At 50.1% G+C, this 56,569-nt stretch carries 60 protein-coding genes and 3 pseudogenes (2 of these 63 only partly in view); 36 read left to right on the top strand and 27 right to left on the bottom strand.

The features are described 5' to 3' along the window. A protein-coding gene (gene purR / locus R5268_RS10590) for an HTH-type transcriptional repressor PurR (RefSeq protein WP_046893537.1) crosses the window boundary here: on the bottom strand, positions 1-768 show its 5' portion. Its footprint begins 258 nt before the window's first position; only the first 768 of its 1,026 coding nucleotides appear in the window; it begins with the start codon at positions 766-768; its stop codon lies beyond the left edge, outside the window. A gap of 276 nt (positions 769-1,044) precedes the next feature. On the opposite strand from purR, the gene R5268_RS19450 reads away from it, so the two are divergent. Next, positions 1,045-1,128: a YnhF family membrane protein gene (locus tag R5268_RS19450; RefSeq protein ID WP_107679736.1), complete on the top strand. Its 84-nt coding sequence runs from the start codon at positions 1,045-1,047 to the stop codon at positions 1,126-1,128. 111 nt (positions 1,129-1,239) lie between these two features. On the opposite strand, the gene sodB is transcribed toward R5268_RS19450, so the two are convergent. Beyond that, entirely contained in the window at positions 1,240-1,818 is a 579-nt protein-coding gene (gene sodB / locus R5268_RS10585; protein WP_046893536.1) for a superoxide dismutase [Fe], read from the bottom strand. A gap of 390 nt (positions 1,819-2,208) precedes the next feature. Here sodB and R5268_RS10580 point away from each other — a divergent pair, with 390 nt between their 5' ends. Next, positions 2,209-2,526, top strand: coding sequence for a hypothetical protein (locus R5268_RS10580; RefSeq protein ID WP_182106919.1), 318 nt, complete (start codon positions 2,209-2,211; stop codon positions 2,524-2,526). A gap of 71 nt (positions 2,527-2,597) precedes the next feature. Beyond that, a complete protein-coding gene (locus R5268_RS10575) occupies positions 2,598-3,137 on the top strand; it encodes a DUF2058 domain-containing protein (RefSeq protein WP_054425183.1) in 540 nt (179 codons plus the stop codon). Positions 3,138-3,161: 24 nt separating this feature from the next. Here the strand turns inward: R5268_RS10575 and R5268_RS10570 are convergent, their stop codons facing one another. Then, positions 3,162-3,860 (bottom strand): RluA family pseudouridine synthase, encoded by a 699-nt coding sequence (locus tag R5268_RS10570; RefSeq protein WP_317420215.1) that lies wholly within the window; start codon positions 3,858-3,860, stop codon positions 3,162-3,164. A 141-nt stretch (positions 3,861-4,001) separates the two neighbouring features. On the opposite strand from R5268_RS10570, the gene R5268_RS10565 reads away from it, so the two are divergent. Further along, on the top strand, positions 4,002-4,436 hold the full coding sequence (locus R5268_RS10565) for an anti-virulence regulator CigR family protein (RefSeq protein WP_218454152.1): 435 nt from the start codon (positions 4,002-4,004) through the stop codon (positions 4,434-4,436). Between the two features lie 67 nt (positions 4,437-4,503). Here the strand turns inward: R5268_RS10565 and rhtB are convergent, their stop codons facing one another. Next, positions 4,504-5,124, bottom strand: a complete 621-nt coding sequence (gene rhtB, locus R5268_RS10560) for a homoserine/homoserine lactone efflux protein (protein ID WP_218454151.1) — start codon at positions 5,122-5,124, stop codon at positions 4,504-4,506. 339 nt (positions 5,125-5,463) lie between these two features. Here rhtB and R5268_RS10555 point away from each other — a divergent pair, with 339 nt between their 5' ends. Further along, positions 5,464-5,805, top strand: a complete 342-nt coding sequence (locus R5268_RS10555) for a Grx4 family monothiol glutaredoxin (RefSeq protein WP_107679729.1) — start codon at positions 5,464-5,466, stop codon at positions 5,803-5,805. Positions 5,806-6,012: 207 nt separating this feature from the next. Next, positions 6,013-6,702, top strand: a complete 690-nt coding sequence (locus tag R5268_RS10550) for a hypothetical protein (RefSeq protein WP_317420217.1) — start codon at positions 6,013-6,015, stop codon at positions 6,700-6,702. A gap of 36 nt (positions 6,703-6,738) precedes the next feature. Here the strand turns inward: R5268_RS10550 and rnt are convergent, their stop codons facing one another. Beyond that, positions 6,739-7,386: a ribonuclease T gene (rnt, locus tag R5268_RS10545; RefSeq protein ID WP_025152983.1), complete on the bottom strand. Its 648-nt coding sequence runs from the start codon at positions 7,384-7,386 to the stop codon at positions 6,739-6,741. A 119-nt stretch (positions 7,387-7,505) separates the two neighbouring features. After that, positions 7,506-7,913 carry a lactoylglutathione lyase gene (gene gloA / locus R5268_RS10540; protein ID WP_004235481.1) on the bottom strand — a complete coding sequence of 136 codons (408 nt, stop codon included), beginning with the start codon at positions 7,911-7,913 and terminating at the stop codon, positions 7,506-7,508. Between the two features lie 152 nt (positions 7,914-8,065). Here gloA and R5268_RS10535 point away from each other — a divergent pair, with 152 nt between their 5' ends. Together R5268_RS10535 and slyA are read left to right on the top strand one after the other, a co-directional pair. Next, a complete protein-coding gene (locus tag R5268_RS10535; RefSeq protein WP_218454148.1) occupies positions 8,066-8,302 on the top strand; it encodes a DUF1289 domain-containing protein in 237 nt (78 codons plus the stop codon). A gap of 516 nt (positions 8,303-8,818) precedes the next feature. Further along, positions 8,819-9,253 (top strand): transcriptional regulator SlyA, encoded by a 435-nt coding sequence (slyA, locus tag R5268_RS10530; RefSeq protein WP_046893527.1) that lies wholly within the window; start codon positions 8,819-8,821, stop codon positions 9,251-9,253. Between the two features lie 59 nt (positions 9,254-9,312). Here slyA and R5268_RS10525 read toward each other — a convergent pair whose 3' ends face one another. Further along, positions 9,313-9,780, bottom strand: a complete 468-nt coding sequence (locus tag R5268_RS10525; RefSeq protein WP_046893526.1) for a glycine zipper 2TM domain-containing protein — start codon at positions 9,778-9,780, stop codon at positions 9,313-9,315. A 320-nt stretch (positions 9,781-10,100) separates the two neighbouring features. On the opposite strand from R5268_RS10525, the gene anmK reads away from it, so the two are divergent. From anmK to pdxY, 4 genes are all read left to right on the top strand, one after another. Beyond that, positions 10,101-11,219 (top strand): anhydro-N-acetylmuramic acid kinase, encoded by a 1,119-nt coding sequence (anmK, locus tag R5268_RS10520; RefSeq protein ID WP_218454147.1) that lies wholly within the window; start codon positions 10,101-10,103, stop codon positions 11,217-11,219. A 47-nt stretch (positions 11,220-11,266) separates the two neighbouring features. Further along, positions 11,267-11,917, top strand: a complete 651-nt coding sequence (gene pdxH, locus R5268_RS10515) for a pyridoxamine 5'-phosphate oxidase (RefSeq protein WP_046893524.1) — start codon at positions 11,267-11,269, stop codon at positions 11,915-11,917. Between the two features lie 135 nt (positions 11,918-12,052). Continuing rightward, positions 12,053-13,327, top strand: a complete 1,275-nt coding sequence (tyrS, locus tag R5268_RS10510) for a tyrosine--tRNA ligase (RefSeq protein WP_218454146.1) — start codon at positions 12,053-12,055, stop codon at positions 13,325-13,327. 114 nt (positions 13,328-13,441) lie between these two features. Beyond that, entirely contained in the window at positions 13,442-14,308 is an 867-nt protein-coding gene (gene pdxY, locus R5268_RS10505) for a pyridoxal kinase PdxY (RefSeq protein WP_102831145.1), read from the top strand. 76 nt (positions 14,309-14,384) lie between these two features. On the opposite strand, the gene gstA is transcribed toward pdxY, so the two are convergent. Then, the gene (gene gstA / locus R5268_RS10500; RefSeq protein ID WP_182106939.1) at positions 14,385-14,990 is read right to left on the bottom strand and encodes a glutathione transferase GstA; all 606 of its coding nucleotides are present in this window, start codon (positions 14,988-14,990) and stop codon (positions 14,385-14,387) included. 197 nt (positions 14,991-15,187) lie between these two features. Here gstA and R5268_RS10495 point away from each other — a divergent pair, with 197 nt between their 5' ends. Then, complete coding sequence (locus tag R5268_RS10495; protein ID WP_317420222.1) at positions 15,188-16,111, top strand: Gfo/Idh/MocA family oxidoreductase; 924 nt, start codon at positions 15,188-15,190, stop codon at positions 16,109-16,111. A 188-nt stretch (positions 16,112-16,299) separates the two neighbouring features. On the opposite strand, the gene fabI is transcribed toward R5268_RS10495, so the two are convergent. From fabI to pspF, 7 genes are all read right to left on the bottom strand, one after another. Then, the gene (fabI, locus tag R5268_RS10490) at positions 16,300-17,088 is read right to left on the bottom strand and encodes an enoyl-ACP reductase FabI (RefSeq protein ID WP_052927541.1); all 789 of its coding nucleotides are present in this window, start codon (positions 17,086-17,088) and stop codon (positions 16,300-16,302) included. A 138-nt stretch (positions 17,089-17,226) separates the two neighbouring features. Further along, complete coding sequence (sapF, locus tag R5268_RS10485) at positions 17,227-18,036, bottom strand: putrescine export ABC transporter ATP-binding protein SapF (protein WP_317420224.1); 810 nt, start codon at positions 18,034-18,036, stop codon at positions 17,227-17,229. Next, positions 18,036-19,028 carry a putrescine export ABC transporter ATP-binding protein SapD gene (gene sapD / locus R5268_RS10480; protein ID WP_046893517.1) on the bottom strand — a complete coding sequence of 331 codons (993 nt, stop codon included), beginning with the start codon at positions 19,026-19,028 and terminating at the stop codon, positions 18,036-18,038. The genes sapF and sapD overlap by 1 nt, the downstream gene beginning before the upstream one ends. Next, positions 19,028-19,918: a putrescine export ABC transporter permease SapC gene (gene sapC / locus R5268_RS10475; RefSeq protein WP_182106945.1), complete on the bottom strand. Its 891-nt coding sequence runs from the start codon at positions 19,916-19,918 to the stop codon at positions 19,028-19,030. Before sapC ends, sapD begins: the two co-directional genes overlap by 1 nt. Further along, positions 19,905-20,870 carry a putrescine export ABC transporter permease SapB gene (sapB, locus tag R5268_RS10470; protein ID WP_046893515.1) on the bottom strand — a complete coding sequence of 322 codons (966 nt, stop codon included), beginning with the start codon at positions 20,868-20,870 and terminating at the stop codon, positions 19,905-19,907. Before sapB ends, sapC begins: the two co-directional genes overlap by 14 nt. Continuing rightward, entirely contained in the window at positions 20,867-22,555 is a 1,689-nt protein-coding gene (sapA, locus tag R5268_RS10465) for an ABC transporter substrate-binding protein SapA (protein ID WP_317420226.1), read from the bottom strand. The genes sapB and sapA overlap by 4 nt, the downstream gene beginning before the upstream one ends. A gap of 71 nt (positions 22,556-22,626) precedes the next feature. Further along, entirely contained in the window at positions 22,627-23,613 is a 987-nt protein-coding gene (pspF, locus tag R5268_RS10460; RefSeq protein ID WP_218426184.1) for a phage shock protein operon transcriptional activator, read from the bottom strand. A gap of 173 nt (positions 23,614-23,786) precedes the next feature. On the opposite strand from pspF, the gene pspA reads away from it, so the two are divergent. The 7 genes from pspA (at position 23,787) to tyrR (ending at position 29,705) form a co-directional block, all read left to right on the top strand. Then, the gene (gene pspA, locus R5268_RS10455) at positions 23,787-24,461 is read left to right on the top strand and encodes a phage shock protein PspA (RefSeq protein WP_046893513.1); all 675 of its coding nucleotides are present in this window, start codon (positions 23,787-23,789) and stop codon (positions 24,459-24,461) included. Positions 24,462-24,506: 45 nt separating this feature from the next. Then, positions 24,507-24,728 carry an envelope stress response membrane protein PspB gene (pspB, locus tag R5268_RS10450; protein WP_024473219.1) on the top strand — a complete coding sequence of 74 codons (222 nt, stop codon included), beginning with the start codon at positions 24,507-24,509 and terminating at the stop codon, positions 24,726-24,728. Beyond that, complete coding sequence (gene pspC, locus R5268_RS10445) at positions 24,728-25,081, top strand: envelope stress response membrane protein PspC (protein ID WP_046893512.1); 354 nt, start codon at positions 24,728-24,730, stop codon at positions 25,079-25,081. Before pspB ends, pspC begins: the two co-directional genes overlap by 1 nt. Before the next feature lie 20 nt (positions 25,082-25,101). Further along, complete coding sequence (locus R5268_RS10440) at positions 25,102-25,338, top strand: phage shock protein PspD (protein WP_054424349.1); 237 nt, start codon at positions 25,102-25,104, stop codon at positions 25,336-25,338. Continuing rightward, on the top strand, positions 25,319-26,716 hold the full coding sequence (locus R5268_RS10435; protein WP_046893510.1) for a YcjX family protein: 1,398 nt from the start codon (positions 25,319-25,321) through the stop codon (positions 26,714-26,716). Before R5268_RS10440 ends, R5268_RS10435 begins: the two co-directional genes overlap by 20 nt. Then, positions 26,713-27,783 (top strand): YcjF family protein, encoded by a 1,071-nt coding sequence (locus tag R5268_RS10430; protein ID WP_107679718.1) that lies wholly within the window; start codon positions 26,713-26,715, stop codon positions 27,781-27,783. Before R5268_RS10435 ends, R5268_RS10430 begins: the two co-directional genes overlap by 4 nt. A gap of 335 nt (positions 27,784-28,118) precedes the next feature. Then, positions 28,119-29,705 carry a transcriptional regulator TyrR gene (gene tyrR / locus R5268_RS10425; protein ID WP_317420231.1) on the top strand — a complete coding sequence of 529 codons (1,587 nt, stop codon included), beginning with the start codon at positions 28,119-28,121 and terminating at the stop codon, positions 29,703-29,705. 70 nt (positions 29,706-29,775) lie between these two features. On the opposite strand, the gene tpx is transcribed toward tyrR, so the two are convergent. After that, entirely contained in the window at positions 29,776-30,279 is a 504-nt protein-coding gene (gene tpx, locus R5268_RS10420; RefSeq protein ID WP_052927546.1) for a thiol peroxidase, read from the bottom strand. Positions 30,280-30,441: 162 nt separating this feature from the next. On the opposite strand from tpx, the pseudogene R5268_RS10415 reads away from it, so the two are divergent. Together R5268_RS10415 and zntB are read left to right on the top strand one after the other, a co-directional pair. Next, positions 30,442-32,076 (top strand): annotated as a pseudogene (locus R5268_RS10415) (ABC transporter substrate-binding protein). 85 nt (positions 32,077-32,161) lie between these two features. Next, on the top strand, positions 32,162-33,145 hold the full coding sequence (gene zntB, locus R5268_RS10410; protein ID WP_046893505.1) for a zinc transporter ZntB: 984 nt from the start codon (positions 32,162-32,164) through the stop codon (positions 33,143-33,145). A 297-nt stretch (positions 33,146-33,442) separates the two neighbouring features. Here the strand turns inward: zntB and ttcA are convergent, their stop codons facing one another. From ttcA to R5268_RS10390, 4 genes are all read right to left on the bottom strand, one after another. Then, positions 33,443-34,369 (bottom strand): tRNA 2-thiocytidine(32) synthetase TtcA, encoded by a 927-nt coding sequence (gene ttcA, locus R5268_RS10405; protein WP_218454140.1) that lies wholly within the window; start codon positions 34,367-34,369, stop codon positions 33,443-33,445. Positions 34,370-34,556: 187 nt separating this feature from the next. Then, positions 34,557-34,898 (bottom strand): helix-turn-helix domain-containing protein, encoded by a 342-nt coding sequence (locus R5268_RS10400; protein ID WP_107679714.1) that lies wholly within the window; start codon positions 34,896-34,898, stop codon positions 34,557-34,559. 44 nt (positions 34,899-34,942) lie between these two features. Further along, a complete protein-coding gene (locus R5268_RS10395; protein ID WP_107679713.1) occupies positions 34,943-35,320 on the bottom strand; it encodes a helix-turn-helix domain-containing protein in 378 nt (125 codons plus the stop codon). Positions 35,321-36,255: 935 nt separating this feature from the next. Continuing rightward, entirely contained in the window at positions 36,256-36,600 is a 345-nt protein-coding gene (locus R5268_RS10390; protein WP_218426178.1) for a hypothetical protein, read from the bottom strand. A gap of 471 nt (positions 36,601-37,071) precedes the next feature. Between R5268_RS10390 and R5268_RS10385 the strand changes: the two genes are divergently transcribed. Both R5268_RS10385 and R5268_RS10380 read left to right on the top strand, forming a co-directional pair. Next, positions 37,072-37,671: a pentapeptide repeat-containing protein gene (locus tag R5268_RS10385; protein WP_107679712.1), complete on the top strand. Its 600-nt coding sequence runs from the start codon at positions 37,072-37,074 to the stop codon at positions 37,669-37,671. Positions 37,672-37,871: 200 nt separating this feature from the next. Further along, a complete protein-coding gene (locus R5268_RS10380) occupies positions 37,872-38,399 on the top strand; it encodes a hypothetical protein (protein WP_247719082.1) in 528 nt (175 codons plus the stop codon). A gap of 26 nt (positions 38,400-38,425) precedes the next feature. On the opposite strand, the gene R5268_RS10375 is transcribed toward R5268_RS10380, so the two are convergent. Then, positions 38,426-38,992, bottom strand: a complete 567-nt coding sequence (locus R5268_RS10375; protein ID WP_317420235.1) for a class IV adenylate cyclase — start codon at positions 38,990-38,992, stop codon at positions 38,426-38,428. Positions 38,993-39,177: 185 nt separating this feature from the next. Between R5268_RS10375 and R5268_RS10370 the strand changes: the two genes are divergently transcribed. Beyond that, positions 39,178-40,470 carry a haloacid dehalogenase-like hydrolase gene (locus R5268_RS10370; RefSeq protein ID WP_317420236.1) on the top strand — a complete coding sequence of 431 codons (1,293 nt, stop codon included), beginning with the start codon at positions 39,178-39,180 and terminating at the stop codon, positions 40,468-40,470. Positions 40,471-40,567: 97 nt separating this feature from the next. Further along, a complete protein-coding gene (locus R5268_RS10365; protein WP_107679709.1) occupies positions 40,568-40,771 on the top strand; it encodes a hypothetical protein in 204 nt (67 codons plus the stop codon). A gap of 67 nt (positions 40,772-40,838) precedes the next feature. On the opposite strand, the gene R5268_RS10360 is transcribed toward R5268_RS10365, so the two are convergent. Continuing rightward, positions 40,839-42,407 carry an ATP-binding cassette domain-containing protein gene (locus R5268_RS10360; protein WP_317420237.1) on the bottom strand — a complete coding sequence of 523 codons (1,569 nt, stop codon included), beginning with the start codon at positions 42,405-42,407 and terminating at the stop codon, positions 40,839-40,841. A gap of 357 nt (positions 42,408-42,764) precedes the next feature. On the opposite strand from R5268_RS10360, the gene R5268_RS10355 reads away from it, so the two are divergent. The 4 genes from R5268_RS10355 to R5268_RS10340 all read left to right on the top strand — a co-directional run bounded on the left by R5268_RS10355 (position 42,765) and on the right by R5268_RS10340 (position 45,316). Then, a complete protein-coding gene (locus R5268_RS10355; RefSeq protein WP_317420238.1) occupies positions 42,765-43,208 on the top strand; it encodes a hypothetical protein in 444 nt (147 codons plus the stop codon). Between the two features lie 124 nt (positions 43,209-43,332). After that, entirely contained in the window at positions 43,333-44,553 is a 1,221-nt protein-coding gene (locus tag R5268_RS10350) for a sugar transporter (RefSeq protein WP_317420240.1), read from the top strand. 95 nt (positions 44,554-44,648) lie between these two features. Next, a complete protein-coding gene (locus R5268_RS10345; RefSeq protein WP_107679706.1) occupies positions 44,649-44,981 on the top strand; it encodes an SMR family transporter in 333 nt (110 codons plus the stop codon). A 29-nt stretch (positions 44,982-45,010) separates the two neighbouring features. Then, entirely contained in the window at positions 45,011-45,316 is a 306-nt protein-coding gene (locus tag R5268_RS10340) for a DUF333 domain-containing protein (protein ID WP_317420243.1), read from the top strand. Between the two features lie 56 nt (positions 45,317-45,372). On the opposite strand, the gene dsbB is transcribed toward R5268_RS10340, so the two are convergent. Together dsbB and nhaB are read right to left on the bottom strand one after the other, a co-directional pair. Then, positions 45,373-45,903, bottom strand: a complete 531-nt coding sequence (gene dsbB / locus R5268_RS10335) for a disulfide bond formation protein DsbB (RefSeq protein ID WP_107679704.1) — start codon at positions 45,901-45,903, stop codon at positions 45,373-45,375. A 158-nt stretch (positions 45,904-46,061) separates the two neighbouring features. Continuing rightward, positions 46,062-47,609, bottom strand: a complete 1,548-nt coding sequence (nhaB, locus tag R5268_RS10330; protein ID WP_166707963.1) for a sodium/proton antiporter NhaB — start codon at positions 47,607-47,609, stop codon at positions 46,062-46,064. Positions 47,610-47,850: 241 nt separating this feature from the next. On the opposite strand from nhaB, the gene fadR reads away from it, so the two are divergent. Further along, on the top strand, positions 47,851-48,564 hold the full coding sequence (gene fadR, locus R5268_RS10325; RefSeq protein WP_046893491.1) for a fatty acid metabolism transcriptional regulator FadR: 714 nt from the start codon (positions 47,851-47,853) through the stop codon (positions 48,562-48,564). Between the two features lie 59 nt (positions 48,565-48,623). Here the strand turns inward: fadR and R5268_RS10320 are convergent. Continuing rightward, positions 48,624-49,480: pseudogene (locus tag R5268_RS10320) on the bottom strand (alpha/beta fold hydrolase). Positions 49,481-49,876: 396 nt separating this feature from the next. Here R5268_RS10320 and R5268_RS10315 point away from each other — a divergent pair. The 5 genes from R5268_RS10315 (at position 49,877) to R5268_RS10295 (ending at position 56,239) form a co-directional block, all read left to right on the top strand. Continuing rightward, positions 49,877-51,175, top strand: coding sequence for a D-amino acid dehydrogenase (locus R5268_RS10315; RefSeq protein ID WP_317420246.1), 1,299 nt, complete (start codon positions 49,877-49,879; stop codon positions 51,173-51,175). Positions 51,176-51,201: 26 nt separating this feature from the next. Then, positions 51,202-52,272, top strand: a complete 1,071-nt coding sequence (alr, locus tag R5268_RS10310) for an alanine racemase (protein ID WP_317420248.1) — start codon at positions 51,202-51,204, stop codon at positions 52,270-52,272. 96 nt (positions 52,273-52,368) lie between these two features. Then, a complete protein-coding gene (gene hypF / locus R5268_RS10305; RefSeq protein ID WP_317420250.1) occupies positions 52,369-54,663 on the top strand; it encodes a carbamoyltransferase HypF in 2,295 nt (764 codons plus the stop codon). Positions 54,664-54,796: 133 nt separating this feature from the next. Beyond that, on the top strand, positions 54,797-55,555 hold the full coding sequence (locus R5268_RS10300) for a MipA/OmpV family protein (RefSeq protein WP_046893486.1): 759 nt from the start codon (positions 54,797-54,799) through the stop codon (positions 55,553-55,555). Positions 55,556-55,609: 54 nt separating this feature from the next. Continuing rightward, positions 55,610-56,239 (top strand): YiiX family permuted papain-like enzyme, encoded by a 630-nt coding sequence (locus R5268_RS10295; protein ID WP_317420252.1) that lies wholly within the window; start codon positions 55,610-55,612, stop codon positions 56,237-56,239. 35 nt (positions 56,240-56,274) lie between these two features. Here the strand turns inward: R5268_RS10295 and R5268_RS10290 are convergent. Together R5268_RS10290 and R5268_RS10285 are read right to left on the bottom strand one after the other, a co-directional pair. Then, positions 56,275-56,475, bottom strand: a pseudogene (locus R5268_RS10290) (D-hexose-6-phosphate mutarotase); the annotation flags it as partial. 26 nt (positions 56,476-56,501) lie between these two features. Next, positions 56,502-56,569, bottom strand: partial view of a D-hexose-6-phosphate mutarotase gene (locus R5268_RS10285; protein ID WP_317419932.1) — the 3' end only. Its footprint extends 814 nt past the window's final position; 68 of the gene's 882 nt are visible here — the last part of the coding sequence; its start codon lies beyond the right edge, outside the window; its stop codon occupies positions 56,502-56,504.

The raw sequence follows: 56,569 nt of genomic DNA, 5'->3' as shown, positions 1-56,569 counted from the left end.
ACAAATTGCGCCCATGGCCATGGCATCACCACCGCAGAATACCGCGGTCGGCCGCTGTTTACCGGACAAAATTTGTGTCATCGCCCGGTAGCCGGAATCCGGTTCGAAATCACCCTGGACAACCCATTCATCACGCACAGTAATTCCGGCTTCTTTCATTGCCTTACTGAATCCTTCCAGACGGTTGCCGCCGGTGTTCCGCTCAAGCGGCCCCGGAATGACCGCGATATCGCGGTGACCGCGTTCAATCAGGTAACGTCCGGCGAGATAACCGCCGTGCAGGGCGTTATCGATAATCGCATCGGTGAAATCCCCGCGCGCTTTGCCCCAGTCCATCACCACCATCGGAATATTGCGGTAGCCTTCCAGCATGGTAATAAGCTTATCCGGGTACTCCGAACACATGACCAGCAGACCATCGACACGCTTTTGTGCCAGCATCGCCAGATAGGCTTTCTGCTTGTCAGGATTATTATGTGAGTTGCACAGCACCAGGGTATAACCTTTGCTGTAGCAGCTGTTTTCCACCGCCTCAATCACTTCCGCGAAATACGGGGCTTCACTGGAGGTGGCCAGCAGACCAATGGATTTGGTGTTATTGACTTTCAGACTGCGCGCCACGGCGCTCGGTGAATAGTGCAGTTCTTTGATTGCAGCCCAGACAGCCGCCTTCGTTTCTTCCGCAACGAAACGGGTATTATTAATGACATGGGAGACGGTTGTGGTGGAGACGCCCGAGCGCTTAGCCACATCTTTAATCGTTGCCATGATGAAAACAACTCCTGACCTGCCGGTCTGTATTTTATTATTCGGTTAATCGATTGCTATTATAGTGCCATTATGCAGTAACAATAGAAAAATTTCTGTAAAAACAGGCATTGTTGTCTGATCCGGGTCAAAAGTAAAAAATATTACCTGTGCTATGGTTATTGATATGGTCAGCTATTCGGGTTTTCCGGTCAGACCATCCGTTTTAATTATTTTGATGATTCAGGATGTCAGGTAGTCATCATTGGTCACTAAGCAGCTATTTTGGAGATAAGAATGGATACAGATCTGAAATATGGTTTGTCAACAGCGGTTGCAGCACTGGTTATGATCGTACTGTTTTCAATAATGCTTTTCTGATATACCCCATACAGTACAAAAGGGCGGAAAATTCCGCCCTTTTTTGATCGACTGTTTTTAATCAACAGTTTTTGAATAACTGTTTTTGAATAACAGTCTTTTGTTCCCGGATTACGCCAGGTTTTCTTCCGCAAATTTCCAGTTCACTAATGCCCAGAAGTTTTCCAGGTATTTAGGACGGGCATTACGGTAGTCGATATAATAAGCATGTTCCCAGACATCGACGGTTAAGATTGGTTTATCGTTACCGCTGACCGGGGTTGCCGCGTTAGAAGTATTCACGATAGCCAGGCTGCCGTCTGCTTTTTTCACCAGCCATGTCCAGCCGGCACCGAAGTTTTTCACTGCGGCATCGGTAAACTGCTGTTTAAATTCAGCAAATGAACCGAATGTGCTGTTAATAGCGTCAGCGATTTTACCGGTCGGCTCGCCACCGGCATTTGGTGCCAGGCAATGCCAGTAGAACGTGTGGTTCCAGACCTGGGCGGCATTATTGAAGATACCGGCATCAGAGGTTTTGATAATCTCTTCCAGTGACTTACCTTCAAATGCGGTGCCTTTGATCAGGTTATTCAGATTAACCACATAGGTGTTGTGGTGTTTACCGTAGTGGTATTCCAGTGTTTCTTCAGAAATATGTGGCTCTAATGCATTTTTTGCATAAGGCAGTGCAGGTAATTCAAACGACATTGCATTCTCCTTGTTAAGGTTGAGTCAGTAACCTCATCACAGATGGATTACTGTTATTATTCTGCGAATTATCTTAACAAGTTTTGTCATAAAAAACAGCGTGAAATACCATGGATGATATTATTCACATGGTGAAAGATAAAATTGCCCACAGGATGATATCTGTCACGATAAAAGCGATTAGCAGGGTGTACAGCTTATGACAGCAGATCCAGTTATAGAGTCGTTTCATTCTGTTTTCTCCGTATGACTGCGGAATTATAAATATAACGGATTTACGGGCCGAAATCCGGGCAAACTGAGTAATTTATACCGGAAACGTGACTACAGCTGTTGTTTGTCAATCGACGGAAGACCCTTTACAATTCCTGCTATGACGAAAGGACAATAATGATCATTATGCTGGCAGATTATATTTTTCGTGCAATACAAAACAATACTGATTGTGACGTTATTTGCGATCATTCTCAGAAAGATGAACCGGCTGAAGTGATCAGGCGTGTCCGCCGGTGGCAGTTCCGGGACGGTATTGAGCTGATGTGCAGTGAAGAGACAGAAACTGCGGTACAGACAGGGGATGAACAGTGCCCGGAGCAATGGATAGTCTGGTCTGTCACCGGAGATACAGAAAAAAAAGTATCACCGCAGCATAAAGAATTTTTCAGTCTGTGCCAGCAGCGCTATTGGCTGAAAATACAGATGGCCTGATGTGCCGGATACAATCCTGAAAATTACCGGTATAATTATCCGTAATTATTAAACTGATTCAGAAAAAGAATATGACAAAACTCACGTTGCAGGAACAAATGCTGAAAGCCGGATTGGTGACCAGCAAAAAAATGGACAAAGTCCGCAGAACGGCAAAAAAATCCCGTGTTCAGGCCCGCGAAGCCAGAGAAGCGGTGGAAGAAAATAAAAAAGCGCAGCTTGAGCGCGATAAACAGCTGAGTGAGCAGCAAAAACAGGCTGTCTTATCCAGAGAATATAAAGCACAGGTGAAACAGCTGATTGAAATGAACCGGATCATTATTTCAAAAGGAAATATTGATTTTAATTTCACCGACAGCAATGTGATCAAAAGTATCACTGTAGATAAAACCACCCAGTCTCAGCTGATTAGCGGTCGTCTGGCCATTGCCCGGTTAAGCACAGAAAACAGCGGCGTCAGTGAATATGCCATTATTCCGGCGGTTGTTGCGGATAAAATCACACAACGTGATACGGAAAGCATTGTCCTGAATAATGCGCTGGCACAGGATGAAGCGGATGAAGACGATCCGTATGCTGATTTTAAAATCCCGGATGATTTGATGTGGTGATCCGCATTTGCCTGCTTTTCCTGTTCAGAACGGGCAGGGACTGCGGGCAATGACCGGTTCGCCGCTGACCGGATGGACAAAATCCAGTTCACCGGCGTGCAGCATCAGCCGCGGAATATTCCCGGTGCCCGGTAACTCTTTCCCGCCGTAGAGATCACACCCTAAAATCGAATGGCCCAGATACTGACAATGGATACGGAGCTGATGCGTGCGGCCGGTTTCAGGTGTCAGTTTCACCCGGGTGACCGGCAGAGACATCCCGTCTTCTGTTTTATAATAAAAACGGTCAGTCACCTGATAACGTGAGCGGGCCGGTTTTCCCCGGACAGCACATATTGTCATGCGCGGAAACAACGCCGGATCTTTGGCAATCGCTGCATCTATTATTCCCTCATTGTTACTCAGATGCCCGCACAACAGGGCGCTGTAACCTTTCTGCACTGTACGCTGACTGAACTGACGGCAAAGTGCGGCATTAATTTCTTTATTGCAGGCAACCACCAGCAGCCCGGACGTACCGAAATCCAGCCGGTGCACCAGGGCACAACCGGGAAACAGCTGTACCAGCCGGTAATGTACAGAATCCCGGTTTTGCGGATTTTTCCCCGAAAGACTGAGCAGCCCGGCGGGTTTGTTAATCAGCAGCAGGTGTTCATCCTGATACAAAATATCAATCTGCTCCGGGCATGGCGGGGCAATAAAGGTATCGGTAATGTCAGACATCGGGCTATCCGGGTAAAAAGCGGAAAGGGATGATAACGAATTTTCAGTGCGGTGGCGAATCATGTTGTCCGGATATCCTATTGCGTAATTTTACGGAATGATCCACGCTGATCGCCAGTATTAATACGCAGAGGTTGTGCTATGCGCAGATTCACACAGGTATGCCATGCAGTACTGTTAATAACCGGACTTTTAGCGGTGCCGGTATCGTCTTATGCGGACCGGGATCATGATAAAAGACACGGTCACCGGTATGAGCATAATCATGGTCATTATAAGAACAAAGATAATCATTACCGTAAGTACAAAAAAGATCTGACTTACGCACAGGCACGCTGGCTGGCGTCAAAAAGCGGATTGGTCGGATATCATTCATTACCGCCGGGAATTGCGAAAAACCTCGCCAGAGGAAAACCGCTCCCTCCGGGGATTGCAAAACGCGCGGTACCTGCGCACATGCGTGACCGGCTGCCGCATTACCCTGGTTATGAGTGGAAAATAGCCGGTGATGATTTAGTGCTTATTGCACTGAGCACCGCGGTGGTGACCTACATTATTAATGATGTTTTTGAGTAGTCGTTTTTGAGCAGTATTTTTTGAGTAGTAATATAACGTCCCGCAAACCGGCGGGACGTATTTCTGCTCAGGCAGGACGGGTAAAGGCGAGCAGAGCACCGACCAGCATAAATAATGATCCGAACACTTTATTCATTGCACGGGTCTGTGCCGGGCTTTTGATAAATACAGCAATTTTCCGTGCCAGCACGGCATAGCCGGTCATAACAATAGTATCAGCAATAACAGTGGTTATTCCCAATATCAGATACTGTATCAGCTGCGGCTGATGGGGAATAATAAACTGCGGAAACAGTGCTGCGAGAAAGACAATACTTTTGGGATTCGAAATATTCACCAGCACGCTATTCTGATACAGCTTTTTGCGTGACTGTGTTGCTGTCAGCGTATTCAGCGCAATAGTCCCTGCCGCCCGCCACTGGCAGACGCCCAGCCAGATAAGATAGGCCGCCCCGGCCCATTTCAGTATTTCAAATGCAAGAACTGACTGTGACAGCAATGTGCCCAGCCCGACACCGACCAGAATAATCAGCAGCGATAACCCTGTCTGTAATCCGGCAATGGCCGCGACTGCTCCCCGGTAACCGTGATTGACAGACGTTGTCATGCTGTTAATCGCCCCCGAGCCGGGGGACAGACTGACAATAACGGACGTCATCAGATAGGCAAACCACCACTCAAAGGTCATTTCGGGCTCATCAGATTATTAACAGAAAAAGAATATCCGGATTATGGCATTGTCGGGTGAAGTAAAAAATGATGAACGTCCTGTTTTCAGGAGGAAAATACGGGTGATGATGGGTTTAACGCCGTATTTTCTCTGTTTTGCTTTTGTGCGGCACCCGGATGGTGTGCAGGTGCGTTTTACCGCAGCTGCCGGTCTGTATTTATCTGAGTGATACAGGACAAAAATACGCCTGACTGATTTTAACAGTATGTTAAAAGCAATACCTCTTTGCAGTGAAAAGTGGTATTCTGCGCGTATGTTAACACCGGTCTAACCGATCTGAAGTGAAGGACGTTTTACATGACGACGACTATTGAAAAAATCGAACGCCAGATTAAAGAAAACCCGATTCTGCTGTATATGAAAGGCTCCCCGAAACTGCCGAGCTGCGGTTTCTCCGCACAGGCGGTACAGGCGCTGGCTGCCTGTGAAGAGCGTTTTGCTTATGTGGATATTCTGCAGAATCCGGATATCCGTGCTGAATTACCAAAATACGCTAACTGGCCGACCTTCCCGCAACTGTGGGTTGACGGTGAGCTGGTCGGCGGCTGTGACATCATTATGGAGATGTTCCAGCGCGGTGAATTACAGACACTGATTAAAGAAACCGCAGCAAAATACCGGACTGAAAACGAAGAATAATCACGTCCAGTACTATTTATTGAAGCCCCGCAGGGTAAACCTGCGGGGCTTTTGTCTTTCTGATGGCGGCGAAATGAAAGTTGTTAATGCGGATATTTTTTAGAGTGGCGGTATCGATAACACAAAAAGGACAGAAAAATGCAGCCAACATCAGCAGGGCAGAATGTTATGTTAACCGGGTATATTTCACATCAGGAAATCGCTGATATGAACTTAAAAGAACCGGTATCAATAAGATCGCCGGGTTTATCTGAGCGGCTCACTGAGATCCGTAACAGTGCCGCTGAGTTTTTCACCGCAGTGAAAGGAAAAATAAATAATGTGTTTGAGCCATTAGGGAATTGGATAAATAAAGTAACAATCCGGGAGGAAAAAACGCAATCAACGCAATCTGATGCTGATCAGAACGCACGGATGGTGCTGAAAATAGCACAGGAAAACGTACCGGGTTATTTAGAGCAAGCCCGGACGTTTCTGGGTGAAGATAAACCTCTGGATGCTGCTTCACTGAAGATGTTCTCAAAAGACATACTGAGACCATTAGTCACATTTCTGAGTGGTGCGGATAAAATAAAAGGTGCGGATAAGCCAGCAGAGAAATTCATGACCGAATTTACACACAAAGTAAATAGCATGTTATCCGCTGCTGCGGATTGCGGCCCTAACCCCTCTGAAAAAGTAAATCAGCTTGCGTCAATCTGTGATGATGATAAGGCTAAAGCCTATTCAGCCACAGAGAATTTTGAACAGAACTTCAAAACAAGAATGATGATGCTGATGACGGATATTGAAGGATCGGTTCTGCCTGATTTGCTGTCGATCAAACCTGCCGAAGTCGTCGCCCGGCATAGTCAGCAGCAACAGGAGGAAACCTGGCGGCGGTTACCGGATAACTGATATAAAAACGCCACCTCATTCTGAGGTGGCGTTTTCTTACTGATTACTGTCTGCGGCAGGCGGCCAGCCGCCCAGTTTTTTCCAGCGGTTGACGATGTCACAAAAGAGCAGTGAGGTGCGGTCGGTATCATACGCCGCACCGTGAGCCTGTTTACTGTCAAACGGGATACCGGCAGCGATACAGGCTTTGGCCAGAATCGTCTGTCCCAGTGATAATCCGCTTAATGCAGCAGTATCAAAGGTGGCAAACGGGTGGAACGGATTACGTTTCAGTCCGCAGCGCGCGGCTGCTGCCATCACAAAACTGTGGTCAAAATTCGCATTGTGCGCCACGATAATTGCCCGTTTGCAATCCGCATCTTTCATACCCTTGCGCACCATTTTAAAAATGGCATGCAGAGCCTCATATTCTGTGACTGCGTTACGCTCCGGATCTGCAGGGTTAATCCCGGTGAACGCCAGTGCGGCAGGATCAAGATTTGCACCCTCAAAAGGCTGCACATTGAATTCAAGCCGCTGATCCGGCATCAGCCAGCCGTTATGATCCATTTTGACGGTAATGGCAGCGATTTCCAGCATACCATCAGTTGCGGCATTAAAACCGCCGGTTTCAACATCGATAACGACGGGATAATACCCGCGGAAACGTGCACTCAGAGCATTGTGATTTTGATTTTCAGACATGGGACTCTTAATTAAACGAACAAAACGCACTATTCTAGCGCGGCTTGCCGGCAGGAGAAAGGGCTGTTCAGTGCTGCGCCGGAAAAGAAGGATCGTTCTGATCCTTCTTACAGGGGTAATCAGTTACCGAGCGCAGCTCCGGCACTTTTATTTTCAATTAATTCAATCTTATAACCATCAGGGTCTTCCACAAAGGCGATAATGGTGGTGCCGCCTTTAACCGGACCGGCTTCACGGGTCACATTGCCGCCCGCTTTGCGGATAGCGTCACAGGTCGCTGCGACATCATCCACGCCAAGCGCGATATGGCCGAATGCCGTTCCCATTTCATAGGAATCCGTACCCCAGTTATAGGTCAGTTCAATCACGGAACCTTCACTTTCGTCACTGTAGCCCACGAACGCCAGTGAATATTTGTATTCCGGGTTTTCACTGGTGCGCAGTAAGCGCATACCAAGAACCTTGGTATAAAAATCGACGGAACGTTGCATATCACCCACGCGGAGCATGGTATGGAGTACACGCATAAAGTAACCTCTCAGAGTGCTATCAGTTATTTATCAGTAATGGCTCACACTATAACGTGATAATTGACTACAATTCAAATTATCAGGATGCTGATGGTTACCGGATAACCATTACCTGTCCGGCAGGGCATCAGACAAAAGGACATCAGCCGATGGCAGAACAACTTCACTTTTTTGATATCCCGTCACCGTGTGTGGGGATATGTCAGATGAATGAAAAAGGGTATTGCCGGGGATGCTACCGGAGCCGTGATGAGCGCTTTCAGTGGCTGTCGATGAGTAATGCGCAAAAAGAAAATATTATTCGTTTGTGTCGTCAGCGTCGCTACAGGGCGGCTAAAAGTGAGACTCAGCCGGAATCACCGTCCGGACAGTTAGATCTATTTTAATAAAATAATTGCAAATCTATATATTAGGTTTGAATTAATATAGTGGGGTTATTTAGTGTTGTTGATTTATATATTATAGAAATAATGTTTTTTGTCGCATTTGAATTTATAATCAAGAGTGAAATTATATGAACGAAATATAAAATTATTGTGATGCGGGCTGGTAACTCATTATGATAGTAACCTCATGTTTAATAAGATTAATCACATAAAATAAATTATTTTTTGTTAAAAATAAAATGGTGGTTATGTAAAAAAATATAGATCCCGGCAGTGATGATCGCTATTCTTAATCCCGAACAAGTTCATCAACTTAATCAATTAAATTTGTATAAAAAGCTAACTATTTCATGGCAATAAAAATGGTTATGAAATAGTCATGAACTGTTTTTGTTACGCAGCAATATTGCGTCGCTGTTAATGAACACAATAGTGCCGCGTTTCTTTTTATTGGGTGATTGAAAGACATGAGGGCGTGTTTATGCATCCGTACCGTATTCACATAAGGAGAAATTTGTGGAGTTAACATTGGGATCAGACTTAGCGAGGTTAGTGCGGATATGGCGATCACTGATTGACCACCGGCTCAAACCACTGAAACTCACACAGACACACTGGATTACACTCTACAATATCAGCCTGCTGCCGCCGGATCAGTCTCAGATTCAGCTGGCGAAAGCGATCGGTATTGAACAGCCTTCGCTGGTCCGCACGCTGGATCAGCTGGAAGAAAAGCAATTAATCACACGGCATATCTGTATTAATGACCGCAGAGCGAAACGGATAAAACTGACGGAGGAATCCGAACCTTTTATCCGTGAAGTGGATGCGGTGATTGAAAAAACACGGCGTGAAATTCTGGGCGGGATTACACAGGATGAATTATATACACTGGCGGAGATTGTCAGAAAACTGGAAAATAATATTGTGCAGCTGCATAACCGTAATTAATGTCAGGTAATAAAAAAGGCGAAACGGGTGTTTCGCCTTTTGCCGGTAAACCGGGAAAATTAACGCGGAGATACGGTATAGGTTGAACCGGATTTCGCGATACGCACACGCTGACCGACGGAGAACGGAGTTTTACCTTGTTTTTGTACAACAACAATGATTTCGCCGTTATCCTGTTTCAGTTCGAGTTCAACACCGGATGTGTTGTTCATCGATGCCTGAACGTTCTGGCCTGCAACACCACCTGCAATAGCCCCTGCTGCGGTAGCCAGAGTCTGGCCGGTACCGCCGCCGATTGTGCTGCCTAAAATACCACCCAGAATTGCACCACCTGCCGCACCGAGGATATTTTCGTCACTGCCGCCCTGAATAGTCACCGGACGGGCGCTCATTACTGTACCATAGGTAACGGTCTGAACACGTTTCGCCTGGTCTGCACTATAAGTGTCACCACTGAGTGTGTCCATATTCACACAACCGGAAAGTGCCACGACGGTAAATACACCGACGAGAAAACGCTTATACATACTTAACTCCTGATTATTGTATTCACAGATTCAGATGTGTTCATTATCTGTAGTGTAATATTTTACCTATTATCGCAGAATAATTTTGCATTAAAAATGTTTTATTTGCACCTTACATTAGGAACAGCTTAAAGCCAAATGTTCCGGCGGCAAGGTAAATCGTCTTATTTCACAAATGTGAGGTGTGCATCAGAACAGGGATTAAGTAGGGGCACGATGCGAAAAGGGATGAATCTGCGGGGCACCCTGATTATAGTAATCACACCGGAATATGAATATTATATTTTTATCAGATGGTTATTGATTAAAAGGAATCGGTTATGCGTTCGGGACGTTATATCGGCGTGATGTCAGGAACCAGCCTTGACGGGGTGGATGTTGTGCTGGCCGCGATTAATGATTCAGTGGTTGCGCAGCAGGCGGCGTACTCGCATCCGTTTCCGCCCGCGCTGAAAAGGCGCATACTGGCGGTATGTCAGGGGCAGCAGACGACGCTGTCGGAAATCGGCCGTCTGGATTATGAACTGGGTACACTGTTTGCTGATGCTATCCGCGGTCTGCTGGCACAAACCCGGCTGAGTCCGCAGGATATTGCCGGTATCGGTTGTCACGGACAGACTGTCTGGCATGAGCCGGACAGCGACACTCCGTTTACCCTGCAACTCGGGGATAACAACCGGGTTGCTGCGCTGACGAATATCATGACGGTCGGGGATTTCCGCCGCCGTGACATGGCTTACGGCGGGCAGGGCGCGCCGCTGGTGCCTGCATTTCATCAGGCGGTGCTCGGTGTACCGGATGAAAAACGGATTATCCTGAATATCGGCGGGATCGCCAATATCACGACGCTGATTCCGGGAGCGGAGGTCAGAGGGTATGACACCGGTCCGGGCAATATGCTGATGGACAGCTGGACATGGCGGCACCGTGCTGCACCGTACGATAAAGACGGTGAATGGGCAAAAACAGGGCGGGTCAATGAGGCGTTGCTGGCACATATGCTGAGCGATCCCTATTTCCGCCGTCCGGCACCAAAAAGTACCGGCCGTGAATATTTCAATACGCAGTGGCTGACCAGACAGCTGGATAATTTTCCGGGCCTGAAACCGGAAGATGTGCAGGCAACCCTGCTGGCGCTGACGACGGTCAGTATCAGTGAACAGGTCACACTGTGCGGCGGCTGTGAGCGCCTGCTGGTGTGCGGCGGTGGTGCCCGTAATCCGCAGATCATGGCGCAGTTGTCAGCACAACTGCCGGGCACCGAAGTGAGCCCGACCGATAAATACGGCCTGAGCGGTGATGATATGGAAGCCCTGGCATTTGCCTGGCTGGCCGCGCGGACACTGGCCGGTGAACCCGGCAATCTGCCGTCGGTTACCGGTGCAGACAGGGAAACCGTGCTGGGCGCGGTATATCCTGTTATCCGTCAGTGGCCGTAATAAAAGATTACACACAGTTATTCAAAAGAATTAAGAGGATAAAAGGCATGTCAGACGAGTTTACGGACGTTGCTTCACTGCGGCGTGAATACACCAAAGGGGGATTGCGCCGCCGAGATCTCAGTGATGAACCGCTGGAAATGTTTGAACGCTGGCTCAAACAGGCGTGTGAGGCCAGACTGACTGACCCGACCGCGATGTGTGTGGCCACTGTGGATGAAACCGGTCAGCCGTATCAGCGCATTGTGCTGCTCAAACACTTTGATAAAGACGGGCTGATTTTCTATACCAATATGGGCAGCCGCAAGGCACAGCATCTGGCAAAAAATCCGAAAATCAGTGTGCATTTCCCGTGGTACAGCCTGGACAGACAAGTCTGCTTCCTGGGGGAAGTGGAGCGTTTATCGACACTGGAAGTGGTAAAATATTTCCACAGCCGTCCGAAAGACAGTCAGATAGCTGCCTGGGCATCACAGCAATCCTCGCGGATTTCTGCCCGCGGAATTCTGGAAGGTAAATTTCTTGAACTGAAACAAAAGTTTAAGCAGGGCGATGTGCCGCTGCCAAGCTTCTGGGGCGGGTTCAGGATTAAATTTAATTCAGTTGAATTCTGGCAGGGCGGCGAACACCGTCTGCATGACCGTTTTCTGTATACCCGCACCGCAGACGGCTGGGACATTGACCGCCTTGCGCCGTAACCGGTTGTTACCGGAATTTCTTCTGCAAAATCATTTTAATTGCTGGCACTTCACGGAGTGCCGCTTTATGCTATAGCCTTCATATTTCTAATCCACTATTTTTGCATAGACAAAACAGAACTGACGGAGTCATTGATGTCTGGTACGAACCTGATAAAACAACTGCAAGAGCGGGGCCTCATTGCCCAGGTTACGGATGAAAAAGCGTTAGCTGAGAGACTGGCGCAGGGCCCGATCTCCCTCTATTGCGGTTTCGATCCGACCGCTGACAGCTTGCATTTGGGCCACCTGGTTCCGTTGCTGTGCTTAAAGCGTTTCCAGTTAGCCGGTCACCGTCCGGTGGCGCTGGTTGGTGGGGCCACGGGGCTGATTGGCGATCCGAGCTTCAAAGCAACGGAACGCAAACTGAATACACAGGATACGGTTCACGGCTGGGTGGATAAAATCCGTCAGCAGGTTTCTCCGTTCCTCGATTTTGACTGCGGTAAGAACAGCGCCATCGCGGCAAACAACTATGACTGGTTCGGTTCTATGGATGTGCTGACCTTCCTGCGTGATATCGGTAAACACTTCTCTGTGAACCAGATGATCAACAAGGAAGCGGTTAAACAGCGCCTGAACCGGGATGACGTCGGTATTTCGTTCACCGAATTCTCCTACAACCTGTTACAGGGTTATGACTTCGCCCGTCTGAATAAAGATCACGGTGTTGAACTGCAAATCGGCGGTTCCGATCAGTGGGGTAACATCACCTCCGGTATCGATTTAACCCGTCGTCTGAACCAGCAGCAGGCCTGGGGTCTGACGGTTCCGCTGATCACCAAATCTGACGGCACCAAATTCGGTAAAACTGAAGGCGGCGCGGTATGGCTGGATCCGAAGAAAACCAGTCCGTACAAATTCTATCAGTTCTGGATCAACACGGCAGATGCGGATGTATACCGTTTCCTCAAATTCTTCACCTTTATGAGCCTCGAAGATATCGATGCACTGGAAGCGGAAGACAAGGCCAGCGGCAAAGCACCGCGTGCTCAGTATGTTCTGGCAGAACTGGTGACAAAACTGGTTCACGGCGAAGCGGGTCTGACGGCGGCACAGCGTATTACTGACAGCCTGTTCAACGGTGATATCTCCAACCTGACCGAAGATGACTTCGCGCAGCTGGCGCAGGACGGCATGCCGCATATTGAACCGGACAGCGATGCGGATTTACAGCAGGCGCTGGTGCTTGCGGAACTGGTTCCGTCACGCGGCCAGGCCCGTACCATGATTAGCTCCAACGCAGTATCACTCAACGGTGAAAAACAGTCAGATGCGGAATACCGCTTCACTGACAGCGACAAGTTATTCGGCCGTTACACATTGCTGCGCCGCGGTAAAAAACATTACTGTCTGATCTGCTGGAAATAATAGTTTACGGTAAACAAGGGCAACGAAAGTTGCCCTTTTTGATCTGTCAGCAAGATCTTTTCTGCGTCACAGAATATGATATGCGCAGTAATAATAAAAAATCAGGTTGTATCAATGAAAAATATTCTCTCTATCCAATCCCATGTTGTGTATGGCCATGCCGGTAACAGTGCGGCTGAATTCCCGATGCGCCGCATGGGTGTTAATGTCTGGCCGCTTAATACCGTCCAGTTTTCTAATCACACACAGTATGCACAAGGCTGGACCGGCTGCGTGATGAGCGCAGAGCACATCACGGAGATTGTGGACGGCATTGATAAAATCGATCAGCTGACCCGCTGTGATGCGGTACTCAGCGGCTACCTCGGCTCGGCAGAGCAGGGTAAGCGTATCCTGGATGTGGTGAAAAAAGTCAAAACCCGTAATCCGCAGGCATGGTATTTCTGTGATCCGGTCATGGGGCATCCGGAAAAAGGCTGTATCGTGGCACCGGGTGTGGCAGATTTTCTGTGTCAGGAAGCGCTGGCAGTCAGCGATATGATCGCACCGAACCTGCTTGAGCTGGAAACCCTGAGCGGACAAACCATTCACAATGTGGGTGAAGCCGTTGCCGCTGCCCGTGAACTGTGCAAAAAAGGGCCGCGTCTGGTGCTGGTCAAACACCTGTCCCGCGCCGGTTACCGCGCTGACCGTTTTGAAATGATCCTGGTTACTGCTGAGCACGCCTGGCATGTCAGCCGTCCGCTGGTGGACTTCGGCGAGCGTCAGCCGGTAGGTGTGGGCGATTTAACCAGTGGTCTGATGCTGGTGAACCTGCTGAAAGGTGAAGAACTGCCGAAGGCTCTGGAACATGTGGCCGCCGCTGTGTATGAAGTGATGCTGAAAACCAAAACCATGAATGAGTACGAACTGCAACTGGTTGCGGCTCAGGATGAAATGGTGCTTCCGACACACAAATTCTGTGCGGAACAGATCGACTGAACCCGTCTGCACACCGTATCAGCATAAAGAAAACGCCGGATTATCCGGCGTTTTTTGTCTCTGTATATCAGAAAGATTAAATCAGACCTTCCGCTTCCATCGCATCCTGCACATGCGGGCGGTGCGCAATTTTAGCCAGATAAGCCTGTAAATGCGGATACGGCTCCAGTGAAATCTTCAGGTGCGGCGCCCAGCCGCAGACGGTAAACAGATAGGCATCTGCCACGGTAAAGCTGTTGCCGGTAATATACGGGCTTTTCGCCAGCACGCTGTCCACATATGCAAACTTATTCGTCAGATTACGCAACGCGATTGGCCGGTAATCTTCCGGCGTTTCCGGCGAGAACAGCGGGCCGTAGCTTTTATGCACTTCGCTGGCAATATAGTTAAGCCATTCAATCTGATGATAGCGCTCCATCGTTCCCGCCGGGGCAATCAGCTTGCGATCGGGTTTCTGATCAGCAAGATACTGCACAATAGCCACACCTTCTGTCAGCAGCTGACTGTCACTGATACTCAGTGCGGGGACTTGTCCTTTCGGATTAATTTTCAGGTAGTCATCACCGTTTTCGGTTTTCTTCTCTTTCAGATTGACACGAACCAGTGAAAAATCCAGGCCGGTTTCACGCAAAATAATATGGGGTGATAGTGCACAACTTCCCGGGGTATAGAACAATTGCATGGTATGCTCCTTAGTTAAAACAAAAGAACGGACATGGCGGTATTTGATGAAGTATAGACCGGTATTCGCGGGCAGAATGTATTCCGGGTGCGAATTATTTGTCGGTTAACTCCATCTTTCCATATAATCGCCCCGGATTCAATTTGTGAAAAGACTCTGTAATTCATTGTTACAAAACAATAAAAGGTAAAGCACATATGAAAAAAATCCGTATCGGTGTCGCAGGGCTGGGCGGGATAGCACAAAAAGCGTATTTACCGGTTCTGACCAGAACGGATAACTGGGTGCTGTCCGGCGGTTTTTCGCCGAATCAGGAAAAAGCCCGTCAGGTCTGTGATGCTTACCGGTTTCCGCTGTTTCCGTCACTCCGCGCACTGGCAGAACAGTGTGACGCGGTATTTGTGCACAGCAGTACAGAGAGTCATTTTCAGGTTGTCAGTGAACTGCTGAATGCGGGTTGCCATGTTTGTGTTGATAAACCGCTGGCGGCAACATATGAGCAGTCAGAAGCACTTGTCAGTCTGGCAGAGAAAAAACAGCGGGCGCTGATGGTGAGTTTTAACCGCCGTTTCTCACCATTTTATCTGCAACTCAGGGAACAGATTGCCGGAAAAACCGCATCCATCCGTATGGAAAAACACCGAAGCAACAGTGTCGGCCCGAACGATGTCCGTTTTACAGTGACAGATGACTACTTACATATCGCAGATACCCTGCTGTGGCTGGGAGGGGACGGGAATGCCGTACTGAAAAGCGGGCATATGCAGGTAAATGAGGCCAATCAGCTGTTGTATGCTGAACACCATTTACAGACCGGCAACGGCGCGTGGCTGACGGCATCCATGCACCGCTGTGCGGCAAGTCAGCGGGAGCAGGTCAGTGTTACGGGGCGTGACGGCTGTTATCAGGTAACGGATATGACTCACTGGCGCAGTGAAACCGCCGCCGGGATACAGGAACAGCATCCGAAAGCGTGGGAGCCGCTGCTGGTTCAGCGCGGGTTTGACGGCGCGGTGCGGCACTTTATTGAATCTGTTGCCAATCAGACACAACCGCTGGTCAGCGGCGAAGAAGCGCTTTATGCGCAGCGGCTGACAGAAGCGTTACTGACAGACAGGTAATTGAAAGACGTGCTTTCTGAAAGCGCGGAGAGCAGCAGATAACAGGCAAAACGAAAAGACGCTGTAAACACTTCCCTGTGCGCTCAGGCGCGTCATCCATGACGCGCATGCTTTTCGTCCGCTTGCCTGTTATCTGCTGACTGACTTGTCCGGTGGTGATCTTAATGAAAAACCGGACAGAAGCCGTATTATTTCAGTTCCAGCTCATTCATTGCCGCGATACTGAAACCGCCGTCAACGTGCAGTATTTCACCGGTGATACCGCCTGCCAGGTCAGAGCACAGGAATGCTGCCGCGTTACCCACATCTTCGGTGGTGACTGTACGGCGCAGTGGAGTAACTGCTTCGCAGTGTGACAGCATTTTGCGGAAATCTTTAATCCCGGATGCCGCCAGTGTCCGGATAGGACCGGCAGAAACCGCATTAACACGGATCGTTTCTTTCCCCATAGCATTTGCCATATAACGGACGTTCGCTTCCAGAGAGGCTTTTGCAAGACCCATGGTGTTGTAGTTCGGGATAGCGCGCTCCGCACCCAGATAAGAGAGTGTGAGAAGGGCAGAATTCGGGTTCAGCATACTGCGGCAGGCTTTTGCCATCGCCACAAAGCTGTAGGCGCTGATGTCGTGGGCAATGCGGAAGCCTTCACGGGTCACCGCATCCACATAATCGCCGTCTAACTGATCCGCCGGTGCAAAGCCGATGGAGTGAACAAAACCGTCAAATGTCGGCCAGACTTTGGCTAACTCAGTGAACAGATTTCCGATACTTTCATCTTCTGCCACATCACAAGGCAGAACGACGGAGGAACCCAGAGACTGAGCGAACTCTTCAACACGGGGCTTCAGCTTGTCATTCTGATAAGTGAAAGCAAGTTCTGCCCCCTGTTCACGCATTGCTTTGGCAATACCGTAAGCAATCGATAATTTGCTTGCAACCCCTGTGATCAGGATGCGTTTACCGGTCATAAAACCCATAGCAGTTTCCTTGTGTGTTCTCTGTCACCCTCTGTGCCGCACATCCGGCAGGTGACGCGGTTATAAAAAATCCGGCAGATATTAACAGATGACCGGAAATTAAGAGGTAACCGGCCTGAACTATCAGAATCGCGGCAGTTAATCCACATCCTGACGCCAGGCCTCGGCGGACAATGCTTCACCAAAATGGCTGGTGATAAGACGACGCGTCACATCGTGCAGCGGTGATGCCAGCACTTCCGCGGTGTTACCGCGCTCGACGACTTCGCCGTTATGCATCACCAGTATCTGGTCACTGACATGTTTTGCCATGCCCAGATGCTGTGTGACATAAATATAGGCAATTTTCTGCGTTTCCTGGAGTTCCAGGATCAGATTAATAATTTGCGAACGTAATGACATATCCAGCGACGCCAGTGCTTCATCCGCCACAATCACTTCCGGCTGCAAAATCAGGGCGCGGGCGAGTGCCACGCGCTGTTTTTGTCCGGAGGCCAGCATGTGCGGATAATAATCCGCGTGATCCGGCAGCAGACCGACCTGACGCAGTGTCGCGTTAATACGCAGACGGCGTCCGGTGGCATCCAGAACAGTATTGAGCATCAGCGGCAGCTCGAGAATCTGCCCGGTACGCTGACGCGGATTGAGTGAGGTGGCCGGGTCCTGGAATATCATCCGGATACGCTGGCTGCGGTAACTATAGTCACCGAACGTCAGCTTGTGTTTGTCGATCAGAATTTCCCCGCCGCTCGGCTCAATCATACCGGATAACATCCGGGCCAGAGTGGATTTTCCGGAGCCGTTTGCGCCGGTAATCGCGAGAGTCTGGCCGGGTTGCAGTGTAAAACTGACCGGTTTGACGGCTTCAAGCCGGTGACGGCGGAAAAAGCCATCCCGGTAACGGAAAGTTTTGCTCAGGTTTTTAACTTCCAGCAGCGGACCGGGCATTATACGTCCTCCATATTCAGCGGGAAGTGGCAGGCAAAACTGCGGTTTTTGACGGTCCGCAGACGCGGTGCATCAATGCACACTTTCTGGGCATACGGGCAGCGCGGCCCCAGACGGCAGCCGACCGGCAGATGCTCCAGTGACGGTATCGCTCCCGGCAGGGTATTCAGACGACATTTGTGTGCCAGCGGCTTCTCAAAATCAGGGATAGCCCGCATCAGCGCCTGAGTATACGGATGGTGCGGCTTGAGCAGCAGGTCATCCGGCTCGGCGCTCTCCACTGTTTGTCCGCAGTAGAGCACATTAATACGATCAACCAGCTGGCTCATTAACTGCAAATCGTGGCTGATCAGCAGAATCGTCATATTGTTGTTCTGGTTCAGCCGGGTCAGCAGACGGAAAATCTGCGCCTGTGTATCGGGTTCCATGGCGTTGGTCGGCTCATCGGCGATCAGCAGGCGCGGCTGATTGGCCAGGGCGATGGCAATCATCACCTTCTGGCATTCCCCCTCGGTCAGTTCATAGGGATAACTGCTCATCACATCTTTGTGATCTTTAATACCGACGCGGTGCAGCAGTTCAATCGCACGGCGTTTGCGCCAGTGAAAACGCTGCCACCAGCGGCCTTTGTAAGTCCAGCCGGGGATGGTCTGAATCAGTTGTTTACCGATATTTTCTGACGGGTCCAGGCAGGATTGCGGCTCCTGAAAAATCATCGACACATTATGGCCGATCACCCGGCGGCGCTGACGGGGGGAGAGTTTCAGTAAATCGATATCATTAAAGCGGAAGCGGTCAGCGGTTACCCGCAGATTATCTTTGGTAATACCGGCAATCGCTTTGGCGATAAGACTCTTACCGGAACCGGATTCCCCGGCAAGTCCGCGGAACTCACCCTCGGTCAGAGACAGTGTCACACGATCAACGGCCTTGACCGGCCCTGCGGCGGTCATAAATTCAATGGTTAAATTGCGGATATCCAGTAACGGCATTATTCAACTCCCGCGTTAATGGCGCGCTGTAATCCGGTGCCGAGCAGATTTACCAGCAATACACTGATAAGTATAGCGGTTCCCGGCAGGAGTACCGTCCAGGGGGCGACATAAATCAGTTCCAGCGAATCCCCGAGCATAGCTCCCCATTCCGGTGACGGCAGTTGTGCCCCCAGTTCCAGAAAACCGAGTGCGGCAATATCCAGAATGGCAATGGACAAGGCGCGCGTCAGCTCGGTGACGGTCACTGCACTGATATTCGGCAGTACGGTATGGATAAGAATATTGAGATTGGAGGCGCCGTCGAGGCGGGCGGCAATGACATATTCCTTATCAAGCTCATCATGTACTGCGATATAAATCATCCGCACAATACGGGGCAGCAGTGCCAGTGCCACGGCGATCATCGCGTGACTGAGGCTGGCACCGAAAAATGCCACAACAATAATCGCCAGCAGCAGAGAAGGCAGAGCCAGCAGGGTATCAAACATATGGTTAAAGATAGCTGAACGCAAACCGGAGGTCATTCCCGCGAGACAGCCGATAATAATACCGGCGACAGCGGCGGTGACAGTGACCAGCAATGCGCCGCCGAAAGTCGATTGTGTGCCGAGGATAAGACGGCTGAAAATATCGCGGCCGAGATCGTCCGTACCGAGGAAAAATGCGACATTCCCGTAATGGGACCAGGACGGCGGTAATAACTGGTGGCCGGCAAATTGCTGGTCGAGGGCATAAGGGGCTATCCAGGAGCCGGCGATTGACAGCGCAATCAGAAACAGTACGCCGTAAAAGCCGATCATCGCCGGAATATCTGCGGTGAAATGCTGCCAGATAACCCGTCCCGGCGACGGCATCCGGTCTTCACGGTAGAAATTATCTGAAGGCATACCATTCCTTATGTTTCAGCGGGCTGCTGACGGCGCCCAGAATATCTGACAGCATATTGACAATAATCACCATGGCACCGACCAGCATGACACCGGCAGAAATCGCGGCAAAGTCCTGCTGGCGGATAGCGGTGATCAGCCAGCGGCCGATCCCCGGCCAGTTAAACACCACTTCCGTCACCATTGCCAGTGTCAGCATGGTGGAGAACTGCAACCCGAGTTTCGGGATCACCGGCGGCAGCGCATTATGCAGCAGGTGGCGGCGGATAATCGTCAGACGCGATAACCCGCGGATAGCGGCGGCCTTAATATAGTTCTGGCTGATAATCTCTTCGGTACTGGTACGCATCAGGCGGATAACTTCAGTCATCGGCGCGATGGAAAGGGTGATCACCGGCAGCACCATATGGGACAGCACATTGAGGATCATCGCCTGCCGGTACGGTGAATCGGACAGCCAGGCATCGATCACCGCAAATCCGGTGACCGGTGTTAAATCATACAGCAGGTCAATACGTCCTGAGACCGGCAGCCAGTCCAGCCGCAGAGAGAAGAACAGCGTGAGCAGCAGCGCCAGCCCGAATACCGGAACCGAAAATCCGACCAGGGCAAAGGTGCTGATGGTGATATCCGCCATCTTATTGCGCCAGACCCCGGCGATAATCCCGGCAGGAATGCCGATCACCAGCGCCAGCATGAAGGCCAGACCGCACAGTTCCAGCGTGGCGGGCAGTACCGCCCATAACTGCTGGCTGATCGGCTCACCATTAATGACTGAACTGCCGAAATCCCATGAAAACAGACTCTTATAATAGAACAGTACCGCATCTGTCAGAGACGCGCCGCTCAGCGGTGCGTTGGCCGGAAAATAACTCAGGCTGAAACTGAGAACAGACAGAAAGCAGAGCGTGATCAGCACCAGCAGCAGACGGCGAAGAATAAAAATGATCATGGCTTATCCTCCTGTTCCGGGGCATCCCCGGTATCACGGTAAACTCCCGCAAAGGAGGTATTACCGAACGCACTGAGCACCAGCCCTTTGATATCATAGCGGAATGCCTGCAAACGCAGGGAATAAGCCAGCGGCAGCACCGGCAGATCCTGTGCCAGAATCTGCTGTGCCTGGTGATAATACTCTATCCGGCTGCTCAGTTGCTGTTCAAGCAGCGCCTGGTGGATCACATCATCAAATTCCGGGGAACACCAGTGGCTCAGGTTGGTTTGCGAGCCGATGGCCGCACAGCTGAGCAGCGGGCGGAAAAAACTGTCCGGGTCATTACTGTCGGTTGACCAGCCCGCAAGCGTAATATCGTGGCTGCGATCCATCAGGCTGTTTTCCTGAAAACGCCCCTCAACCGGGCGGATGTTCATTTTAATCCCGGCACGGGCCAAATCAGCCTGAATCAGCTCGGCCATTTTCAGCGGGCTGGGGTTATAAGACTGCGAAGCGGTCGGCACCCAGAGATTCAGTGTGATATCGCTGAGTCCCAGCTCACTGAGCATCGCTTTTGCTTTTTCCGGATTATATTCCGTGACACGGGCCTGGTTATCATACGCCCAGGAAACGCGCGGCAGGATAGAGGCGGCGGTTTCCGCCGTGCCGTAATAGATGGATTTCATCAGGCGCTCATTATTAATCGCGTATGCAATCGCACGGCGTGCCTGAGGATTATTAAACGGCGGTTTGCTGGTGTTAAACGCCAGATACGCGATATTCATCCCCGGACGCAGCATCAGACTCAGGCGCGGATCATCGCGCAGAACCTGCAACTGACTTGCGGCGGGATAGGCCAGCACATCACACTCGCCGGTGATCAGTTTTGACATCCGTCCGGTGCCACCCGCCCCGAGATCAACCACCACTTCCTGCATGCGGGGTTTCCCTTTGCGGTAATTGTCATGGCGTTGCAGACGGACAAACTGACCGCTCTGGTAATCATCCAGATAATACGGCCCGGTCCCGACCGGTTTCCAGTCGAGCTGTTCCTGACGGCGGGCTTTCAGCAGGTTATCGGCATACTCTTTGGACAGGACGGGGGCGTAATGGGTTGCCAGGTGCCACAAAAAAGAGGCATCCGGGGTATTCAGTTTAAATTCAACGGTGTGGTTATTGATTTTGCGGATGGATTTAACGTTGGACGCGAACTGGAGGCTGTCAAAATAAGGATAACGCCCGCCGTTGACATAGTGATACGGATTCTGTTTATCCACCACGCGGGAAAAGCTGAACACCACATCATCCGCATTCATTTTGCGGGTCGGTTTGAACCAGTCTGTGGTCTGAAAATCGGTATCACGGCGCAGATAAAAACGGTAAGTCGCGCCGTTATCCAGTACTGTCCAGCGGGCGGCCAGTTCCGGGATCAGGCGGTAGGTGTACGGGTCGACATCCAGCAGGCGGTCGTAAATCTGTGCTGCCAGCGGTTCGACAATCAGCCCGCTGCTGGCCAGCTGCGGGTTAAATGTACTGATGTTGCCGTTCACACAATAGACAAAACCGGTATCGCGGACAGGCGGCAGTGCGGCGGTCTGAGCCGTTACCGGTTTTACCGGCTGGTCTGTCTGCGGGGCGGGGGCGGCGGCAAAGCCTGAAACAGGCAGGAGAACCGCGCATGCCCGGATAATCCAATGGCGCATAAATCAGTTACCGTTAAAAATGAACAGGGTATTGTATCGCAATTTGTGAGACTAACCAAAAACGAAAGCATTTAATCCGGCTGCGGGCTGCCGGCATGCTTTTTCAGTAATCCGCGAAACTGATGATAGGTCAGATTCAGTAATTGTGCTGCTTCGCGCTGATTAAATTGTGCACGTTGCAGCGCGGCATCCAGCGCATCTTTCTCCTGTGTGTGCTGCCACTGTTTCAGGGAAAACGGCAGCGGCGGCAAAGGCGGCTCCCCGGTATCCGGCGCATGAGACTGAGTGGTGACAAACGGATTGATCACCAGCTCTGCCAGCAGTCCGGTGGTATCTCCCTGACGGTACAATGACCGCTCAATCACATTTTTCAGCTCACGGATATTGCCCGGCCAGTGATAGCTCTGCATCTGCTGTAATGCATGCGGGGAAAAACCGGCAAAAAAAGGCGTGCCCATCTCCTGACACATCTGCACGGCAAAATGACCGGCGAGTTCGGTCAGATCGCGCGGACGCTCACGCAGCGGCGGGATATTAACGACATCAAAGGCCAGGCGATCGAGTAAATCCGCGCGGAATTTTCCCTCTGCCGCCAGAGCAGGCAGATCTGCATTGGTGGCACAGACAATCCGCACATCCGCTTTCAGTGTCTGCTGTCCGCCGACACGCTCAAATTCCCCGTATTCAATCACCCGCAGCAGTTTTTCCTGAACCGTAAGCGGTGCCGTACCCAGTTCATCAAGAAACAGTGTTCCGCCATCCGCCCGTTCAAAACGTCCCTGATGGCGGCGCTGCGCGCCCGTAAATGCCCCGGATTCATGACCGAACAGCTCGGAATCGAGTAAATTATCGTTCAGTGCCGCACAATTAAGCGCAATAAACGGCTCATCCCAGCGGGGGGAGAGATAATGAAGACGATGGGCAAATAACTCTTTACCGGTACCGCGTTCACCACAAATCAGTACCGGACGGGCAATTTTTGCCAGCTGCGAGACTTTTTCCAGCGCGTCGAGAAAGTTGTTATCGATACCGATCAGGGTTTCAGTGTTATTTTTCATGATTAATTTGACCATTAAATGGCGAATGTAGCCACTTTACAAAAAGTCATGACAAAAGGGAAATAAATAAATCCGATAAAAAACAGAAGGATAAAAATAATCACAACATTGGCACGCATCTTGTAATAGTCAGCGTGTCATAAGACATAATTGCTGATAAAAGGACATCAATCATGGGAATTTTTTCACGTTTTGCCGATATCATTAACGCCAACGTTGCATCACTGCTGGATAAAGCGGAAGATCCGCAGAAAATGATCCGCCTGATGATTCAGGAAATGGAAGATATGCTGGTGGAAATCCGCTCCACCTCTGCCCGCACACTGGCTGAACGCAAGAATCTGTCACGTCAGATTGAAGGCGGTGAGCGTCAGGTGAGTGACTGGCAGGAAAAAGCGGAACTGGCGATTGTTAAAGGGAAAGAAGATCTGGCGCGTGCCGCACTGCTGGAAAAACAGCGTGTGGAAAGCCATGTCGATACCCTGCGTCATGAGCTGATTATTCTGGACGAAACTATCGCCCGGCTGAAAAACGAAATTAACGAACTGGAACAGAAACTGACCGAAACCCGTGCCCGCCAGCAATCCATGGTGGTGCGTCACGAAGCGGCAAAATCGTCCCGTGCGGTGCGCCGTCAGCTCGACAGCGGCCGGATGGACGAAGCAATGGCCCGTTTTGAGCAGTTTGAAGCGCGGATTGACCACATGGAAGGCGAAGCCGCAAGCTATGGTCTGGGGAAAGAAAAATCACTGGAACAGCAGTTTGCCGAACTGAAAGCGGAAGATGAGATCAGCGCGCAAATCGCGGCCATCAAAGCACGTCTTGAAAAAGAAGAGAAGGGCGAATAAGGTCGGTACAGGCTTTCCTGAATTAATACCATTAAGGACAAACATATGGCATTTGTATTTTTAGGTATACCACTGACAATTTTTGTGTTGTTCGTGCTGCCGATCTGGTTATGGCTGCACTATAACAGTCAGCGGGGAAGCCGGGCCGGTGAATTCGAAACCCGCCGCCTTGCGGCGCTGGCGGAAAATGCTCAGCAGATGGAAGCACGGATTAAAACCCTGGAAGCGATTCTGGATGCGGAAAATCCGGGCTGGAGGCAATCATAATGGAATTTCAGTCACGTAAACTGTACCGCTATCCGGATGACGGTATGTTCCGGGGCGTATGTGCCGGTATTGCCAACTATTTTGAGGTTCCGGCCTGGATGATCCGCATTATCGCGGTAGTGGCGACATTTACCGGCTTCTTCTGGCTGACTATCACCCTCTATATTTTACTGGGGATGGTATTGCCGGTGGTGCCGCGTGATTATCCCGGCCGTGATGGCGGACCGAATGCCGCCATGCTGCTGGAGCAGACGGAACGCAGTCTGGCACGCACTGAAAAACGGGTCCGCGACATTGAGCGCTATGTGACATCGGAACAATACGCTCTCAACCGCCGCTTCCGTGATTTGTAACCGGACAAACGGAGAATACGATGAAATGGCCGGATAAACACACGCTGCTGCGTGCCGCGAAAACCGGGGCGCAGCTGTTAACCACGGCAGCGCTGGCGGCTGCACCTGCCGGTATTGCCGGTGTGATTCTTAAATCAGTTACCCGTCCTGCGTTACGCGGGGCGGCAATACTGGTACTGGAACCTGTTATCCGTGCCGGTATGAAAAAAGTCATTGGCCGTTTTACACCGGAGAATTATGAAACGTCTGCAAAATGAGCTGAGCGCCCTCGTTAACCGCGGGCTGGATCGTCATCTTCGTCTTGCCGTTACCGGACTGAGCCGCAGCGGTAAGACCGCGTTTATTACCTCGTTTGTTAATCAGCTGATGAATGTACAGAGCGGCGCACGTCTGCCGCTGTTTTCGGCTGCCCGTGACGGGCGCATTCTCGGCGTAAAACGGATCCCGCAGCGGGACCTGGGGGTTCCGCGCTTTGCTTATGATGAGGGGCTTGCCTCACTGTACGGCACGCCGCCGGACTGGCCGGTACCGACGCGCGGTGTCAGCGAAATTCGTCTGAAACTGCGCTACCGCACGCAGGACAGCCTGCTGCGTCATTTTAAGGAAACGTCCTCGCTCTATCTGGAAATCGTTGATTATCCGGGAGAGTGGCTGCTGGATCTGCCGATGCTGGAACAGGATTACCTGACCTGGTCGCAGCAGATGAAAACGCTGCTCAAAGGTGAGCGGGGCGAATGGGCGGAGCCGTGGCTGGCACTGTGCCGTCAGCTTGACCCGGATGCTCCCGCGGATGAACAGCAGCTGGCGGCAATCGCACAGGCGTATACGGACTACCTTCACCGCTGCAAAGCGGCGGGGTTCCACTTTATTCAGCCCGGTCGTTTTGTGCTGCCGGGAGATATGGCCGGTGCACCGGGGCTGCAATTTTTCCCGTTTATCACTGACCTGATGCCCGACCCGTCCCGGCTCGCCAAAGCGGCGAAAAGCAGTGTGCTCGGTATGCTGCGCGACCGCTATCAATACTATTGTGACCATGTGGTCAAAGGTTTCTATAAACACTATTTTCAGCATTTTGACCGCCAGATTGTGCTGGTGGACTGCCTGACCCCGCTCAACAGCGGGCCGCAGGCGTTTACGGATATGCGCCTGGCGCTGACCCAGCTGATGCAGAGTTTCCATTACGGCAAACGCACATTATTACGCCGTCTGTTTTCCCCCTGCATTGATAAACTGCTGTTCGCCGCCAGCAAAGCGGATCATGTCACTGCTGATCAGCATGCGAACCTTGTTGCGCTGCTTCAGCAGCTGACGCAGTCAGCCTGGCAGCAGGCTGCTTTTGAGGGGATAAAAATGGACTGCACCGGGCTGGCCTCGGTACAGGCTACCGAATACGGCATGGTGATGCATAACGGGGAAAAAATGCCGGCGCTGAAAGGCACCCGGCTGGCAGACAACGCCCCGCTGACGTTCTATCCGGGCGAAGTGCCGAAGCGGCTGCCGGATGCGGACTTCTGGCAGCAGCAGGGATTTCAGTTTGAATCTTTCCGGCCGTTACCGATGCGGATGGATACGCCGCTGCCGCATATCCGGATGGATAGTGCGATGGAGTTTTTACTGGGAGATAAACTGTCATGAGTGAGCCGATAAAATCCCGGATTGATTTTGAGGAAGCGCCCTTATCGCCGCCGGTACAGGAAACGTTAAAACCGGCACAACAGTTTGCGGACGATGACAGCATACAGTTTGAACGCGCGGAATTCACGGCGGAACAGGAGTCAGAAGGGGAAGCAGAAGCCCTGCTTATTCAGGCACTGAAACCGCGGCGCAGCCTGTGGCGTAAACTGGTGTTTGTCGCGGGCGGATTGCTGGGGATCAGTGCCGTCGCACAACTGATTCAGTGGGTGAATGATGCGTGGACAGGTAATGACTGGACTGCCCTCGGCGGGATCGCCGCGACGTTTCTGGTGCTGATTGCGGCGGCCGGGTCTGTTATCACGGAATGGCGGCGCATGTACCGCCTGCGTCAGCGCGCCACAGAGCGTGAAGCGGCAGAGGAGTTGCTGCAAAGCCACCGTATTGGTGACGGACGTGCATTTTGCGAAAAACTGGCAAAACAGGCCAATATCCCGTCACACCATCCGGCGTTACAGCAATGGCAGAGCCTGTTACAGAGCAGCCATAACGATCGCGAAGTGGTGACACTTTACTGTCAGATTGTTCAGCCGGTGACTGATGAACAGGCGCGCCGGGTGATCAGCCGTTTTGCGGCGGAATCCGCGCTGATGATTGCTGTCAGTCCGCTGGCACTGGTGGATATGGCCTTTATTGCCTGGCGTAATATCCGGCTGATCAACCAGGTGGCGGCGATTTACGGTATTGAACTGGGCTATTACAGTCGTTTGCGTCTGTTTAAGCTGGTTCTGCTGAATATAGCTTTCGCGGGGGCTTCCGAGCTTATCCGTGAGGTGGGAATGGACTGGCTTTCTCAGGACATCACCGCACGGTTATCTGCCCGTGCGGCGCAGGGGATGGGAGCCGGGCTGCTGACTGCCCGTCTGGGGATCAAGGCGATGGAGTTATGCCGCCCGCTGCCCTGGACCACAACGGATAAACCTAAACTGATGGATTTCCGTAAACAGTTGTTACAGCAGCTTAAACAGGCCGTCCCGAAAGGGAAAAGTGCGGAAAAATCCGCCCTGTAACCGATAACCCGGCCGGATGTGCATTTTGTGATGTCATCCGGCTTTTTTATACAGAAATCTCTGTCACGTCACTGTTTTTTTCACAACAATCCCGCTATGCTCCCAACGTGTCACCGTACCACCTCTCCGGCGCGGTTTGCCGTCCGCGCTGAATAAAACGTCATTAACCGACTGACATATCTGTACTTTCATTGCCTTTTCACACGGAACTGTGGATAAACACCGCAGGAACGCATTTATTGTGTCAACAAATCGTGACAGTTTTCATTTTATACCGTAAAATCAGTTTCAATTAACGGGAAAATAATAACTTAAGTGTAAATAGGATCGTAACGATGCGATTGGAAGTAATTTGCCAGGACCGAATCGGACTGACGCGGGAGTTATTGGATCTGCTGGTATTGCAAAATATCGACCTCAAGGGTATCGAAATTGCCCGTAACGGCCGGATATACCTCAATTTTATGCAGATAGATTTTTCTGTGTTTCAGTCCCTGATGGCTGAGATCCGCCGGATTCCGGGCGTGGTGGATGTCAGAACTGTTCACTTTATGCCGTCTGAGCGCGAACAGCGCGCGATGTGGGCATTACTCGAATCTCTGGAAGACCCGATTTTATCCCTCGATCTGCGCGGAAATATCGAACTGGCTAACAGCGCGGCACTCTCCCTGTTTGCCACCACCGAAGAGCGCATCCGCCAGCGTAACATCACCTATTATTTCAGCCAGTTCAACTTTACCCGCTGGATTGAGGATGATGAACCCGCGCCGTACAAAGAAACCATCAGCCTCAAGGGGCGTTCTTACACCCTGAGTGTGACGCCGATTAACTTTGATGAGAAAGATGATGCCTCTGCCACGATCGGCGCAGTTGTGCTGCTGCGCACGGTCAGTGAGAGTGTCAGCGGGCAGAAGCGCCGTATGCAGGTGATGCATTCCGGCAGTTTTGATGACCTGGTGGCGAAAAGCGCCAAAATGCGCCACGTGGTTGAACAGGCGCAGCGCATGGCAAAAATGGACTCCCCGCTGCTGCTGGTCGGCGAAACCGGTACCGGGAAAGATGTGTTTGCCAAAGCCTGTCATCTCTACAGCGTGCGCGGCAATCAGCCGTTCCTCGGACTGAACTGCGCCTCGATGCCGGATGATGTGGTGGAAACCGAGCTGTTCGGTTATGCCGCCGGTGCTTATGCCAACAGTACGGAACCGAAAAAAGGCTTTTTTGAGCAGGCCAACGGCGGAACCGTCCTGCTGGATGAAATTGCGGAAATGTCTCCGCAGATGCAGATCAAACTGCTGCGTTTCCTGAATGACGGTACATTCCGCCGTGTCGGGGAAGAGCATGAAGTCAAAGTGGATGTCCGGGTTATCTGTGCGACCCAGAAAAATCTGCTGGAACTGGTAAAAGAGGGCAAGTTCCGTGAGGATCTCTATTACCGCCTCAATGTGCTGACGCTGACCATTCCGCCGCTGCGTGAGCATCAGGAAGATATCCTGCCGCTGACCCGTGATTTCGTGAAGCGTTTCTCTGAGGAGCAGGGCTGTGAGGAGCCGCGTCTTGCACCGGAACTGGGACAATTCCTCTGTGCCTATCACTGGCCGGGCAACGTCCGCCAGCTGCGTAATGTGATTTATCAGGCACTCTCTTCTCTGGAAGGGGCACTGCTGCGTCCGCAGGATATCGTTCTGCCGGAGCTGGAAGCAGAAATTGGTTTCAGTGAGGATATTCTCAGCGGGTCGCTGGATGATATCACCAAACGGTTTGAATGCTCTGTACTGACACGGCTTTACCGTCACTATCCGAGCACCCGCAAACTGGCGAAGCGTCTGAATGTCTCACATACCGCTATCGCCAACAAGCTGCGTGAATACGGGCTGAGCCAGCGGCGCGGTGCGGCAAAAGAAGATGAAAGTGAAGAGGAATAATTCACTTCCGCAATAAAAAATAACCCCGCGGCCGTCACCGGCTGCGGGGTTTTTTACAGATACGGGTAACTTATTTCAGTGCATTCAGCGCGCTGTCATAATCCGGCTCTTCTGTAATTTCACCGACCAGCTGGCTGTAAATCACAGTGTCGTTTTCATCCAGCACGATCACCGCACGGGCACACAGACCGGCCAGCGGGCCGCTGCCGATACCGACGCCGTAATTCTCACGGAATTCCGGGTCACGCAGGGTGGAGAGCATCACCACATTCTCAATACCTTCCGCGCCGCAGAAGCGGGACTGAGCAAACGGCAGATCCGCGGAAATACATAACACCACCGTATTGGAAAGTTTTGCGGCAGTTTCATTAAATTTGCGCACAGACGTGGCGCAGACACCGGTGTCCACACTCGGGAAAATATTAAGAATCTTACGCTTCCCGGCGAATTTGGTGAGCTGGACATCTGACAGATCATTAGCGACTAATTTGAATGGTACGGCTTTCTCACCGGCACGCGGAAGTGCACCGTAAACCAGAACATCATTACCCTGAAGTTTTACAGTTTGTGTCATTTTTATCATCCTCTGAACGGGCTCATAATTGTTGGTATCAATAATACCTTGCAGGTGTATTCTCACCGGGTATCGTTAATTAAAATGTAATATCCGGTTGTTGTGTTTCGGTAATCATCAGATAATCTATCGGTTTACCATTTTTAATACAAGGCGTCCGTTATGCTCAGGCCGGCAAAATTTTCCCGTTCCGCACTTCTTGCCGGAACGTTTTTCACTTTTTCTTCTCTGTTTTGTGCAACTGCGGCGGAGATCCCCGCAGGAACACAGCTGGCAAAAGAACAATCTGTTTATCGTCATCTGAAAGATGAACCCGCATCTCTGGACCCGATTAAAGCAGTCGGACTGACCGAGGCGCAGATTCTGCGCGATTTATTCGAAGGGCTGACCAGTCAGGGAGCGGACGGTAAACCGGTGCCCGGTGTCGCGCTTTCGTGGGAAACCCGCAATAACCAGGTGTGGACATTCCGCCTGCGTGACGATGCCCGCTGGTCAGACGGCTCACCGGTAACGGCACAGGACTTTGTTTACAGCTAGCAGCGGCTGGTGAACCCGGAGAACCTTTCGACATTTGCCTGGTTTGCACCGCTGGCCGGGATTAAAAATGCACAGGCGATTATCGACGGCAAAATGCAGCCGGAAGCCCTCGGTGTGGAAGCGGCTGACGCCCGGACACTGCGGGTTACGTTAGATCGCCCAGTACCGTATTTCCCGAACTTAGCGGCAAACTTCAGCCTTTTCCCGGTACATCGCGCCACGGTGGAGAAATACGGTGATAACTGGATCCGTACCGGGCATCTGGTCGGTAACGGCGCGTTTGTTCTGCATGACCGCGTGGTGAATGAAAAAATTGTCCTGACACCCAATAAGCATTACTGGGATCATAAACACACTGTACTGACATCGGTCACCTTTGTGCCGATTAACCATGAATCTCAGGCCACCAAGCGCTATCTGGCCAATGATCTGGATATCACGGAATCGTTCCCGAAAAATCAGTATCAGAAACTGAAAAAGGCGATCCCCGATCAGATTTATATTCCGGATCAGCTCGGTACCTATTATTACGCCTTTAACACGCAGCGCGCACCGACGAATGACCCGCGTGTGCTGCAGGCGCTCTCCATGACTATTGACCGTGCGGTGATCGCGGAGAAAGTGCTTGGCACGGGTGAAAAACCGGCCTGGCATTTTACGCCGGATGTCACTGCCGGATTTACACCGGAGCCGGGTCTGTATCAGAAATTCACACAGGACGAACTCGACAGCCAGGCGAAAACCCTGCTGGCTGCCGCCGGTTACGGCCCGCACAATCCGCTGAAATTATCCCTGTTGTATAACAGCTCGGAAAATCATCAGAAAATTGCGATTGCAGTCGGGTCGATGTGGAAGAAAAAGCTGGGCGCGGAAGTGAAACTGGTTAACCAGGAATGGAAAACCTATATCGACAGCCGCAATACCGGTAATTTTGACGTGATCCGCGCCTCCTGGGTCGGGGATTATAACGAGCCGTCAACGTTTCTGTCTCTGCTGACCAGCACACACAGCGGTAATATCGCGCAGTATCATAATGAAAAATATGATGCCCTGCTGAAAACGGCGGCGCTGGAAACGGATGATAACGCACGTAATTCGGATTATAACGACGCCGAAAAACTGCTTGCGGAAGATATGCCGATAGCACCGATCTATCAGTACACCAACGGCCGTCTTATCAAACCGTGGCTGAAAGGATATCCGGTCAATAATCCGGAAGATGTGGCATACAGCCATAATCTCTATATCATCAGACACTAAGCCTGCTTCCGGAGCCTGCTGCTGAACGCGGCAGACTCCGGCTGAACACACTCATCAGCTGTTTTATGAACAACGGGGAGGACGCATGGGCGCTTTGTATGGTTCTGCTTTTCAGGGAACAGATCCCATCTGCCGGGTACAGTTTGACGGAGAGGGCGGTTGCACGCCGGTGGATGTCAACGCCGTTGCCGGAATAAAAGAACCGGTGTGGCTGCATCTGGACTATTTATCCGCGGATAACCAGCGCTGGCTGCGTGAAACGGAACTGCTGCCGCCGCAGGCACGCGACGGGCTGACAAACAATGTTATCCGCCCCAGGACACTCCGTATTGGTGAGGGTGCATTAATTACCCTGCAAACCATCAACAACAATGACGGTGACCGGCCTGACCAGCTGGTGGCATTCCGTATCTGGATCTGCGGCAGTTATATTATTTCCACCCGTCACCGTAAAGTGCACTCCATACAGACCATTCAGGATGATTTGCAGAACGGGGAAGGGGTAAAAAATACCGGTGAATGGCTGGCGGAAGCGGCATTTTGTATCACGGATGAAGTGGCGGATTTTATTGAAGATCTGCACGATACCCTGATTGATATGGAAGATGCGATACTCGATCAGCATATTCCGGCACGCGGCGAACTGGCCCTGCTGCGCAAACAGCTGATTATATTGCGCCGCTACATGGCGCCGCAGCGTGATGTGTTTTCACGGCTGGCTTCTGAGCGTTACACCTGGCTTTCAGAGCAGGACAGACACCAGCTGACGGATGTCAGTGACCGGTTGGGGCGGATTATTGACGATATCGATTCCTGTATCGCACGGACATCGGTTATCTCGGATGAAATCACCAATATGATGGCGGATGCCATGAACCGCCGTACCTACACCATGTCGCTGCTGGCGATGGTATTTCTGCCGACGACGTTTCTGACCGGACTGTTCGGGGTTAACCTCGGCGGTATCCCGGGCGGGGATTTTCCGTTTGCTTTCAGTTTGTTCTGCGTGGGACTGGCGGGTGTTATCGGATTTGTTGCCTGGTGGTTACGTAAGAGTAACTGGTTGTAAAAACGTGTATTTTTATATGATTTTACGTACCGGACTTGAGATATATCAAGAAACGGCGCGCCCGGTTAGGGCACTATTACTCCCGCAGGTGAATACAACGTTGAGCGATGAACGTTGTGCTCCATAATTGTAGTTTTTCTCATATTGAGTTCTTATACAGAATATTGACCATTATCATGCCGGTGTATTTTATACATCGGTTTTTTTTTGCCTGAAAAACACAGATGTAAATGCGTCCTGCGGACAGGAGCGATATTCAGGCCGCACCCTCCGTGGCGCGGCACTATGACAGGACGTTTATTTTACTTCCGTCACATCCAGACGTAATTCTGTAAAATCCGGACCTTCGCTGTCGTCATCCTCATCTTCCCATACCGGCTGAACAGGCAGTGTTTCGCGATCAAACGCAAGATCACCACCGTCAACGACCTCACTGCCGTGATGGATAGATTTAAAATCGAATAATTCAGTGTCACATAAATGGGATGGTACGACATTTTGTGTGGCGCGGAACATGGTTTCAATCCGGCCGGGATAGCGTTTGTCCCAGTCGCGCAGCAGATCTTTGATAACCTGGCGCTGAAGGTTCGGCTGAGAGCCGCACAGGTTACACGGAATGATCGGGAAGCCTTTGGCTTCGGCAAAACGCTCAATATCTTTCTCGCGGCAATAGGCCAGCGGGCGGATCACCACATGTTTACCGTCGTCACTCATCAGCTTAGGCGGCATACCTTTGAGTTTTCCGCCGTAAAACATGTTCAGGAACAGGGTCTGTAAAATATCGTCACGATGATGACCGAGCGCGATTTTTGTTGCGCCGAGCTCAGTCGCGGTGCGGTACAGAATACCGCGGCGCAGACGGGAGCAGAGAGAACAGGTGGTTTTCCCCTCCGGAATTTTTTCTTTCACAATCCCGTAGGTATTTTCTTCCACGATTTTGTATTCAACGCCCAGTTTTTCCAGGTATTCCGGCAAAATATGCTCCGGAAAGCCCGGTTGTTTCTGATCGAGGTTCACCGCAACCAGGGAAAAATGAATTGGCGCGCTCTGTTGCAGGCTCTGCAGAATGGAAAGCAGGGTATAGCTGTCTTTACCGCCGGACAGACAAACCATAATCCGGTCGCCGTCCTCAATCATATTAAAATCTGCGATCGCTTTGCCGGTATGGCTGCGCAGACGCTTTTGCAACTTATTGATGTTGTACTGTTCTTTCGGTGTATTCATGTCTTACTGTTCTTAACGGGTTTGGCTGATGCCTGTGTCAGGCTGCACGGCAACGGAAATCTGAAATAAGGACGCAATGATAGCAGAAGGACGGGGGATTCGGATACGTATGGATTAAAAAGGATGACAGCCCGGAACGGAATGATCCGGGATGACGGGGACGGGCTGTTGATAGTGACTAATGTTATTATTTTTTGCTGCGGGCTTTACCTCTGTTTCTGTTCTTCATATCAATCGTGATGATGTCGTAGTCAGTTTCACAACTCTTTTTCTCTTTATAATTAAGTTTCCTGAGTTTGTTATTGTTTTCGATGCAGTCAATAAAAAAGCTTTTTACATCGACATTAAATAAAAAAGAGAGCTGTAACAGTGTGCTTGCTCTTATATTGGTCACACCCTGTTCATAACGGGATATCTGCTGCTGACTTAACCCTAATAATTCGGCCAGTGCTTTACCGGAAAGACCTGATGATTTTCTCCGCTTCATAATTTGCTGACCGATAAAGAGACTGATTTCTCTCTCATCCATACGATATGCCCTTAAATAAAATGCTGTGTGTAGTGATAAATTTATTAATTATGTTTATATTGTTCAAATGTTCCCAGGTAACTGCTGTCAGTATATACATTCAGATGGTTTGACATATGGGATAATAGTTTCTTTGAGTCCGGATCTCTGTTTAATATAAATAGCACTCTGTGAATGAATTTTTCCGGAGATATATTAAAAACTCGCAGAATTAATATTAGTGTATCCAGAGGAATGGCACTGTCACCGTTCTCATAACGGGATATCTGCTGTTGTGATAATTTTATTATTGAACCTAATTCATAGCCTGTGATGCCTTTTGATTTTCGTAATGTTTTAATTTCCTGTCCTATAACGGTATGAAGTTCCTTTTTAAAGATCTGGTGCTGACAGCTAAGGTCGCGGTAATTATCGGGGTGCATAAAGATACCATCAGGACGTCATTGAGATAAATGTATATTTTAAATGCTACAATATAAGATATCAGTAGTAAGAGACAAACTGTATATTGCGCATAATAGGCAAGCCTTATAACTGTTGTCAATAAATAAAATTCGCAATAAAAATGAACAAATAAATAATAAGTGAAATTTAAAACTGAAAAGAGTCAGATATTGAATACGGGATAAGAAAGGAAAAGTCTGATGTATTGAATAAGATATCCTTTTGATATGTAAAATAAAATGCAAGTGCATCAGGGTAATCGGACAAATAACTATTCAATGTTGTAATTATACTCACCAAAAGAGTTAAATTGAGAGGCGTTCAATATGATGATATTCTTTTTATCAATATTATAATTGGATATGTCAATTTTTAAACCGAAATTATTGTTTTTGATAGGTAATAATCTTTACATAAACAAAACTAAAGGAGGTTTTGCGGATATCTTACCGTGCCCTTATGCGTCAAAAAAGGATACGTGGCTGTATAAAACCGATATCCGGACTGTGATTGAAAAGATATCGGCAAAATCATCAATATCTTTAGGTTTAATTTCTTAATGTTTTGTTTTTGCTTGCTTTTATGAGTCCATGCATAGCCGGAAAATATCTTTTATTTCATTGTGTTGATAAGGGTAATTTCTTTTTTTTTCTCCGGACGACATCAGTATGAATCAGGAAATTGTTTATCAAAAATAATAATTCGTTATAAACGAGAGAAATTAAACGCTTGTTTATATCAAAACAGAAACAATTATAACAACAATGAAACTTTTTCAGATAAGGATAATAAAAACCTGTCATATTATTCGCTATTACCTGTCATTGGTTGTCAGGGACGGCTTTTCCGTATCTCCGGGATGTATGTTATGGCTGACAACCGGTTGCGGCGGCAGCCATAGAACGGATAAAAATTAAGCGTGTTTTTGCATCACAGAATTGAGCGTTTTAACGACAAGCAGATTGCCGTTTTTCAGCGCGGCATAGTTTTCCTTTATTTCGGAGGCCGCATATGCACGAATTTCATTATTCAGATACTCAATCAGCTCAGTTTTACAATCCTTATTTGATTTATCCAATGCGGAAAAAGGCGTACTGAGATCTTTATTATCTTCAATCAGCCGCTGAAGGAGTGATTTATCTGCTGCCCGGTCAAAATACTGATTGACAGAAATACCCCGCTCAAGGCCGGTCAGTTTCATCACCATCAGGGTTAATCTGGAACATACAGAATAAACAGTTTTATCACTGACAGACATACTTACCTCATTTACGGAAATCTTAAGATTTATGCTGGTGTGAAAGTTTACAGTATTTCTTTTTTTTAAAAGGTAGAATAATCTGAATGTTATGTAAAAAAGTCAAATTAGGCATATGAAGATTACGTATTGCCGCGTAATATCCGTTTGTTTACGTAGTATTTTTTATCATAAAGGAATAAACGAATGATGAAGAGACGAGTGAGTATATTGATGATCCTGACCTTATCCGGATGTGCATCATCTGCTATACCACCGGAGCAATCTGAAAAAAATAAAGACGATCCGTACAAAAACAGTACTGTAAATACTATCCGGGAAAACCAGGAGATATACAGAGAACAACTGAGATTAAAAGGTATTTATTAATCGCTTTATGGTGACAGAGAAAATGCGAATGGCACTATGCGTTATATTTTAATCATAATTTAATGTACGAAACAGACAGCAATATATCAGCGGAGATGAAGCATGGCAGATATCACAGATAAACAGGAATATACCGGCATCCGGTTTGAAAATACGGATTTAAGTGATCAGACAATCAGTGGCGTGATATTTGAAGACTGTACCTTTACCCGCTGTGATTTCAGCTCAGGCGTTGCGGACCGGTGTCGTTTTATCGACTGTGTGTTTATGCAGTGCAATCTGAGTTTACTGGCGGTTCCCGAAACCCGCTTTTCCGGCACGGAGTTTAACGGGACAAAAATGACCGGCATTGACTGGACAAGAGCACACTGGCCGAAATTTGATTTTTATTCTCAGCTTGTGTTTAAAGAATGCATCCTGGACAGCAATAACTTTTTTGACCTCAGTTTACATGAGGCTCATTTTGAATCCTGCCGGATCCATAATGCAGATTTCAGAGAGGCGGAGCTGAATAAATCCGTTATACAGGATTGCGATTTAACCGATACCCTGTTTATGCATACCAATCTGGAAGAGGCGGATTTTACCGGTTCTCACTCTTTCTGCATCGATATCCGTGAAAACAAAACCGCCAGAGCGACATTTTCTTCTTACGAAGCGCTGAACCTGCTGCGGGTTCTTGATATCCGCCTGTCTGATTAAATTGTGCAAAGTCGTGTATATGAGACAGATATCTGCTGAATAAAGCGTATAATTACGCAGTAACATCTTCATCAAATCTGATTTTGATGAATAAAGCGGCAGTAAGGCTTCTGGTTAGTTGCCGGTCTTTGATATGATCGGCAACAAATCACTCAATGTATATGGGCGGGACAATGAGAAAATTTATCATATCAGGGGTTATGGCCGTATTATTATCCGGCTGTGCAGGTACAGGCAGTCAGACACCGGAAGCACCCTGGGGCTTTACATGGGGGCAGACTCCCGCAGAATTAAAAGCACTGAATCTTGATGAGTTTGATTGCACAACAACCCGTGACGGCGGGCAGTTATGCAGTGCTCTGGAATCACCGGATGTTAAAAAGCAATTCTTTATGATGGTCTTCTCACCGGAAGGGCAGAAATTAAATGCCATATCCCGTTTCGGTGTCTGGAATCATGACCAGACTGCATTGCTGAATGAATATGATAACGTTAATGCGGAAATGGAAAAAATCTACGGCAAACCGGCCGGGATAAATGAAGAATATGACCGCAAAACGCCGTTCCTGGAAAAAGTCGCCAAAGGAAAAATCGGGCAGTTTAAGCGCAAATATGAATCAAAAGATACTGACGTTGTGGTGGGTGTGGTCAGCAACGCCAACCTGGTACAGATAAATGATGAAAAAGATGTCACTTATACTGTGCTGACCATGTATACACTGAAATAAACCGGTATCAGCGGTGCTGAATATTATTATGATTCAGCACCGTTATTTTTCTGCATAGCACTCGCCAGTTGTTTGTAACTTTGCTTTTCAATCATATCATCCGTCAGTCCGAATTCTGCAGCTTTCTCCCGCAGTTGTTCCCTGTATCCGGTTAATTTAGTTTCATCGTGCGTCATAATGGCAAACTCGGCAAACCAGCCTGCGCCGTTAATGTGATCCAGTGTGATATGAATATCCCCGAGAAACCAGACACTGCGGGTTTTGGTTAAGGTCATTGTGCAGCGGTAACCCAGTGTTTCCAGCATATTTCTGACATGCTTGTCGTCATCAATATTAATAGCTTTGCATTCACCGGCGGCGGGGCCTTTCACTATCCACAGCTTAATACCCGAGGGGGTCATTGTTCTGACCGACATACTGACATTACCGTCTGCCAGATGCGTTTGTGGTGTGTCGAAAAACCAGTCCGTTTCTTCGTTATTCACCACAAAAGGCTCTGCATGCATTGTGCTTAATTGTGATAAAAAAGCGCTATGATCAGCCAGGTGATATTTTATTTCCGCTTCATATTTACCATCAAAGTGATTACTCATGAATTTATCCGCTGTAAATAACCGGTTTGTGACTGACCTGATAATATCACGTAACCGGCAGAACAGACCGGGTAAAAGAGTGTGATCAATTTCGCTTAATGCCATTTGTTGCTGATTTTTGATACAGCAAAAAAATAGCCTGTGGTATCCCTTTATCAGTTTTTTTATTTCAAAGGGGATTATCAATGAAATTTACTAATCGTTATAGTGCCATTGCACTGGCTGTTGGTCTGCTGACGCTGAATATGAATGCACAGGCTGAAACCGTATCGCTGAATGCAACCGTTGCATCGCAGGCGGCAGCAGAAACACAGGTTTTACAGCAGGGACAATGGGACAATTTTAATAAGCAGCGTCTGGACGCCATGATTGCAAAAGCAAAGCAATCACCGGCTCATACCTATTATTCAGTCTTTGATTTTGATAACACCACGGCATTTCTGGACATTGAAGAAGCGGTAATGATTTATCAGCTTGAACACCTGTTATTTGCCATGACGCCGCAGGAACTGAAATCCGTTATTTTCAAAGATATTCCGTCGTCGGATTTCTCTGCTGATTTTAATAATAAAGACGGTAAGCCGGTCAATATTGACAAGGTGGGTGCTGATATTCTGGAAAGCTACCAGTGGCTGTATGATAATTATGATGGCCTGAACGGCGATAAGCCACTGTCCGAAATCAAAAAATCACCGCATTATCAGAACTTCATCACCAAGATGCGCTATTTATATGCGGCTATCGGCGGAACATTTGATCATGCTGTTTCCTATCCGTGGGTCACCTATTTATTTATGAATATGACACCGGAGCAGGTTGCGGATATTACCGCGAAAACCATCGAATGGCAGAAATCAGAGCCGGTTGAAGGTGTGGTATGGGAAAGTCCGGCATCATTGCCGGGACAGGCCGGGGTTGTTGTGATTGACTGGCATAATGGCTTCCGCCTGGTGCCGGAAATGCAGGATCTGTATCAGCAGCTGCAAAAATCCGGTATTGATGTGTACGTGATTTCTGCGTCAAACCTTGAAGTGATTAAATCGATTGTCACACAACCGCCGTATTCCGTACCGGAATCTCAGGTATTTGCCATGCATTTACTGCGTACCGGTGATAATAAACTGACATCCGACCTGGACCCGGCGTATCCGCAGACTCAGGGTAAAGGAAAAACGGAGACTATCCGTAAATTTATTCAGGATAAATATGCCGGTAAAGGGCCTTTATTAGTCGCCGGTGACAGTGAGGGCGACCAGAATATGATGTCCGATTTCCCGGATACGGAGGTCGTACTGATTATTAACCGTCTGCGCTCACCGGATACCATTATCGGCCAGTTATCAAAACAGGCCGTTAAAGAACATGGTCAGAAAGACGCCAAAGTATTATTGCAGGGACGTAATGACAGCACCGGCGTATTTGTACCGTCACAACTTCATACACCATTGGGTGCGAAAGAAGGGCGGGCGTTAAAATAACAGCCGGTTTGGTCAGTTTAAGGAAATACTGATAACCCCGGCCGGTAATACACACTATGATAGTAAAAAGTGACTATTTCAGGGATGTCAGAAAGGTATGGATAAATATATTGTGTGTTATGAAGGTCTGGGGTTAACCGGCTCGGTATTGTTCCGCAGCCAGGTGGCAATTAATACCGATATCAGCAGAACAGAAGCAGAACGTTTTATCGCGCTGTTTCATAATGCCGCTGCGGCAGATGCGGTAAAGCATAATATTAACGCGGCACGTTATGTCATTGTGAATATCTGCAAACTGTGAAAACGGAATACGGCGGGGCTGCCGCCGTACTCTTTTCTCAGGATATCTTTTCTCAGAATATCTTTTCTCAGGATAATGTCAGTGTATGGGTAATGGCACAATTCTCAGTAAACGCCTCATCATGACTGACCAGCAATAATGCGCCCTTATAACTGCGCAGCACATTTTCCAGTAATAGCCGCGAATCGAGATCCAGATGATTATCCGGTTCATCCAGCAGCAAAATATCCGGCAGAGGTTCGGATAACGTCAATGCCAGCAGGGTCACTTTCAGTTGTTCGCCGCCGCTTAATTGTGACAGCGGAATTAATCCCTTATCCCCCCTGATCCGCAATGCACCAAGGTGTGTCCGCCAGGTTTGCGCCGGAATAGCCGGATCAAATTCACACAATGCTTCTGTGACCGGCAGTGACTTATTCAGTAACGCCAGGTGCTGATCCAGATAACGCAGACGGCCGTGCAGGGAATACTGCCCGGATTTGGCGGTCAGCAGTCCGGCCAGCACTTTCAGTAAGGTGGATTTCCCGCAGCCGTTACGTCCGGCAATATGCCAGTGTTCACCACCGGAAATGGTCAGCGACAACGGCTCTTGTGTCCCGAACGGCAAAATCAGATCAGCGGTATTTATCCGCACCCGTTTTTGCTCCCCGGTGTAATTAAACGCCAGCATCTGCGGGGTTATATGCTCTATTTTCTCATTCACGTCCCGGCGCTGGCTGTCCAGCTGAGTCATAACCCGTTCATGACGGCCGGTGATTTTTGATTGTTGTTTCTCCGCTTTATTCTTTTTCATATCCAGCAGCAGGGCTGAGGAAGAACCGGATGAGCGTACTTTTTCACCCTGGCGGCGGCGCTGTGCTTTCTTTTCCAGCGCGCACTGTAATGCTGTTTTTTCCCTGTTCAGTTGTGACTGAAGCTGCTTTTCCTCATTTTGCAGCGCACTGAGCTGATAGGCTTTCTGCTCTGCATAATGGGTGTAATTGCCGCCGTACTCGCCGAGTGCAGAGGGCGTGAGTTCAAAGATCCGCTGCATGGTATCCAGTAAACGCCGCTCATGGCTGATAACCAGAGCCCCGGCAGGATGATTCAGCAGTTGTTCACTCAGCCAGCGGCGTCCGGCTGTATCCAGGTGGTTTCCGGGTTCATCAAGTAACAGGAACGCGCCGGGTTGCAAAAAGGCACGGCAGAGTGCCAGCCGGGTCTGTTCACCGCCGCTCAGGCTTGTACAGAGTGTTTCCGGCGGGAGATGTGCCAGCTGTGCGCTTTCCAGCAGAGATTGCTGCTGTCGCGGCACGTCCCATTTATCGGCCAGAAAATCGTAATCGTCCGGTGTGGCTGTGCCGTCCTCAGTACGGCGGATGGCCGCCTGAATACCGGTGATCCCGAGTGCGTCCGACAGAGTGATGCCGGAAAGGCGGGTCAGCTGCGGCACATAATAAAACGGTACCTGCCAGCGGACAGTGCCGGAAGCCGGTTGCCGCTGCTGCACAAGCAGTGACATCAGCACGGATTTACCGCGTCCGTTATGGCCGGTCAGCCCCTGAACCTGACGGGTTAATGTGCCACTGATGTTGTTAAACAGCGGAATATCGTTAAATGTCACTGATAAGTGAGAAAACCAGCATTGTACGGGCATAAAAAAGCTCCTGAATAATCAGGGACAGGCCGATATGCCGGATAAAAAAGAAAACTGTGACGAGGATAGCTGCCTGCCCGATATCAAAACAACGCATTAACAGAAATGCGGATGATACAGCAATGGGATTCAGGCAATTAAATCATGTCGGCAGACATCCTCAGGGGAAATGAACTGCGGCAATGGTGTCAAATAAAAGCAGGATTGTAAACCCCCGGATTCCGGGATTTCCGCAGAGTACGCAGGAATGATTTTTTCCCGGAATGTTACTGTCAACCGGCGATATTTTCGTTATCCTGTCCGGCCTTAATCGTTTTTTATTTTTCCGGCAGCGGATATTCAGTAACAGGATGGGTTATGAGTTCAGCAGAAACAGTCTATCAGGTTGATCAGAAACGCAGAATTATCACCTGTGTTATTACATTTTTTGTAGTCATTGTTCTTTATATTGCACTGGCGTATTTATTTCAGACCCGGATGCCGGGTGTGGCAGCTGCGCTGGGTCTGACCGTGTATGTTTATATCGCACAATTTCCGGTGATTAAAGTGTACGGCGATAAGCTGACCTCCAAAATTGCTGTCGGTAAAGTGGTGTCTATGCCGTTTGACGGCGGGCATTTCTCCCTGCAGGAAGTGAAAGGGCTGAAAGCGTTAATGGTCTCTTTTTCCACGGATTCCTGTATTCTGAGCTACCACCCGGCAAACAGCCGCCGTGTCCGGATTGTCGGGCCGACACTGAAAAAAGATCAGTTAAAAGCTATTTTTGATGCTATTCCGGCAGCGTCAAAACGCGCGTTATAATACGGTTGCCCGGTTATGATCCCGGGCACTCCCCGCATTTCCCGTAAAAACCATATGTGTTAACATGGTCACACTTTTCCGCTAAAAGCTGTATCGATACAGCTTCCTCGTACGGAGGATCATCATGACTGACACCCTGTCAAGAAATCAGGCCTGGCTGCGGGTTATTGTGCTTGCCGTGGCGGCATTTGTGTTTAATACCACTGAATTTATTCCGGTTGCGCTGCTGAGTGATATCTCGGCGGGCTTTGCGATGCAACCCGCGCAGACCGGACTGATGATCACGATTTATGCCTGGGTGGTGGCGCTGGCGTCGTTACCGCTGATGCTGCTGACGGCACGTATCGAACGGCGGAAATTGCTGCTCTGGCTGTTTACGGTGTTTGTGATAAGTCACATTGTGTCGGGACTGGCGCAGCGTTTTGATGTGCTGGTGGTCAGCCGGATAGGTGTGGCACTGGCACATGCGGTGTTCTGGTCGATCACCGCCTCTCTGGCGGTCAGGGTAGCACCGCCCGGTAAAAAATCCCAGGCGCTGGGACTGCTGGCAACCGGTACGGCACTGGCAACGGTTCTGGGGCTGCCAATCGGCCGTGTTATCGGGCAGTGGGTCGGCTGGCGGATGACGTTCTTTTGTATCGGGGGTCTGGCGCTGATTACGATGGCGGCGATGGCGCGTTTTCTTCCGCTGTTACCGAGCGAGCATTCCGGTTCACTGAAAAGTATACCGGTTCTGTTCAGACGACCTGCTTTAGTGGGGATTTTTGTCCTGACAGCGATTGTGGTCACCGGGCATTTCACGGCATATAACTATATTGAGCCGTTTGTGCAGACCGTGGCCGGGAAATCACAGGATTTCGCCACGCTGTTTCTGCTGATTTTCGGTGCAGCGGGGATTATCGGCAGTGTGATTTTCAGCCGTTACAACACCCGGCTGCCGCTGCTGTTTCTGCCTGCGGCGATCATATTATTAACCGTATGCCTGATGCTGCTGCTGACCAGCCGTGTGACCGATACTGCGCTGATTATCCTCGGGGTCGTCTGGGGGATCGGTATGATGTGTACTGCGCTGGGGTTACAGGTCAAAGTGATTGATTTATCACCGGATGCCACCGATCTGGCGATGTCTGTTTATTCCGGCATTTTTAATATCGGTATCGGCGGCGGGGCGCTGCTCGGTAATCAGGTGATTATTCATATGGGAATGGAACAGATAGGTTATGCCGGGGCGGTATTTGCTGTGGCGGGTGTACTTATCTCGTTCTTTGTATTCAGCCGTTACCGGGCACTGTTTATTCAGAGGCCGAAGGCGGAGAGCCGCATTACCTCTCATAATCCGTCATAAATAAATATAATCCCGCACCTTTTTATTGCGGGATTTTTTCTGATTTCTTTATACTGTCCGCCATACTGAATGACAAAGACATTAACGGGTGATTTATGAATGGGTTATTATGGCTGACACTGGCCGTGGGGGCGGAAGTCATTGCCACCTCCATGTTACGGGCAGCAGACGGTTTTACCCGGCTGATTCCGTCGGTCGTGGTGGTGATCGGCTATTGTGTATCGTTCTGGGCGCTGTCTCAGGTGGTGCGGATGATGCCGCTGGGGATTGCGTATGCTATCTGGTCCGGGATGGGTATTGTCATTGTCTCTGCCGCCGCTTATTTTATCTATCATCAGAAACTGGATTTACCCGCAGTTATCGGGATGGCTCTCATTATTGCGGGTGTATTAGTGATAAATTTATTCTCGAAAAGCAGTGTTCACTGAGCTGCATCCGCAGCGATGAGGCCATAATCATGATATCAGTTCCATTTTTCCGCCGGCCGGGGCGGGTATTGTGCAGTGTTATTGTTGCGGCAGCAGCATTTGCCGCCGGTTGCAGTAGTTCACCGGATACGGTGCAGCAGAAACAGATCCCGCGTTATCAGCAGCCGTTAATTGATTTAACCGAGGATGCCCGGGCCAGTTGCAGCTATGCGGGCGGAACACCGTCACTTATCCGCGAGCTGAACGGCGCACAGACACCGGGCTGCCAGTTTGCCAACGGTAAGCAGTGCAGCCAGCAATCGCTGCTTTCCGGCAGTTGCGGAGCGGTATTGTAGATTGATACAGAACAGCCGCATCACACGGATGCGGCTGTTATTGATGATGCTGGCGATCAGAACAGACGGCGCGGCTGTTTGCGGTGAATAAACTGGGATAACAGTACCAGAGCACTGATAAGCAGATACACAACAAAAATACCGATAAGCCATTGCGGCATATCCAGTTTCAGGAACACCCACTGCTGAACAGAGCAGTCACCGGATGCTTCAAACACCGACGGCAGCCAGGTATTGAGCGGCAGCCATTCCGGGAAATTTACAAAGAAATCACAGGTATTGAACGGGGACGGGTAGAGCTGGATCATGGTGTGTTCCCATGACAGCTGTAATCCGGCAATACCGCTGTAAATCCACAGGGCAATGGCCAGCCAGCGGATAATGACGCTGCGCGGTGCTATCCAGCCGATAAAACCGGCAAACGCGATACCGAGAACAGCGATACGTTCATAAATACACATCACACACGGCTGTAATCCCATCCCGTGCTGAAAGAACAGGGCGATACCGTCGAGCGCCAGTGCGGAAATCATCAGTAAAAACCATGCACTGCGGCCCCGCGAACACTCATAAAGGTAAGTCAGCATAATTGTATCCGGTTTATCCGATTAAGAAGAAACAGACTAACGCAGCGACTGTACGATAAAAATTACAGCGACGCATCCCTTTTCCGCTTTTGTCACTGACAGAAACAAAAAAACCGGAATAACACGGTTATTCCGGTTAGTGCAATGTAAAAATGTGGTTACGGCAGTGTGATCACACCATTCGCAGCCATCCATTCTGAAACCGGCACCAGCCATAATTCAACGCCGAAGAAACCGACCAGCGTCATTACAATGGTGTAAGGCAGGGCCATGATCACCATTTTCCCGTAGGAAAGGCGGATCAGCGGAGCCAGCGCCGAAGTCAGCAGGAACAGGAACGCGGCCTGACCATTTGGTGTTGCCACTGACGGCAGGTTTGTCCCGGTATTGATAGCGACAGCCAGATATTCATACTGTGTATAGGATACCAGCCCGGCTTTCATTGCCGTCATCGCCTCATTGATATACACCGTGCCGACAAAGACGTTATCTGATACCGCCGAGAGCAGGCCGTTGAACAGATAGAACAGCGACAGCTGCGAGGACGGATCTGAACTGAGAACGAACTGGATAAACGGTGTGAATAATTTCTGATCAACAATCACCGCGACGACAGAGAAGAACACGGTCAGCAGAGCGGTAAACGGCAGTGCTTCCTCAAAGGCTTCACCCAGAGCATGCTCTTCGGTGATCCCGCAAAATGCGGTTGCGAGAATGATAACAGACAAACCAATCAGCCCGACTTCGGCCAGATGAAAGGCCAGTGCGGCGATCAGCCAGATACCGATAAGGCCCTGAACAATCAGCTGCATTTTTTCCTGTTTGGTCCGGCGTGCCGCGGATTTTTGCGCATTATCCTCGAGTACGGCTCTGACCCGTTCCGGCAGTTCCGCGCCGTAACCGAACAGTTTAAAGCGTTCCACCAGATAACAGACCAGCAGACCACAGACAAATACCGGAATAGTCACCGGCGCCATGCGCAGGAAGAAATTCACGAAATCCCATCCGGCATGTTTGGCAATGATCAGGTTCTGTGGTTCACCCACCATGGTCATCACACCGCCCAGCGCAGTACCGATACCGGCATGCATCATCAGGCTGCGCAGGAAAGCGCGGAACTGATCCAGCGTCTGGCGTTTTTCGGTGCTGTCGATAAATCCGTCATCACTGAGAGTGACCGTTTCTTTTCCCGAAGAGGCATACTGATGATAAATCGCGTAAAACCCGACGGATACACTGATCACGACGGCAATAACCGTCAGTGCGTCCAGAAACGCGGATAAAAATGCACTTGCCAGGCAGAACGCAAGTGAAAGCGCGCGTTTGGACCGGATAGAAAGGAGCAGTTTGGTAAACAGAAACAGCAGGAGCTGCTTCATAAAGTAAATCCCGGCAACCATAAAGATCAGCAGCAGGATAACCTCAAGGTTATTCATTATCTCATGGCTGATTTGCGCCGGTGATGTCATCCCGATCAGCACCGCCTCAATCGCCAGCAGACCGCCGGGTTGCAGCGGATAGCATTTCAGCGCCATCGCAAGGGTAAAAATAAATTCAATAACCAGCAGCCAGCCGGCGGTAAAAGGGTCAATAAAGAAGTAAACAACCGGATTTATAATTAAAAAAAGAATAATAGCAAGCTTATACCAGTCAGGGGAGTGACCCATGAAGTTCTTCAGGAAGGCCTGCCGCATTGATATTTCCATTATTGCTGTGTGTCCTCCGCAGGGGGGTGAAAAAACGATCCGCGTATAACTACAGTGCTTTATACTACGCCGGTATTCTGAATTTATTAAGAATTTAAATCAACTGATGGTTACCGGTTGCACCATTATGATTTATGACCGGATTCACTCTTTCGCAAGCTGATTGCTATATCGTGGCGCCGCATTCTGTTATCATCCGGATAATTGGAAGGTTAATTAATTGCTTTGGACGAAGTCACCTATGGTAATCAAGGCGCAGAGCCCTGCGGGGTTTGCAGAAGAGTATATTATTGAAAGTATCTGGAATAATCGTTTCCCGCCGGGCTCTATTTTACCCGCAGAGCGTGAATTATCCGAACTGATTGGTGTGACCCGTACGACACTGCGTGAAGTGTTACAGCGCCTTGCCAGAGATGGCTGGCTGACCATTCAGCACGGTAAGCCGACAAAAATTAATAATTTCTGGGAAACCTCCGGGCTGAATATCCTGGAGACGATTGCCCGTCTCGATCACGAAAGTGCGCCGAAACTGATTGAGAATCTGCTGGCAGCCCGGACAAACATTGCGTCTATTTTTATCCGTACCGCGTTTCGCAATAACCCGGAGCAATCTCTGGAAATCCTCAGTGCTGAAAATGAGCCGGATGATAACTCTGATGCCTTCAGTCAGTATGATTATGATGTATTCCGCGGTCTGGCTTTTGCTTCCGGTAACCCGATTTACGGCCTGATCCTTAACGGACTGAAAGGGTTATATACCCGTGTCGGTCGTTTCTATTTTGCGAGCCCGGAAGCCCGGAAACTGGCGCGTAATTTTTACCGGCAGCTGACCGGTCTGTGCCGTGAAAAGGCTTATGATAAGGTACTGGATTGTGTCCGCAGCTACGGTAAAGAGAGCGGCACTATCTGGCAGACGATGCAGAGCGGCATCGTGCAGGATCTGAATCCGCAGTAACGCAGGATGAACATAATAAAAACCGGCGCAGTGAACAAAACTGCGCCGGTTTTTTATTGTCAGCGGGCCAGTGCCTGCAATATCGCCTGTGATTGTGTCCAGAGCAGGGAGCCGCCTTCTTCCGCAAACAGATGATGTTCCGCCCGGGGGAAACGCCCGGCCAGGATTTTACCGCCATCCGGGGAGTGTACGGTGCTGGTGTCTTTTTCGCCGTACCACAGGGAAACCGGACAGGTAATGTGTTCCGGTGTAAATCCCCACTCCTGCATTGAGAGCAGCAGATCCTGTGTATAGCCTTCATTACCCTGAGAAAATGCTTCCGCCATACATTGCCGGTAAGCCGGTAAAAAATCCGCTGCCTGATAAACGGCCAGATCCGTTTCCCCGCTGTAATTCAGAATGAAATTCATCAGCCAGTCTGCGGTGATATTGTCCCGCACCCATGCCGCGAACCCGTCAGGCTGCGTTCTTGCGTGAGTCTGCATATCAATCACATCCGCAGATAACAGGGCCCGTGTTGCCGGGTAACCGAACTGATCCTGTCCTGAGATCAGCGCCAGCGCGGAAACGTCCGCGTAACAGGCCAGCGCCATGGCATAAACCGCGCCCTGAGAGAATCCGGCTGCACGGAATCGCGGATACCCCAGTGACTGCATCAGAAAAGTGACATCAGCGGCAAAGGACTTGAGGGATTTTCCGGCATCAGGAGAAGAATCACCCAGTCCGGGGCGATCCGGGGTAATCAGCCGGATATTTTCATGTTAAGGTACGAAAGACCAAATCCGAGCGAGCCGCTCATGCCTGCGCCGGTACAGAATACAACCGGAATACCGGTTACCGGGCCGGAATCATACCAGCTGAAGCGGCGGCCGCCGGGTAAGGTGGTGATGTTTTTGCGTTGGTTTTTAATATTCATTGTCATTAACCGGAAAATATGCCGGAAGGCATAAAAAATAAGGAAGTGATTCTGATAAATAACTGTCATAACGAAAATATACAGGTTATTTATTCAGTCTGGTGTCATCGGCAACAAAGACGGGAGTCCGGTTGCGTTTCGCGATGAGTTCACAGCGGTGCCTGTGACAGAGAGTGGGCATACTATTTAACAAACGCTTGTATTACAAGATAATAAAACTATTTTCAGATAAAATAATCATTTGATTAATGAGTTAAGTGATTAAAAAAAACACTGTTTTGTGACCGGCTGCAAAGAAACAGACTTAATATGACATGAGGGGATTCCGCTATGTTGGCAAAATGTTTCTGAAATATTATGCTGATGCTAATGTTAAATTAAATAAAAGGCAGCAATATGAACATTGTCATCCTGGGAAGTGGTGTTATCGGTGTCACAACCGCCTGGTATCTCGCGCAGAAAGGGCACAATGTGACTGTCATCGACAGGCAACCGGCCGCGGCGGAGGAGACCAGTTTCGGTAATGCCGGTCAGATATCCCCCGGTTATGCCACTCCGTGGGGTGCGCCGGGTATACCGCTGAAAGCCGTGAAATGGATGTTTGAAAAGCATGCGCCGCTGGCCATCAGGCCGGACGGTTCGCTGTTCCAGCTGCGCTGGATGTGGCAGATGCTGCGTAATTGCGGTGCTGATTATTATGTAATGAATAAAAGCCGTATGGTACGGATTGCCGAATACAGCCGCGACTGCCTGAAAACGCTGCGAGCGGAAACCGGATTGCAGTATGAGGGGCGTCAGGGCGGCACATTACAACTGTTCCGTACGCAAAAACAACTGGATAACGCCGCCAATGATATTGCTGTCCTGAAACAGGAAGGGGTGCCGTACCGGCTGCTGAGTGTCCGCGAACTGCATGAGGCGGAACCGGCGCTGGCTCATGCGGAACATAAACTGGCAGGAGGCCTGCAACTGCCGAATGACGAAACCGGGGATTGTAATCTCTTTACCAAACGTCTGGCGGAGATGGCGCGGCAGGCCGGGGTGAAATTCCGTTTCGGCGTGAATATCCACCGTCTGCAATTCAGCGGTGACCGCGTCAGCGGGGTGATTTGTGATGAGGAAGTGATCACCGGCGATCAGTATGTGGTGGCGCTGGGGTCATATTCCACCAAATTACTGCACGGACACATCGCCATTCCGGTGTATCCGCTGAAAGGCTATTCGCTGACTATGCCGATCATTGATGAAAGCCGCGCTCCGGTATCGACTGTACTGGATGAAACCTACAAAATCGCCGTAACCCGTTTTGATCAGCGCATTCGTGTCGGGGGCATGGCGGAAGTGGTCGGTTTTAATCTGGATATTGTCAGACGACGCTGCGAAACACTGAAAATGGTGGTTCAGGATCTTTACGGCGGCGGCGGGGATATCAGCAAAGCAACGTTCTGGACCGGTCTGCGCCCGATGACACCGGACGGTACGCCGATTGTCGGCCCGACCGCGTACAGCAATCTGTTCCTCAACACAGGACACGGTACGCTTGGCTGGACAATGGCCTGCGGCAGCGGGCAGTTGCTCGCCGATATTATGTCCGGTGACAAACCGGCTATCCGTGCCGATGATCTCGCGGTTTCCCGTTACCTGAACGGTTTTAAAACCCGGCTGGTGATCCCGCAGCAGTTGCATACGGCCTGAATAAAACAATAAGGAATGGTGATGGTATGCCTCGTCCGGTACAGGCAGTGATTGACAGTGAAGCGGTCCGCTATAACCTGGCTCAGGTAAAAGAACGGGTCAGTCCGTCCCGGATGTGGGCGGTGGTGAAAGCAGACGCATACGGACACGGCATTGAGCGGATTTTTCCCGCACTGGCACAGGCGGAAGGTATTGCGCTGCTGGATTTCAGTGAGGCGGTAAAAGTCCGGGAACTGGGCTGGCAAAAACCGGTTCTGCTGCTGGAGGGATTTTTTCAGCCGCAGGATCTGTCTCTGATTGACCATTTGCAGTTATCAACATCGGTACACAGCGAATGGCAGATAAATGCCATTGAGGAAGCAACGTTTATTCATCCTCTGAATGTGTATCTGAAACTGAACAGCGGAATGAACCGGCTGGGCTTTTCACCGGCGGCGTATCTGAATGCACTCCAGCGCCTGAAAGCCTTGCCGCAGGTCGGCAGTATCACACTGATGAGCCATTTTGCGGACGCCGATTTAACTGCCGGGATCCGTAAGCAGATGTCGCGTATTGCGCTGTTCAGTTCGCTGAATTTACCGCAGTGCCTGGCAAATTCCGCAGCGGCTATGTGGGAGCCGGAAGTCCGTGCAGATGAAGTACGCTGCGGTATTATTCTTTATGGTGTATCACCTAGCGGTAACAGTGCGGATATTGCAGAGTTCGGCCTGAAACCGGCGATGACACTGCGCAGTGAAATTATTGCTGTTCATGATATTGAAGTTGGTGAAACCGTCGGTTACGGAAGCCGTTTTACCGCACAGAAACCCATGCGGATTGCCACCATCGCCTGCGGTTATGCCGATGGTTATCCCCGTCATGCACCGGATGGCACCCCGGTTTGGGTTGCCGGTCAGCGCTGCCCGCTGGCCGGACGCATATCCATGGATATGCTGACGGCGGATATCACCCATTGTCCGGAAGCAGATATCGGTACACCGGTTGAATTGTGGGGTACGAATCTCCCGGTGGATGATGTCGCGCAATATGCCGGGACTATCGGCTACGAATTGCTGACGGCACTGGCACGGCGGGTACCAGTGGTCACCGCCGGGTAATTATACGTCTTTCCGGCTGTTTTTATGATCCTGATAAATACCCGGCCACGCGGAGCGCAGTAAACTGTGGAGGTTGAAATCAGTCAGGAGTGCGTTATGCAGGCGGGTGTGGAAATCCGGGTGAAGGGAAAAGTCCAGGGGGTCGGATTTCGTCCGGCGGTCTGGCAGATAGCGCATCAGATGGGATTGTGCGGGGATGTCAGCAATGACAGTGAAGGGGTGCTTATTCACCTGCCGGCAAATGCGGATATCACCGGTTTTATCCGCCGGTTACAGGCTCAGTGCCCGCCGCTGGCAAGAATCGACCACATCGGGCAGCAGGATTATACTTTTGAACAGTGTCCGGCGGCATTCACCATTACGGCTAGCGGGCAGGGTGAGATGGATACGGAGATCATTCCGGATGCGGCCACTTGTGATGCCTGCCTCCGTGAATTGTTTGATCCGGAAAACCGCCGTTACCGCTATCCCTTTATTAACTGCACGCATTGCGGGCCCCGTTTTACGATTATCCGCGGGATGCCGTATGACCGTCCGAATACAGCCATGTCAGTTTTTCCGTTTTGTCCGGTGTGTCAGCACGAATACGGTGACCCGGCTGACCGCCGGTTTCATGCCCAACCCAACGCCTGTCCGGATTGCGGTCCGCATATCTGGCTGACTGACCCGCAGCAGCAGATTACTGCCCGTTTTGATGATGCATTGTCAGCCGCTGTCCGTTTACTGAAAGACGGAAAAATTCTGGCGATGCAGGGACTGGGCGGTTTTCATCTGGTGGCGGATGCTCAAAACAGTGATGCGGTGGCTGCATTGAGAGCCCGCAAACACCGGCCCGCCAAGCCGTTTGCGGTGATGATCCCGTCTGTTGACTGGCTGGCGGAATGCGCAGAACACCAGCCGGATGCCGGCCTGATAACCTTACTGAAAAGCCCGGCAGCACCGATTGTGCTGACAGATGAACCGGGTCTGTCCGCCGCATTATCACCGCTGGTCGCGCCGGGATTGTGTGAAACCGGCATTATGCTGCCCTCTAATCCGTTACAGCATCTGTTATTGCATAATATTCAGCGCCCGCTGATTATGACGTCCGGTAACGCATCGGGCCATACACCGGCGCTGGATCACGCGGCGGCATTTGAACAACTCAGTACCATTGCGGATGCTTTTCTCCTGCATAACCGCGAGATTATTCAGCGGGCGGATGATTCAATCGTCCGTTATCAGCCCGGTGATATTCAGGTGATACGGCGCGCACGCGGCTATGTGCCGGATGCTATTGATGTCAGCGCGGTGACAGGCCAAAATCCGCCTGCCGTACTGGCACTGGGCGGTGATCTGAAAAATACCTTCTGTCTGCTGCATCACCATCAGATAATTACCGGACCGCATCTGGGCGATTTGTCCGATCTCTCCGTACAGGGGCAACTTGAAGCGTCTTTGACATTGTTCGAACAGATTTATCAGATCCGGCCGCAGGCGATTGCCGGGGATGCTCATCCGGGCTATATCAGCCATCATAAGGGCATTGCCATGGCGAAGGCACGCGGGGTGCCGTTTATTCCGGTTTACCATCATCACGCCCATATTGCTGCCTGTCTGGCAGAGCACGGCTGGTGTCCGCAAGATGGCGAAGTGACGGGGATCGCGCTGGATGGCCTGGGATACGGCGCGGATGATACATTATGGGGCGGGGAAATTCTGGCGGGTGACTACCGGCAGATGGTCCGCACCGGCGGGTTACCGGCGGTGAGTTTACCCGGCGGTGATAAAGCCGCAGTGCAGCCGTGGCGTAATCTGCTGGCACATCTGCATCACGCCGGACTGTGGCCATCGTCACCACTGGCCGCGCGGCTGGCCGGGAAAAATACGTCATTACTGATCAAAGCGATTGAACAGGATCTTAATGCACCGAAAGCCTCTTCCTGCGGAAGGTTATTTGATGCCGTTGCCTGTGCACTCGGGCTGACGGCTGATCAGATAAGCTGGGAAGGGGAAGCGGCCAGTGCGCTGGAAGCTTGTGCGTTACAGTGTCACAATCAGGATGCGCTTATTACCGGCGACACATTACCGCTGACGGCGGATAACATCATTGATTTACGTCCGCTCTGGCAGATGCTGGCGGATGAGACACTGACCGTACCGGAAAGAGCATTCCGTTTTCATGTGCTGCTGGCGAATACATTGGCGGGACTGGCCGATGATACGGCAACCCGGCGGAAGACGAATACGGTTGTACTCTCCGGCGGCGTATTTAATAACCGCTTGCTGCGTCGTTTCATTAAGAGCGGATTAAATCACAGACAGGTACTTGAACCCCGGCAACTGCCGTGCGGGGACGGCGGGATAGCGGCCGGACAGGCGCTGATCGCGGCAATCACATTAGGTCACTGAAACCGGCGGCACAATTTGGCACAGTAAATATTTGTAATTCTTGTCATCGCTGAATTATCATTCACCGTAATATATTCGCCCCGCGAACATTTGTTGCGGTGATTTGCACATGAATTTAACTCAGGAAATGATAATGCATAAGAAATCAGCCGGCCTGGTCAGCCTCGGAATGTTAACGATCATGTCAGCCTCTGCCTTTGCAGACGACGGAAAATGGTCTGTCGGTGCGTCTGTTCTGTATCAGGAGCAGGCATACCGCGGTACAAAATCCTCTGACAAGTTTATGCCGGTTCCGATGGTTAACTATGAGGGTAAGAACTTTTATTTTCATACATTAGCGACCGGTTATTATCTGTGGAACGACAAAAAAGATCAGCTGTCCGTTGACCTGTTCTACTATCCGCAGGCATACCGTGCCAAAGATAATAAAGATTCCCGTATGCGCAAGCTGGATAACCGCCGCGATACGGCGATGGCCGGGTTTAGCTACCGTCATCACGAAGAGTGGGGGACTTTGCGTACCAACTTCTCCGGGGATATCCTGGGTAAAAGTGATGGTATGCGTTTTGATGCCGCATATCTCTACGGATTTGAAGGTGATTCATGGTCTGTTCAGCCGGGTGTCGGTGTTATCTGGTCAAGTGAAAAACAGAACCGTTATGAATACGGGATCACCGATTCAGAATCCCGCCGCAGCGGTCTGGATGAATACCGTCCGGGCAGCAGCTGGACACCGTATATTGAAGTCACCGGTCATTATCAGTTTGATGAAAACTGGTCTGCCTTCGCGATGGGCCGTATCGACCTGTTACCAAGCGAAGCCAAAGACAGCCCGATGGTGGATAAAAAATACACCTCTATCCTGTGGACGGGCGTAACTTATACTTTCTGATAATTCAGTGGTATAACAGAACTGCACCTGACTGTTGTCCGGTGCAGTTTTTTTATGGCTGAAACCCTGCCGGAGGTTTTTGTGGTCAGAGTATTGCGTTATTTTCTGATATTGCTCTGTTGCGCGGTGCCTGCGGTATATGCCTGGCAGCCGCAACAAGGCGATATTATTTTTCATACCTCGAGCTCTTCTCAGAGCCTTGCCATTCAAAAAGCGACCGGTTCGGTATACAGCCATATGGGCATTATTCTGCTGCGTGACGGAAAACCGTATGTGTATGAGGCGGCAAAAACGGTCCGCTTTACGCCGCTGGCACAGTGGATTGCACGCGGCACCGGCAGCCGTTATGTGGTGAAACGGCTGAAAAAGCCACTGAATACCTCACAGCAACAGCAGTTATACCGGCAGGCACTTCATTATCAGTCACGGCCTTATGATCTGACCTTTTCATGGGATGATGAGCGGATTTACTGTTCTGAACTGGTCTGGAAAATCTATAAACATGCCCTGAATACAGAAGTCGGTCAGTTACAGACTTTGCGGGAGTTTGATTTATCCTCACCGGAAGTACAGGCGAAGATGAAAGAACGGTACGGAGAGCATATTCCGCTGAACGAAACAGTAATTTCACCGGTGGCGATGTTTGATTCACCGCTGCTGACAACGGTATATGAAAGCCGGTAACCATTCACCGGCTTTATTAGCCTCTTAACAGCCCGTCAGCCGATTTTCGGGTTCAAACGGATACGGACAGAAAGATGGGACGGTTTGTCGCCCTGCGGTGCCATAGGGCGGTTAATCCGCGCACTTTCGACACATACCATGGTTTTGTAACCGTCATCGGGCATATCGGCCATTGAGGCGGATAATGCCGCACCCGGGTTCCGGGAGACCACATCACTGTGATGAAAGTGCAGCACTATCCTTATTATGTCTGAGCAGCCCGTCAGCCGATTTTCGGGTTCAAACGGATACGGACAGAGAGATGAGACGGTTTGTCGCCCTGTGGTGCCA

Source organism: Morganella sp. BCCO 40_0007 (assembly GCF_032989665.1).
In the GTDB taxonomy this organism is placed as follows: Bacteria; Pseudomonadota; Gammaproteobacteria; order Enterobacterales; family Enterobacteriaceae; genus Morganella; species Morganella sibonii.
The sequence above is the reverse complement of the archived record's forward strand: the minus strand, read 5'-3'. Positions and strand labels throughout refer to the sequence as shown.

Bases quoted from the DNA above. Each gene is read 5' to 3' on its own strand.
- R5268_RS10565 (WP_218454152.1), top strand. From the start codon at position 4,002: ATGCGCAGATTCACACAGGTATGCCATGCAGTACTGTTAATAACCGGA.
- gloA (WP_004235481.1), bottom strand. From the start codon at position 7,913: ATGCGTGTACTCCATACCATGCTCCGCGTGGGTGATATGCAACGTTCC.
- tyrS (WP_218454146.1), top strand. From the start codon at position 12,053: ATGTCTGGTACGAACCTGATAAAACAACTGCAAGAGCGGGGCCTCATT.
- sapF (WP_317420224.1), bottom strand. From the start codon at position 18,036: ATGCCCGGTCCGCTGCTGGAAGTTAAAAACCTGAGCAAAACTTTCCGT.
- rhtB (WP_218454151.1), bottom strand. From the start codon at position 5,124: ATGACCTTTGAGTGGTGGTTTGCCTATCTGATGACGTCCGTTATTGTC.
- pdxY (WP_102831145.1), top strand. From the start codon at position 13,442: ATGAAAAATATTCTCTCTATCCAATCCCATGTTGTGTATGGCCATGCC.
- sodB (WP_046893536.1), bottom strand. From the start codon at position 1,818: ATGTCGTTTGAATTACCTGCACTGCCTTATGCAAAAAATGCATTAGAG.
- pspA (WP_046893513.1), top strand. From the start codon at position 23,787: ATGGGAATTTTTTCACGTTTTGCCGATATCATTAACGCCAACGTTGCA.
- sapD (WP_046893517.1), bottom strand. From the start codon at position 19,028: ATGCCGTTACTGGATATCCGCAATTTAACCATTGAATTTATGACCGCC.
- R5268_RS10315 (WP_317420246.1), top strand. From the start codon at position 49,877: ATGAACATTGTCATCCTGGGAAGTGGTGTTATCGGTGTCACAACCGCC.
- nhaB (WP_166707963.1), bottom strand. From the start codon at position 47,609: ATGGAAATATCAATGCGGCAGGCCTTCCTGAAGAACTTCATGGGTCAC.
- R5268_RS10575 (WP_054425183.1), top strand. From the start codon at position 2,598: ATGACAAAACTCACGTTGCAGGAACAAATGCTGAAAGCCGGATTGGTG.
- gstA (WP_182106939.1), bottom strand. From the start codon at position 14,990: ATGCAATTGTTCTATACCCCGGGAAGTTGTGCACTATCACCCCATATT.
- pspF (WP_218426184.1), bottom strand. From the start codon at position 23,613: ATGAAAAATAACACTGAAACCCTGATCGGTATCGATAACAACTTTCTC.
- sapB (WP_046893515.1), bottom strand. From the start codon at position 20,870: ATGATCATTTTTATTCTTCGCCGTCTGCTGCTGGTGCTGATCACGCTC.
- R5268_RS10550 (WP_317420217.1), top strand. From the start codon at position 6,013: ATGAACTTAAAAGAACCGGTATCAATAAGATCGCCGGGTTTATCTGAG.
- alr (WP_317420248.1), top strand. From the start codon at position 51,202: ATGCCTCGTCCGGTACAGGCAGTGATTGACAGTGAAGCGGTCCGCTAT.
- R5268_RS10295 (WP_317420252.1), top strand. From the start codon at position 55,610: ATGGCTGAAACCCTGCCGGAGGTTTTTGTGGTCAGAGTATTGCGTTAT.
- R5268_RS10495 (WP_317420222.1), top strand. From the start codon at position 15,188: ATGAAAAAAATCCGTATCGGTGTCGCAGGGCTGGGCGGGATAGCACAA.
- fabI (WP_052927541.1), bottom strand. From the start codon at position 17,088: ATGGGTTTTATGACCGGTAAACGCATCCTGATCACAGGGGTTGCAAGC.
- R5268_RS10365 (WP_107679709.1), top strand. From the start codon at position 40,568: ATGGATAAATATATTGTGTGTTATGAAGGTCTGGGGTTAACCGGCTCG.
- sapC (WP_182106945.1), bottom strand. From the start codon at position 19,918: ATGCCTTCAGATAATTTCTACCGTGAAGACCGGATGCCGTCGCCGGGA.
- R5268_RS10580 (WP_182106919.1), top strand. From the start codon at position 2,209: ATGATCATTATGCTGGCAGATTATATTTTTCGTGCAATACAAAACAAT.
- rnt (WP_025152983.1), bottom strand. From the start codon at position 7,386: ATGTCTGAAAATCAAAATCACAATGCTCTGAGTGCACGTTTCCGCGGG.
- R5268_RS10400 (WP_107679714.1), bottom strand. From the start codon at position 34,898: ATGGATGAGAGAGAAATCAGTCTCTTTATCGGTCAGCAAATTATGAAG.
- R5268_RS10555 (WP_107679729.1), top strand. From the start codon at position 5,464: ATGACGACGACTATTGAAAAAATCGAACGCCAGATTAAAGAAAACCCG.
- R5268_RS19450 (WP_107679736.1), top strand. From the start codon at position 1,045: ATGGATACAGATCTGAAATATGGTTTGTCAACAGCGGTTGCAGCACTG.
- R5268_RS10360 (WP_317420237.1), bottom strand. From the start codon at position 42,407: ATGCCCGTACAATGCTGGTTTTCTCACTTATCAGTGACATTTAACGAT.
- R5268_RS10570 (WP_317420215.1), bottom strand. From the start codon at position 3,860: ATGTCTGACATTACCGATACCTTTATTGCCCCGCCATGCCCGGAGCAG.
- sapA (WP_317420226.1), bottom strand. From the start codon at position 22,555: ATGCGCCATTGGATTATCCGGGCATGCGCGGTTCTCCTGCCTGTTTCA.
- tyrR (WP_317420231.1), top strand. From the start codon at position 28,119: ATGCGATTGGAAGTAATTTGCCAGGACCGAATCGGACTGACGCGGGAG.
- R5268_RS10435 (WP_046893510.1), top strand. From the start codon at position 25,319: ATGAAACGTCTGCAAAATGAGCTGAGCGCCCTCGTTAACCGCGGGCTG.
- R5268_RS10350 (WP_317420240.1), top strand. From the start codon at position 43,333: ATGACTGACACCCTGTCAAGAAATCAGGCCTGGCTGCGGGTTATTGTG.
- R5268_RS10345 (WP_107679706.1), top strand. From the start codon at position 44,649: ATGAATGGGTTATTATGGCTGACACTGGCCGTGGGGGCGGAAGTCATT.
- R5268_RS10430 (WP_107679718.1), top strand. From the start codon at position 26,713: ATGAGTGAGCCGATAAAATCCCGGATTGATTTTGAGGAAGCGCCCTTA.
- hypF (WP_317420250.1), top strand. From the start codon at position 52,369: ATGCAGGCGGGTGTGGAAATCCGGGTGAAGGGAAAAGTCCAGGGGGTC.
- dsbB (WP_107679704.1), bottom strand. From the start codon at position 45,903: ATGCTGACTTACCTTTATGAGTGTTCGCGGGGCCGCAGTGCATGGTTT.
- zntB (WP_046893505.1), top strand. From the start codon at position 32,162: ATGGGCGCTTTGTATGGTTCTGCTTTTCAGGGAACAGATCCCATCTGC.
- R5268_RS10300 (WP_046893486.1), top strand. From the start codon at position 54,797: ATGCATAAGAAATCAGCCGGCCTGGTCAGCCTCGGAATGTTAACGATC.
- fadR (WP_046893491.1), top strand. From the start codon at position 47,851: ATGGTAATCAAGGCGCAGAGCCCTGCGGGGTTTGCAGAAGAGTATATT.
- pspC (WP_046893512.1), top strand. From the start codon at position 24,728: ATGGAATTTCAGTCACGTAAACTGTACCGCTATCCGGATGACGGTATG.
- R5268_RS10535 (WP_218454148.1), top strand. From the start codon at position 8,066: ATGGCAGAACAACTTCACTTTTTTGATATCCCGTCACCGTGTGTGGGG.
- R5268_RS10340 (WP_317420243.1), top strand. From the start codon at position 45,011: ATGATATCAGTTCCATTTTTCCGCCGGCCGGGGCGGGTATTGTGCAGT.
- R5268_RS10375 (WP_317420235.1), bottom strand. From the start codon at position 38,992: ATGAGTAATCACTTTGATGGTAAATATGAAGCGGAAATAAAATATCAC.
- R5268_RS10385 (WP_107679712.1), top strand. From the start codon at position 37,072: ATGGCAGATATCACAGATAAACAGGAATATACCGGCATCCGGTTTGAA.
- pdxH (WP_046893524.1), top strand. From the start codon at position 11,267: ATGTCAGACGAGTTTACGGACGTTGCTTCACTGCGGCGTGAATACACC.
- ttcA (WP_218454140.1), bottom strand. From the start codon at position 34,369: ATGAATACACCGAAAGAACAGTACAACATCAATAAGTTGCAAAAGCGT.
- R5268_RS10440 (WP_054424349.1), top strand. From the start codon at position 25,102: ATGAAATGGCCGGATAAACACACGCTGCTGCGTGCCGCGAAAACCGGG.
- R5268_RS10390 (WP_218426178.1), bottom strand. From the start codon at position 36,600: ATGTCTGTCAGTGATAAAACTGTTTATTCTGTATGTTCCAGATTAACC.
- R5268_RS10370 (WP_317420236.1), top strand. From the start codon at position 39,178: ATGAAATTTACTAATCGTTATAGTGCCATTGCACTGGCTGTTGGTCTG.
- R5268_RS10525 (WP_046893526.1), bottom strand. From the start codon at position 9,780: ATGTATAAGCGTTTTCTCGTCGGTGTATTTACCGTCGTGGCACTTTCC.
- pspB (WP_024473219.1), top strand. From the start codon at position 24,507: ATGGCATTTGTATTTTTAGGTATACCACTGACAATTTTTGTGTTGTTC.
- R5268_RS10380 (WP_247719082.1), top strand. From the start codon at position 37,872: ATGGCCGTATTATTATCCGGCTGTGCAGGTACAGGCAGTCAGACACCG.
- tpx (WP_052927546.1), bottom strand. From the start codon at position 30,279: ATGACACAAACTGTAAAACTTCAGGGTAATGATGTTCTGGTTTACGGT.
- R5268_RS10395 (WP_107679713.1), bottom strand. From the start codon at position 35,320: ATGCACCCCGATAATTACCGCGACCTTAGCTGTCAGCACCAGATCTTT.
- R5268_RS10355 (WP_317420238.1), top strand. From the start codon at position 42,765: ATGAGTTCAGCAGAAACAGTCTATCAGGTTGATCAGAAACGCAGAATT.
- anmK (WP_218454147.1), top strand. From the start codon at position 10,101: ATGCGTTCGGGACGTTATATCGGCGTGATGTCAGGAACCAGCCTTGAC.